We start from the raw sequence: 57671 nt of genomic DNA, 5'->3' as shown, positions 1-57671 counted from the left end.
CAGCTCCGCGCCGGTGCGGGCGACGGTGGCCGTCCAGGAGGCGGGCCACCCGGCCAGCCAGGCGAAGCACCGGGCGAGGGGCGCGGCGACGGGGGCGGTGGCAAGGGCGGCGAAACCCAGCACGGTGGCCGGGGCGACCGCGGGCTCGGCAAGCAGGTTGCAGGGGATGGCGACGAGGCTGACCCTGGCGGCCAGCACGACGATGACGGGCGCGCACACGGCCTGCGCGGCACCGGCCGCCGCGAGCGCCTCGGCGACTCTCGGCGCAAGGCCGCGCCGCCGCAACGCCTCGCTCCAGCGCGGGGCGAGCGTGAGGAGGGCCCCGGTGGCCAGGACGGAGAGCAGGAAGCCATAGCTGCGGGCCAGCCACGGGTCGTAGAGCACCAGCAGCAGGACGGCCGCCGCGAGCGCGGGCAGCAGGCTGCGGCGGCGCCCCGAGCCGATGGCCAGGAGGGTGACCAGGCCGCAGGCGGCGGCCCGCAGCACGCTCGGCTCCGGCCTGCAGACGACCACGAACGCGATGGCCAGTGCGCCGCCGAGCAGGGCCGTCAGCCGCAGCGGCACACCGAGCCGCCCGGCCAGCCCGCGGCGCTCGGCGCGCGCGGCGAGGTGGGGCGGGCCGATGAGGAGCACGAGCAGAACGGTCAGATTGCCGCCGGAGACGGCGAGGAGGTGGGTCAGGTCCGTGGCCCGGAAGGCTTCGTCGAGGTCGGGCGGCACCCGGGAGGTATCACCGGCGACCAGCCCCGGCAGCAGCGCGCGGGCGTCGGGGGCGAGCCCTTCCGAGGCGTCCCGCAGCCCCGCGCGCAGCCGGGCGGCGGCCCGCTGCACCGCGGAGGGCGGGGCGGTGATCCGTGGCGGCCCGTGGCCGTCGACGCGGAGGACGGCTGCGAAGCGGTCGCCGTCGCGGGAGGGCGGGGCGAGCCTTCCGCCGGCCCTGAGCCGGGTGGAGGGCAGCAGCTCCGACCAGGACGGAGGGGCGATCAGCAGGACGGGCGTACGGACCGCGGTCACGGCGTGCGGTGCCACGACTTCGACGGCTTCGGCTTCCACCACCACGGCCGGGCTGGTGCGGGCCGAGCCACGGACGTGGGGCCGGGCGGGCCGTGGGTCTGCGGTGACCGTCACTTCAAGGGTGGCCTGGCCGTATCTGCGGGCCAGCTCCGGCAGTGGCCCGCGCCGCGTGTCGGCCGCGGCGAAGGCGGCGGCCGCCGCCCCGGCGACGGCGCACAGCAGCACGGCCGCGACTGCCACGAGGGCACCTGCGCGGGCGGAGGCTCCGGCTGCCCCGGATGTCTCCGGCCGTCCGCGCCGGGCTCGCCGGGCGAGCACGATCAGCAGGCCGGCCGCGAGCAGGGCTGCGCCACAGGCGGCGGCCACCGTGCCGCCGTCCGCCGTCAGCGCGAGCGCCGCCGCACCCCATGCGCCGAGCGCCGGGAACACCAACCGCAGGTCGGATGCGCCCTCTTGAGACCGTCCCGGACCTGACGTGCCCTCTTGACGCTGCCGCGGACCTCGGGCGGCCGCGCCCTCGGCGGTCCGGGTCATGGCTGGACCAAGGGCTTGAGGTCGGTGAACCGGCGGGCGCCGATGCCGTTGACGTCGCGGAGTTCGGAGACGGAGCGGAAACCGCCGTGCTGGGTGCGGTAGTCAAGGATGTGCTGGGCGAGCACCGGGCCGACGCCGGGGAGGGAGTCCAGCTGGTCGAGCGTCGCGGAGTTGAGGCTGACCGGCCCGGCCGCCCCCGCCGCGCCGGGCCCGCCACCGGCGCCCGTACTCGCGGGGGCACCTACGACGCCCCCAGGCGCAGCGCCGACCAGGATCTGCTCCCCGTCCACGAGGACCCGTGCCCGGTTGAGCCCGGTCGTGTCCACCCCCGGCCGCGGCCCGCCCGCCGCCTCCAGCGCGTCGGCGACCCGCGAGCCTTGCGGCAGGCGCCGGACCCCCGGCTGCCGCACCTTGCCCGCCACGTCCACCACGACCACGGCGCCCGGCCCGCCCCGCGCCCCCGAGGGAATGACGCTCGGCGCCCCCGACCGCACCGGCGCCCGTGACACCGCGGCCACCGGTGTCTCGCGGCTCGGCGCCCGGACCGCCTGCGGCCTCCCGGCCCAGAAGTGGTACGCGGCCAGCACCCCGGCGGCGACCAGGACGACCGCCAGCGCGGCAAGCGTCCGCACCTCGATGCCGCACCGCAGCTGCACCCACATCGGCAGCCGCTCCCGCACCGCGGCGGCCCGCCGGCTCACCCGCCCGCGCGCCACGCCCACCGATCCACAAGCCGCCCCGCCCACCGACCCCTCGGGCACCCGGGCGCGCTCGCGCAGCAGAGTGTCGAAGTCCGCCGCAGCGGTGACCGTGCGCTCCCAACCCGTCACGTGAACCGTCATGGCACGAGACCGTAGAGGCGTTCGGCGCACCGCGCTGGGGCGGCTTGAATTCGGTGGATAACCCGGCAGTTGTGGATATCTTCGCCACCCGTGAGGGTGAGCGACCATGGCGGCGCAGGGACATGCGCTACCGGTGCGACACCACCACGCCCAGCAGCCCCGGCCCGGTGTGCGCCCCGATGACCGCGCCGACCTCGCTCACGTGGAGCTCCGCCAGCCCCGGCACCCTCTCCCGCAGCCGGTCGGCGAGCACCTCGGCCCGGTCGGGCGCGGCCAGGTGGTGGACGGCGATGTCGACGGGGGCGGCACCGGCCCGTTCGACCGCGATCTCCTCCAGGCGGGCGATCGCCTTCGAGGCCGTACGCACCTTCTCGCGCAGCTCGATGCGGCCGCCTTCCAGCTGTAGCAGCGGCTTGACGGCGAGTGCCGAGCCCAGCAGGGCCTGGGCGGCTCCGATGCGGCCGCCGCGGCGAAGATAGTCGAGGGTGTCGACGTAGAAGTAGGCGGCCGTGCCCTGCGCGCGCTTCTCGGCCGCGGACACCACCTCGTCCGGCGTGCCGCCGGCCTCGGCCGTCTCGGCGGCGGCCAGGGCGCAGAAGCCGAGGGCCATGGCCACCATGCCCGAATCCACGACCCGCACCGGCACTTCCGCCTCGCGGGCCGCGAGCACGGCCGCGTCGTACGTGCCGGAGAACTCCGCGGAGAGGTGGAGGGAGACGATCGCCTGCGCACCGGCCTCGGCGGCCGCGCGGTAGGCGGCGGCGAAGACCTCGGGGCCGGGCCGGGAGGTGGTCACCGGCCTGCGTTTGCGGAGGGCCTGGGCGACGGACCGGGCCGAGATCTCGGTGCCTTCCTCAAGCGCCTCGTCGCCCAGGACGACCGTCAGCGGGACGGCGGTGATGCTGTGCCGCTCCATCGCCTGCTGTGGCAGGTAGGCCGTGGAATCGGTGATGATCGCGACATGGCGGGACATGCCCCGGAGGTTACCCGCCGGGCCGGGTCGACGGCAGTGCGACCCTTGGCCGCATGATCGTCAGGAGGTGCTTTCCGGCCGCCGGGCCTTCTGCCATGCGTACCCGGCCTGCTGCCAGACATTCCGCCCGCTGATCGCGGGCCGCTCGGCCGCCTCCGGCTCGTCCCCGGCCGACGCGCGCGGAGCCTCCGCCGCACGAGCCCCACCGGAAGCACCCGACGAACCCGCACCAGCCGCACCAGCCGCACCAGCCCCACCGGAAGCACCCGACGAACCCGCACCAGCCGCACCAGCCCCCTCAGGCTCCTCCGTCGCCCAATGCCGCAGCGCGCCCGCCTCCATCTCGATCTGCTCGCTCAGCACCGCCAGATCGTCCTCGGCGAAGCGCCGCTGCCGGTCCTGGGCGGCCCAGCGCAGCGAGTCCGCGGAGTGCCGGACGCGCTCGGTGCGCTCCCTGAGCTCCGGCAGGCACGCGGCGACACGGCCCTTGTCGGGCTCGTCCTCCAGCTTCCTGAGGTCCTCGTCGAGCTCGCGCCCGTGCGCGCTGAGCCGCTCGAAGAGGGCCAGGGACTCCGACAGCGACGGGTCCTCCGGCAGACCGGCCCGCAGCGCCTCCTGCGTGGCCCGCATGGAGGTGCGCAGCGACAGGCGCAGCTGGGCGACCTCGCCGCCCGCACCCGGCTGGGTGTACTGCTTGGCCTTGAGCCGGGTGTCCTCGACCGTCCGGCGCGCCTGGGTGACCGTGCGGTCCACGCCGCGCTTGACGGCCCGCACCGCCCTGACCGTGGCGATCACCGCGAACGCGACGAGAATCGCGAAGATCACGGCAATGATCGCGGCCGCGGCTTCCATGGGCGCTCCTCACGGGTTTTCTGCATCGGGGCAGGACCCGGCCGCTCCGCCCGTCGGGAGGAGTACGGCCGCACCACTCCACCGTAAACGCCACGGGCAGGCCGGGGGTTCCGGAAGAACCCCCAACCTGCCCGTAGGGAGAAACCCTCAGTGAGGGCTTCCGGCCATTACGCCGGAACGATGTTGACCAGCTTCGGCGCCCGCACGATCACCTTGCGGATGCCCGCGCCGTCCAGGGCGGCGACGACCGCCGGGTCGGCCAGCGCGGTCCTCTCCAGCTCCTCCTCGGAGATCGAGGGGGGCACCTCCAGGCGCGCCTTGACCTTGCCCTTGATCTGGACGACGCAGGTCACGGACTCGTCGACCAGGTAGGCGGGGTCGGCGACGGGGAAGCCGGCGTGGACGACCGAGGTCTCGTGGCCCAGCTTGCGCCACAGCTCCTCGGCGATGTGCGGGGCCAGCGCGGCGATCAGCAGCACCATCCGCTCGGCGACGGAGCGCGGCACCTCGCTCAGCTTGGTCACGAAGTTGTTCAGCTCGGTGACCTTGGCGATGGCGGTGTTGAAGCGCAGGTTCGCCATGTCCTGGCCGACGCCGTCGATCGCCTTGTGCAGGGCACGCAGCGTGGCCTCGTCGGGCTCGGCGTCGACGACCGTGACCTCGCCGGTGTTCTCGTCCACCACGTTGCGCCACAGGCGCTGCAGCAGGCGGTACTGGCCGACGACGGCGCGGGTGTCCCAGGGGCGGGAGACGTCCAGGGGGCCCATCGCCATCTCGTACAGGCGCAGCGTGTCCGCGCCGTACTCAGAGCAGATCTCGTCGGGCGTGACGGCGTTCTTCAGGGACTTGCCCATCTTGCCGAGCAGCCGGCTGACCTTCTCGCCGTTGTAGTAGTAGGCGCCGTCGCGCTCCTCCACCTCGGCGGCGGGCACCGCGATGCCGCGCGCGTCGCGGTAGACGTACGCCTGGATCATGCCCTGGTTGTAGAGCTTGTGGAACGGCTCGGCCGAGGAGACGTGGCCCAGGTCGAAGAGGACCTTGGACCAGAAGCGGGCGTACAGCAGGTGCAGCACGGCGTGCTCGGCGCCGCCGACGTACAGGTCGACGCCGCCGTGCGGCATGCCCTCGCGCGGGCCCATCCAGTACTGCTCGGCTTCGGCGGAGACCAGGTGCTCGTCGTTGTGCGGGTCCAGGTAACGCAGCTCGTACCAGCAGGAACCGGCCCAGTTGGGCATGGTGTTGGTCTCGCGGCGGTAGCGCTTGACGCCGTCGCCGAGGTCCAGCTCGACGTTGACCCAGTCCTCGTTGCGCGAGAGCGGGGTCTCGGGGGAGGTGTCGGCGTCGTCCGGCTCGAAGGTGCGCGGCGAGTAGTCCTCGACCTCGGGCAGCTCCAGGGGGAGCATCGACTCGGGCAGCGCGTGGGCGACGCCGTCCTCGTCGTAGACGATCGGGAAGGGCTCGCCCCAGTAGCGCTGGCGGCTGAACAGCCAGTCGCGCAGGCGGAAGTTGACGGTGCCCTCGCCGATGCCGCGCTCGGTCAGGTGGGCGATGACGGTGCGCTTGGCCTCGTCGACCGGCATGCCGTTGAGGTCGATCTCGTCACCGGCGGAGTTGATCGCCGGGCCCTGGCCGGTGAAGGCCTCGCCCTCCCAGCCCTCCGGGGGCTGCACGGTGCGGACGATCGGCAGCTCGAAGGCGGAGGCGAACTCCCAGTCGCGCTCGTCCTGGCCGGGGACGGCCATGATCGCGCCGGTGCCGTAGCCCATCAGGACGTAGTCGCCGACGAAGACGGGGACGTCCTGGCCGGTCAGGGGGTTGCGGGCGTGGGCGCCGGTGAAGACGCCGGTCTTGTCCTTGCCCTCGGTCTGGCGCTCGACGTCGGTCTTGGACTGCGCCTGCTTGCGGTACGCGGCGACGGCCTCGGCCGGGGTCTTCGCACCGCCGGTCCAGACGTCCTTGGTGCCCTCGGGCCACGCGGCGGGCACGATGGAGTCGATCAGGTCGTGCTCGGGGGCCAGCACCATGTAGGTGGCGCCGAAGAGGGTGTCGGGGCGGGTGGTGAAGACGGTGATCTTCGCCTGGCTGCCGTCGGAGACCTCGAAGTCGACGCGGGCGCCCTCGCTGCGGCCGATCCAGTTGCGCTGCTGGAGCTTGATGGCCTCGGGCCAGTCCAGCGCGTCCAGGTCGTCGATCAGGCGGTCCGCGTAGGCGGTGATCCGCATGTTCCACTGGCGCAGCTTGGACTTGAAGACGGGGAAGTTGCCGCGCTCGGAGCGGCCGTCGGAGGTGACCTCCTCGTTGGCCAGGACGGTGCCCAGGCCGGGGCACCAGTTGACCGGCGCGTCGGAGGCGTAGGCCAGGCGGTGGCCGCTCAGGACGTCGGCGCGCTCGGCGGCGCTCAGCTCGCTCCACGCGCGGCCCCCGGGCACCTCGCGCTCGCCGCTCTCGAAGCGGGCCACGAGCTCACTGATCGGGCGGGCCTTCTTCGCCTCCTCGTCGTACCAGGAGTTGAAGATCTGCAGGAAGATCCACTGGGTCCACTTGTAGTACTCGGGCTCGATCGTGGCGAACGACCGGCGCTTGTCGTGGCCCAGGCCCAGCCGGCGCAGCTGGAGCTTCATGTTGTCGATGTTGGCCTCGGTGGACACCCGGGGGTGGGTGCCGGTCTGCACCGCGTACTGCTCGGCGGGCAGGCCGAAGGCGTCGAAGCCGAGGGTGTGCAGGACGTTGTGGCCCGTCATGCGGTGGTAGCGCGCGTAGACGTCGGTGGCGATGTAGCCGAGCGGGTGGCCGACGTGCAGGCCCGCACCCGAGGGGTACGGGAACATGTCCATGATGAACTTCTTGGGGCGGGCGACGATCTCGGGGTCGCCCGCGAGCTCCCCGGCGGGGTTGGGTGCCTCGTAGGTGCCGTTCGCGTCCCAGAAGTCCTGCCAGCGCGCCTCGATGTCGGCGGCCAGCGCGGCCGTGTACCGGTGCGGGGCGGCCACCTCGGCGGCGTTGGGGGTATCGCTCATCGTCCTCAAAGCTCCATCGATCGTCGTCTCTGCCTGCGGCTGCGAATTTTCGGACCGCGGTCCTGCCGGGAAATGAAAAAGCCCCTCGCACAGGAGGGGACGCCGCGCCGATGCCGACCGGAGGTCACCGGTCGGTGCTGATCAGCGCGGCTCGCTAAGCAGGAGGCGTACGGCACGCATGGGGTCAGGTTACCGCAGCGGCCGAAGGGCCCGCACTCGCGGTGCGGGCCCCGTTACGCCCTTACGCCTCGGTCCGTGCCCGGTGGGCACGCGTCAGCGGCGGTGACCCGGGATGTAGGAGGTCACGTAGTTGTCGGCCGGGGTGCCGACGCCGGTGACGTTGTCGTAGCCGACCGTCGCGGAGAGCGAGCTGTCGCCGCCCAGGCTGCGCAGCGAGGTGAGCAGGCCGCCCTTGGCGTCCGCGCTGTTGGCGTAGTCCACGCGGACGACGGCGATGCCCTGACCCTTGCCGAGCGGGTGGTCGGTGACGTCGTGGTAGGCGGCGGTGCCGTAGCGGTCGTAGATGCCGGGGTTGGCGAAGCCGATCGGCACGCCGTGGCGGGCCTGCTGGGCCAGGGCCTGGACGCCGGCGATCACGGGCGCGGCGAGCGAGGTGCCGCCGATGCGGTACTCGTCGTACTTGACGGTGCCGTCGGGGAAGGTCTGCGTCTGGCCGACCAGGAAGCCGGTGCTGGAGTCGGCGACGGCCGCGATGTCCGGTCCGACGCGCATCGGCTTGGCGGTGCCGTTCACCTTCGACAGCGCGTCCGGGACGACGCCGCGCTGGTAGAAGGGCTGCTCGTACATGGTGCTGGTGCCGCCGCCGGCGCCGCCGGTGAAGGTGCCGGGGAAGCCGTCCCAGCTCTGGCCGTCCTTGGACAGGGCCGCCTTGTGGGTGCCCCAGCCGGTCTCCCACAGGTACTTCTCGCCCTTGCCGACGGCGAGCGAGGTGCCGCCGACGGAGGTGACCCACGGGGAGTTGGCGGGGGTGTCGACCTGCTTCACACCGTGCTTGGAGACGTTGTCGCCGTCGTCGCCGGAGGAGAAGTAGAAGCCGATGCCCTCGACCGCACCCTGCTGGAAGAGCTGGTCGTAGGCGGCGGCCACGTCCGGGGTCTCGTTCTTCTCGACGTCGCCCCAGGAGTTGGAGACGATGTCGGCGAGCCGGCCGTCGACGATCTTGTGCAGGGAGTCGATCAGGTCGTCGTCCTGGCAGGAGCTGCCGCCGACGTAGACGATGTCGGACTCGGGGGCGACGGCGTGCACGGCCTCGATGTCGAGGGTCTCCTCGCCGTACCAGCCGGCCGCGTCACACTCCTTGGGGTCGGTGTGCGTCCAGGTGGAGGGCAGCACCTGGGAGAACTGGCCCTTGCGGTAGGCCTTGTCGCCGTTGCGCTTGGCGTACTCGGCGGCGTCCTTGGCGATGGTCGGCGAGGCGTACGCGTCGGTGATCGCGACGGTGACGCCCTTGCCGGTGAAGTTCTTCGCCCCGTAGACGGCGCGCAGCTGCTTGCCGGTGTAGCCCTTGATGGCGTACGGGGCGTGGCCGCCGTAGGCCGAGGGGAGGCTGGTGTTCACCTTCGAGCCGTAGTACGTGGAGAACGGCCCGGCGTTGCGGAAGCCGGTGCTGGGACCGGGCAGGGTGTCCTGGTGGCGGGTGAGCCGCGGGGCGTCGTTGAGGCCGACGACCGTCAGGACGGCGCCGTCGAGGTCGGCCGGGACGGAGGCCGTCTTCGCAGGCGCGTGGTAGGTCTTGCCGTCCTTGACGAAGTTGTGGAGCTCGGTGCCGAACGCCTTCTTCACCGCTGCCGCGTCACCGGCCACCGTCAGGTAGTGGTCGCTGGAGCCGGTCACCTTGAGGCCGGAGGACTTCAGCCAGGCGGTGACCTTGGCTATCTGGCCCTTGGTCGCGCCGAAGCGCTCCTTCGCCTGCTTGGCCGTCAAGTACTTGCCGTACGACTTCGACTTCGGGTCCGAGACGGCCCGCGCGTAGTCGGCCAGGCCCTTGGCGTCGCGGCCGGCGAGGTAGACCCGGGCGGTGACGTTGTTCGAGGCGGGCGTGGCGCCGCGGTCGGCATTGGCCGTCGCCCAGACGGGCTTGGTACCCACCAGGGACTGCCGGTCGTGCGGACCGGAGTCGGCGTGGGCTGCGGGCACGCCGAGCGCGAGCGCTCCGGCGACGAGGGGCAGTGCGGCTGCGAGCGACAGTCCGGCACGTGCTCTGGGACGGCTTGATCTCATGGAACCCCCTGTTGATGCGCGAGTGACGCGAAGGGCACGACTGGTCGACGTCACTCTCGCGGCGAACTGTTTATCCATGGGACATGCGTTCGCCAAGAAGAGATCAAGGAAGAGCCATGGGAGGGCAATCAAACCCATCTGGAGAGTGGTTTGTTGAAAATGAGTCGGCAAACAGGGCGCGTCGTCAGCCTCCACGGCCGACCGAACGACCGCCGAACGAACAGACGTTAGCAGCGCCAAGGCAACGCAACCCGGGCTTACCGGAAGCGGACCACAGACATCCGAACGCTGCCTAGCGTGCCGGGACATGGACCGCATGGACCTCCCCCGCTTCCTCGACCACACCGGTGGCGTGCTCGCCCTGGTCTCGCTCACCGCGGCCGTCGTCTGGGGGCTCATCGCCACCGACCGGCTGGTCCTCTCCCCGCGCGCACGGCTGCTCGCCCAGGGCGTGCACCGGGCGACGGCCGTCTGCGCGCTCGGCTTCCTCCTCGCCCACATCGGCGTCAAGGTCGCCGAGGCGCACACCACAACCACCGCCGCCCTGCTGCCCTTCGCCTCCGGCATCACCGGCCGGGACGGGCTCGTGGGGCTGGGCACCGTCGCGGCCTACCTGCTGGTGCTCGCCGCCGCCACCGGCGCCCTGCGCAGCGCCTTCGCCGCCCGCGGCCGCGCCCGCCGCTGGCGCTTCCTGCACGGCTGCGCCTACGCCGCCTGGTGCGCCGCCATCCTGCACGGCCTCAACGCGGGCCGCGCCCCGGCCGGTTGGGTGACCGCAAGCTATGCCCTGTGCCTGACCGCCGTCGCCGGCGCACTCGTCCTACGGGTCGCACGCGCCCGCCGCCGCCCACCGCACGGCCGCGCCCGCCCCCACGACGCCGCCCGGACCGGCCCCGCCCACGCGGCCCGCCGCGACGCCCCTGCCGCCCCGCCCCGGCCCGCCGCCCTCGACGGCCGCCTCTCCGCCCACGGCGCTCCGGACCGCACCCGATGAGCGGCCCCCTGCCCGAGCCGTACGCGGCCGCCACCCCACCGCTCGCAGCCGCGGGCCGCGAGCTGCCCGAACTGCCCGCCGTCCGCATCCTCGGACTGCCCCGCCTCACCGCAGGCTTCGATGAGGCCGAACGGCTGGACCGCAGGACGCACCTGGCCGTGCACGGCTCGCCGCCCGCACTCACCGAGGCGCAGCTGACGGAACTGGCCGAAGCGGTCGCCCTGCGCGGCCGCGGCGGCGCGGGCTTCCCCTTCGCACGGAAGCTGCAGGCGGTGGGAAGCGCGGCCCGGCGGCAGGGAGCGACTCCCGCCGTGGTGGTCAACGGGTGCGAGGGCGAACCGGCCTGCCGCAAGGACGCGATTCTGCTCGGCCGCGCCCCGCACCTCGTCCTGGACGGCGCACTGCTGGCCGCCTCGGCGCTCGGCGCCCGCACACTGGTGATCGGCGTGACCCGGGCCGCGGCCGAGACCTCCGTACGCGAGGCGCTGGCCGAGCGCGGGCTCGCCGACCGGCGCGGGCGGCCACTGCGCGCCCGGGTCGTGCGCCTGCCCGAGCGCATGGTCTCCGGCGAGGCCTCCGCCCTGCTGCGCGCCGCGGACGGCGGGCCCGCGCTGCCCCCGGGCCGCCGTGCGCGCGCCTCCGAAGCGGGCCTGGGCGGCGCCCCGACACTGCTGTCCAACGCCGAGACCTACGCCCAACTCGCCCTCGCCGCACGCCTGGGCGCCCCCCGCTACGCCACCACCGGCACCCCGGCCGAGCCCGGCACCCTGCTGCTGACCGTCTCCGGCGCGGTGCCCCAGCCGTGCGTGGTGGAGACGCCGAGCGGTGTGGCGCTGCCCTATGTGCTCGGGGTGTGCGGAGCGCGCCCCGCGCTGCAGGGGGTGCTGGTCGGCGGCTACCACGGCGGCTGGCTGGACGGGGCGACGGCGTCGGGGGCGGCGCTCTCCCGCGAGGCGCTCGCGGCCTGCGGCGCGGACCTGGGCGCGGGCGCCGTGCTGCCGCTGCCGGCGGACACCTGCCCGCTGGGCGAGACCGTGCGGGTGGCGCACTGGCTGGCCGCCGAGTCGGCCGGGCAGTGCGGCCCGTGCAGGCTCGGCCTGCCCGCGCTGGCGGGGGCACTGGCCGATGCGGCCGCGGGCGGCGGGCAGGGCGCCCTGGAGGCCGTACGGGCGGCCGCGGGGGCCGTACGGGGCCGAGGGGCGTGCGGACATCCGGACGGGGCGGCACGCTTCGTACTGAGCGCCCTGACGGCCTTCACGGACGATCTGGCCGCCCACGTGCTGGGCGGCGGCTGCGGGCGTGGGACGGCCGGGGTGCTGCCGCTGCCCTCGCCGCCCGGAGCGGCGTCGCGCGGTGCAGGCCCGGAGCGGCTGGCGGTGGACTGGACGCTGTGCGAGGGGCACGGGCTCTGCGCGGGGCTGCTGCCGGAGCTCGTACGGCTCGGCCCGGACGGCTATCCGTCGCTCGCGGACGCGGGCGTGCCCCCGCACTTGCGCGGGCGTGCACAACGGGCCGTGCGCCGATGCCCGGCGCTGGCGCTGCGCCTCGACCGGTCCGGCCGCAAGGGCTAGCCGGAAAACAACGAGCGGGCCGTCCATTCGGACGGCCCGCTCGTTTCACTGTGGAGCTAAGGAGAATTGAACTCCTGACCTCCTGCATGCCATGCAGGCGCTCTACCAACTGAGCTATAGCCCCTTGTTCTGTTTTCCGCCCGGTTTTCCTTGCGGTCTCCCTGGCGACACGGATTACATTACACGGACCTCCCCCCCATCTGCCAAATCAGCCACCCACCCAAGAACTATGTCCGATTTGGGAGGATTTGAGGGGTGGGGCTCGGACTGAGGCTCAGGCCGTGACGAAGGAGTAGAACCGCTTCAAGGCGCAGTGCTCGTCGAGCAGACGGCCGTAGATCGGCTCACCCTCCAGCTCGCGGTAGGTCTCGATGGGGTCGCCTTTTATGATCAGCGCCCGCGCGCACTCCACACACCAGTACTGGTAGGCGGAGTTGAGCGGTTCCATGTCGCGGACGATCGGCGTCCCGCTGCCGCACCAGTCGCACTTCCGGCTGTGAGCACCCATGGGTCAGCTCGTTCCCTCCCCTTCGGTCCTGTCCGGCCCCGGACGTCCGATTCTGCCACGGGACCCCACGGGAACAGCAACGATCCCGCCCCCCTGTACCAGGGAGACGGGATCGTCCGTGCTGTGGAGCTAAGGAGAATTGAACTCCTGACCTCCTGCATGCCATGCAGGCGCTCTACCAACTGAGCTATAGCCCCGCTGTTCTCGGATCTTCCGGAGGTTTTCCCCCGCGTTCCCCGCGAACAAGAAGAACTTTAGCCTGTGACCTGCCCGGATGTGAAATCGGGCCGCCGGGCCACCCGGCACCGCCTCAGTCGTCGTCGCCGAGGACCGGCTCGGGGAGCGTCCCCGCGTTGTGCTCCAGCAGCCGCCAGCCGCGCGCGCCCTCGCCCAGCACGGACCAGCAGCAGTTGGTGAGGCCGCCCAGCGCCTCCCAGGAATGCGGCTCCAGGTCCAGCAGCCGGCCGATGGTGGTGCGGATGGTGCCACCGTGGCTGACCACCACCAGGGTGCCGCCGTCCGGCAGCTTCTCGGCGTTGGCCAGGACCACCGGAGCCGCCCGGTCGGCGACCTCGGTCTCCAGCTCGCCGCCGCCGCGCCGCACGGGCTCGCCGCGCTTCCACGCCGCGTACTGGTCGCCGAAGCGCTCGGCGATCTCGTCGTGGGTCAGGCCCTGCCACTGGCCCGCGTACGTCTCGCGCAGCTCGGGGTGGCTGGTGACGGGCAGGCCGGTCACCGAGGCCAGCTCGGCAGCCGTGGCCCGGGCCCGCTGCAGGTCGGAGGAGACGATCACGTGCGGCCGCAGCGCAGCCAGCAGCCGTGCGGACCGGCGCGCCTGGGCGACGCCGGTGCCGGTCAGCTCGATGTCCGTGGTGCCCTGGAAGCGGCGCTCCACGTTCCAGGAGGTCTGGCCGTGCCGCCACAGGACGATCCGGCGGCCCCGCCCGCCGGTGCGGCCGTTCAGCTCAGCTCTCCGTCCAGATCACCGTCCGCGGCCTGGGCCCGGGCGTGCTCCTCGGACTTGCCGCGGGTGGCGACGGCGTCCTCGGGCAGGGCGATCTCCGGGCAGTCCTTCCACAGCCGCTCCAGGGCGTAGAAGACGCGCTCCTCGCTGTGCTGCACGTGCACGACGATGTCGACGTAGTCCAGCAGCACCCAGCGGGCGTCGCGGTCGCCCTCGCGGCGCACGGGCTTGGCGCCGAGCTCCTTGAGCAGCCGCTCCTCGATCTCGTCGACGATCGACTTGACCTGGCGGTCGTTGGGGGCCGACGCCAGCAGGAAGGCGTCGGTGATGGAGAGCACGTCACTGACGTCGTAGGCGATGACATCGTGCGCGAGCTTGTCGGCGGCTGCCTGGGCGGCGGCCTGGATGAGCTCGATGGAGCGGTCCGTGGCGGTCACAAGCCATGCTTTCGGTAAAGAGGGTCAGTACGCCTCAAGGGTCTCACGACCCGCCGCCGTCCCTCCTGGTGTTTACCGCCCGCCCGGAACGCCCCGCGCCGACGCCCCGCCCGTCAGCCCTTGTAGTCCTTGCCCAGGACCACGGAGATGTCCCCGGTGCCCGCGCTCGCGGCCTTCTTCACCGCACCCACGGGCAGCCCCAGCGTCCGGGCCACCTCCTGGGCCTGTGCCGCCCGGCTGTCGTCCGCGTACGTCACCGACGACGTCGCCTCCGCCGCGGTGGCGGTGCCGCCGTCGACGTAGGTGTAGCCGCCGTTGACCACCGCGACCTGCGCCGCTCCGGCCGCGCTCTTGCCGCCTGTGGCGTTCTTCACGCTCACCCGGGGCGGGGCGTTCTTGTCGGTGTTCTTCACCGTGCCGCCCAGGACGTCCTTGACCACTCCGGCGGTCGCCTTGTCGCCGAGCGTCCCGTCCGGCTGCACCGGCAGGACGTCCGTCTCGTACGAGCCGTCCTTGGCCCGCGCGGCGAGCTGGGACAGGGAGGCGCCGAGCTCCTTGACGGAGAGCGAGGGGTCGGGGATCTGGGCGAGCGACTCCACCGTGGTGGCGGCGGAGGCCGGGTCGGTGGAGATCTTCTTCAGCACCGCCTGCATGACCTGGCCGAACCGGGCCAGCTGCTTGTTCTGGTCCTCGCCCGTCGCCCGGTACGTGGCGTAGGCGACGGCCGCCTGTCCGGACAGGGTCTGCCCCTGGCCCTGGGTCACCCGCGGCCGGTCGCCGGACTGCGCGCCGGGGACGGTGGCGTCGGTGTCGACGACGATGCCGCCCACCAGCTCCACCAGGTTCTCCAGGTAGGGGGTGTCCAGCCGCCAGCTGCCCTTGATGTCGGCGCCCAGCAGGGTGTTCAGCGAGTCGCGGGTGGCGCTGGTGCCCGCGTCCTGCACCGACTTGCCGAGCGTGGTGGCGCCGCCGCCCTCCTTGGAGACCGCCAGCGAGTTCGGCAGCAGGACGGTGGTGCCCTTCTTTGTCGTCTCGTTGTCGACCAGCAGGGCCGTGGAGCTGCCGCCGCCCTGGGTCTCGCGCAGGTGCACGACGATGACGTCCCGCTTCTGCGCGCCCCCGGCCGCCGCCGCGCTCTTCTTCCCCCCGTCGCCCGAGAGCAGGAACCAGCCGATGCCGCCGCCGACCGCCAGGACCAGCACCACGGCGAGGGCCACGACGCGGTTGCGGCCCTTGCGCTTGCGTTCGTCGCGGCGCTCGGTGCGGCTCTCGCTGAACTTCAGCCAGTCGATGACGTCCTCGGAGTCCTCGTCCGGCTCTTCGATGAAGGAGAACTGCTCGGTGCGGTACTCGGGCGCACCCGCGGACGGAGCGCCGTCCGGGGCGGTCCGCGGTTCGGGGATCAGTTCCTGCGGGGCGGCCTGCGGGGCGCCCTGAGGAGCGGCCTCCGGGGACGCCTGAGCGGGGATCCACTCCTGCTGCTGCACCGGCTGCTGCTGAGGCTGTGCCTGGTGGGCGTGGCCCTGATCGTGGCCCTGGCCGTGGCCGTGCCCGTAGTCGTACGGGTCGTAGCCGTAGCCCTGCTGCTGCGGCTGCCCGGCGTCCGGCTGCGCAAGAGGACGGCCGTACTCGTCGTACGCCCGCTCCGGCGCATCCGGCCGGTACACCGGCTGCCCGTAGGCGTCGTAGCCGTACACCTGCGGTTGGCGCGCGTAAGGGTCGTACGCGTACGGGTCCTGTCGGTCGTTCACCAGTGCCCCTCAAGCCGTGCCCATCGAGCCGGATCAGCCGTCGTGACGGTACAGCTTGCGCTTGTCGATGTAGCGCACCACACCGTCGGGCACCAGGTACCAGACGGGCTCCCCCTGGGCGACGCGCGTGCGGCAGTCGGAGGAGGAGATCGCCAGGGCCGGGACCTCGACGAAGGAGACCCGGTCCTCCGGCAGCCCCGGGTTGGCCAGTATGTGGCCGGGCCGGGTCACGCCGATGAAGTGGGCGAGCGAGAAGAGCTCCTCGGTGTCCCGCCAGGTGAGGATCTGAGCCAGCGCGTCGGCGCCGGTGATGAAGAACAGGTCCGCGTCACCGTTGAGCGAGCGCAGGTCACGCAGCGTGTCGGTGGTGTACGTGGGCCCGCCGCGGTCGATGTCGATCCGGCTGACCGAGAACTGCGGGTTGGAGGCGGTGGCGATCACCGTCATCAGATAGCGGTCCTCGGCCGGGGACACCTGCTTGTGGCTCTTCTGCCACGGCTGCCCGGTCGGCACGAACACCACCTCGTCGAGGTGGAACTGCGAGGCCACCTCGCTCGCGGCGACCAAGTGGCCGTGGTGGATCGGGTCGAAGGTCCCGCCCATCACACCGAGCCGCCGCTTCACGGGCCCTGTCTGCTCTCCCATGCGTGCAGACCCTACTGGGCGCGGCCGCGGGCCGGCCCCCCAGGGATGCCGCGGGCTCAGCGGTCGCGGTTGAAGCGGGTGGTGACCCAGAGCAGGAGCAGCAGGATGACGAGGGCCGCGCCACCGGTCATGAAGGGGCTGATGCTCTTGTGGGCGTCCACGTGCTCGCCCTCGGAGGCGAGGGAGACCAGGGCGCTGTGGGCAGAGGCGAGAATCACGTCGGCAGGACCTATCCGGGAGGGATCGGGTATCGGTTGGAGACTTCTGCCACATCGTATGCGGGGCCCGGCGAGCCGCTCACCCCGACTCCGCGGGTCAGTCCTTGTTGCGGTACCCGCGCAGCAGGAACCAGGCCATGAAGGCGACGCCCACGATGCCGACGAGCAGCACCGTGCGCAGCACCGGGCCGGGCCCCGTGTCCTCCTTGGAGACGGCGAGCACGTGGGTGACGGCGGGGTGTGCGGCGAGGCCGCTGACGGCGGTGAAACCATTGATGTCGGGCATGTCTCCACGGTAGCCATGTCCGTGGCACGCCCTAGGCTGGGGTGCGTCAAAGCCGGGGGACGGGCCGTATTCCAGCCCTGAGGGGGTCTCGATGAGTGATACCGACACCGACGGTCACGAGCACGTGCCGAGCCGGGAGCGCAGGCGCTTCCCGGGCGTCTCCTCCCGTGCGTACGAGCATCCGGCGGACCGCTCGGCCCTGGTGGCGCTGCGCAAGCTGAGCGGGTTCGACACGGTCTTCAAGGCGCTGAGCGGCCTGCTGCCCGAGCGCAGCCTGCGGCTGCTGTTCCTCTCGGATTCGGTGCGGGTGAGCGAGCAGCAGTTCCCGCACCTGCACACGATGCTGCTGGACGCCTGCTCCGTGCTGGACCTGCCGAAGGTCCCGCAGATGTTCGTCAAGCAGGATCCGCAGCCCAACGCCATGTGCATCGGCCTGGACGAGCCGATCATCGTGCTGTCCACCGGGCTGGTGGAGCTGCTGGACGAGGAGGAGATGCGTGCGGTCGTGGGCCACGAGGTGGGCCACGCGCTGTCCGGGCACGCCGTCTACCGGACGATATTGCTCTTCCTGACCAACGTGGCGCTCAAGGTGGCCTGGATTCCGCTGGGCAGCATTGCGGTGGGGGCCCTCGTGACGGCGCTGCGCGAGTGGTTCCGCAAGTCGGAGCTGTCGGCCGACCGGGCCGGGCTGCTGGCGGGCCAGGACCTGCAGGCGTCCCTGCGGGGCCTGATGAAGCTGGCGGGCGGCAATCACCTGCACGAGATGAACGTGGACGCCTTCCTCGCCCAGGCCGAGGAGTACGAGAAGGCCGGCGATCTGCGCGACTCGGTGCTGAAGATCATGAACATGCTGCCGCGCAGCCACCCGTTCGCCGCGGTGCGGGCGGCGGAGCTCAAGAAGTGGTCGGAGAGCCGGGACTACCAGCGGCTCATGGACGGGCACTACCCCAGGCGCACGGAGGACAAGGACGCGTCGGTCTCGGACTCCTTCCGCGAGTCGGCGAACCACTACGCGGAGTCGGTGCGCTCCAGCAAGGACCCGCTGATGGGCCTGGTGCGGGACATCGCGGGCGGCGCGAACGACCTGGGCGGGCGGCTGCGGGACACCTTCACCGGGCGCGGGGGCGCGCCGAAGGAGGGTCCGAAGGAGGGCCCGCAGGACGGCTCTCCGAAGCCTTAGGAGGCCGTCATCGGTGCGGCGGGCTCGGCTCGGCGCCGGGGGCCAGGGTGCCGCACAGGGCTGCCGTGGGGGCGGCCGTGGCGTACGGGTCGGTGCCGGCCGGGCCGCTGCCGGAGGCCGTCTGGCCGGCCAGCAGGGGCCTGAGGTAGCCGGAGGCGTCCGCGGAGCAGGACTCGGGACCGGCCTGCAGGGAGCTCTGCAGCACCTGTACGTGGTGTTCCTGCAGGTCGTCCCGGTCGAAGCGGAAGCGCATCGTGCGCCGGACGGTGAACAGAGAAGACTGGTCGGACTGGGCCGTCCGGGTGTCGCCCGCCTTCACCGGGTGCAGGGCGTAGACGAAGATGTGGTCGGAGAGGACCTCGAGCGCGGCCGGGGACACCTCGGAGACCGAGAAGGTGCCCTGGGTGCGGATGGGGGCGCCCTCGGTCAGGGCCGCCTGGGCGGCGTCGAAGCGGATCAGCCAGCCGGTGGCGGCGTGCCGCCCGTCGCCGGCGGGGTGGTCGAAGCTGCTGTCGAACTGGCCGAGTTGGGCGGGGGCGAGCAGCAGGCGCACGCCGCGCGGGCTGCCGCCGGCCAGTGCGGCCGGGTCGAGCGCCGACTTGACCGTGTACTCCTTGGCGGTGGCCAGGGCGGCCATGACCAGGCTCTCGGAGAAGTTCTGGGTGCGCCGGGCGGCGGGCAGGTTGACGCCCTCGGCGCCGTCGCGGAACTGGGCCGCCGGGCTGTGGCCGAAGAGATCCTGGGGGGTGCCGCCGGGCACGGGGTCGCGGGGGGCGAGCGGGACCAGCGCGATGCGCAGGGCCTCGGCCGTGGGGGGCCTCGGGTCCTTGTAGGGGTGCCGCAGGCCCATGTAGACGGCGGTGCCGAAGGCCAGGGCGATCAGGATCACCAGCAGCAGGACCTGGCGGGAGGCGCTGACCCGGGCCCAGGCGTGCCGGGTGCGGACGGCGGGGGCGTGGTCGTCCATCCGCTCGCGGGCGGAGAACTCCTGGAGGCGGGCAGCGCGGACGAACGATTCGTCGAACACGACGGACCGGTATTCCTCGTCGCCGCCTCCCTGGCCGCCCTCGGGCGTGCCCTCGGGTGGGTCTCCAGACCCGTTCATATATCAAGAGTAGGTCGACCGGGGCTTCGGTAAACGCCGTGGTACGCGACAACTTCCGGCAAGTCAGCGGGCCGGCGGCGCGGCGGAGGCCACGGGAGGCTCGGAGTCGGCGGAGACCGAGGGCAGCGGGGCCTGCCGGCCGTCCACGCCGGTGGTGGCGGGCGGCGGGGCGGGGCTCTGGACCTTGCCGGAGGAGGCGCCTCGGTAGACGGCGGCGAAGGCGAGGGCGACCACCCCGAGGCCCATGACGACGGCGAGGATCCAGGCGACCGGGCGGTGCCAGCGGGCGTGACCCCGGTAGGGGCCGCGGGTGGAGCCGTAGCGCCCGTACGGGCCATAGGCGTCGTCCGGGTCGAGGTCGCGGGCGAGGGCGCGCAGCTCGTCCAGCGGGCCCGGGCGGGCGCCGGCCAGGCCGCCGGCGCCCCACGCGTCGTCGAACAGGTCGTCGTCGGCGGGGGCGCCCACGGGGCGGGCGCGCGCGGCATCGGCCTCGGCGCGCGCCCGGTCGGCGGCGAGCATCCGCTCGGCCGCGGAGGGTTCGTGGAAGGCGGCCGCCCGCACGAACTCCTCGTCGAAGACCACGGCGGCGAAGGGCCCCTCCCCGGCTGGGCCCGTCCCGTCCCCGTAGTGGCTGCTGCTGGGCTCCTCGCCGTCCGGGAACGGCTTGCCCCCCACGTCGTCCGGCACCCGTCCAGCGTAGACCCGAACCGGTCAATCCGCGCGGCCGGTACGGGAATTAGGGCTACCGCCCGCGCACGTGACCGTCGCCGGTGACGATGTATTTGGTCGAGGTCAGCTCGGGCAGACCCATCGGGCCCCGCGCGTGGAGCTTCTGCGTGGAGATGCCGATCTCGGCGCCGAAGCCGAACTGGCTGCCGTCGGTGAAGCGGGTGGAGGCGTTGACCGCGACTGTCGTGGAATCCACCAACTGGGTGAAGCGGCGGGCGGCGGCCTGCGAGGTGGTGACGATCGCCTCGGTGTGCCCGGAGGTCCACAGCCGGATGTGGCGCACGGCCGCGTCCAAGTCGTCGACGACGGCGGCGGCGATGTCGTACGAGAGGTACTCGGTCTCCCAGTCCTCGGCCGTCGCGGGCACGACCGTGGCCGGGGAGCCCTCGGCCAGCTCCAGCACCCGCTCGTCGCCGTGCACGGTCACGCCCGCCTCGGCCAGGGCGGCCAGGGCGCGCGGCAGGAAGCGCTCGGCGATGTCCTGGTGGACCAGGAGGGTCTCGGCGGCGTTGCAGACGCTGGGGCGGCTGGCCTTGGAGTTCACGAGGATGTCGACGGCCATGTCCAGGTCGGCCTCGGCGTCGACGTAGACGTGGCAGTTTCCGGTGCCCGTCTCGATGACCGGGACGGTGGACTCCTGGACGACCGTGCGGATCAGCGAGGCGCCGCCGCGCGGGATCAGCACGTCGACCATGCCGCGGGCGCGCATCAGCTCGCGCACGGACTCCCGGCTCTCGCCCGGGACCAGCTGCACGGCGTCCGCGGGCAGCCCCGCGCCGCCCACCGCGTCGCGCACGACCCGGACGAGCGCGGTGTTGGAGGCGTAGGCGGAGGAGGAGCCGCGCAGCAGGACGGCGTTGCCCGACTTCAGGCAGAGGGCCGCGGCGTCCACGGTGACGTTGGGCCGGGCCTCGTAGATGATGCCGACCACGCCCAGCGGCACCCGCACCTGGCGCAGGTCGATGCCGTTGGGGAGGGTGGAGCCGCGTACGACCTCGCCGACCGGGTCGGGCAGGGCGGCGACGTCGCGGACGTCCTTGGCGATGGCTCGGACCCGCTCGGGGGTGAGGGTCAGCCGGTCGACGACGCTCTCGCTGGTGCCCGCCTCCCGGGCCTTGGCGACGTCCTGGGCGTTGGCCTCGACGATCTCGCGGCTGCGGACCTCCAGGGCGTCGGCGATGGCCAGCAGCGCCTCGTCCTTCACCGAGCGCGGCAGTGGGGCGAGCTCGGCGGCCGCGGCGCGGGCGCGGTAGGCGGCACGCAGCACGGGGGACTGCGGCATGGGGTCGGCGAGGGGGGAGGGGAAGACGCTGCTCATGGCCGCAGCCTAACCCTCGCGCCGGGGGCGGTCAGCGGGGTTTCCACAGTGCGGGACGCCTGCCTGGGCGTTTCGTGTCCGGCTGCGGGCCGGCTGTGGTTGCTCGCGCCCACGCGGCGGAGCCGCATGATGTAACGTCCCCGCGCCCCGTACGGGGCGCGGTACCGCGTCGGCGCATCAGAACGGGTGGACCCCGACCGGTGTCGCCGGCAAGGGGCCGTGGCCCTCCGCGATGCGCTGGTGGTAGGTCTCGCGGTCGATGACCTCCAGGCCGACGATCTCCCACGGGGGCAGCCGGGCTGTGGAGCGGTGCTCGCCCCACAGCCGCAGGGCGACGGCCGCGGCATCGTGCAGGTCGCGGGCCTCCTCCCAGTAGCGGATCTCGGCGTGGTCGGTGGCGTAGCGGCTGGTCAGCAGGAAGGGGTGGTCGTGGGCGAGCTGCTCCAGCGCCCGCCGGACCTCCGTCGGCGGGGCCTCGGTGCCCGAGACGCTCAAGGTGATGTGCCACAGCCGCGAGAGCTCGCCCTCGCGTGCCCCGGCGCCGCGTCCCCCGCCGTCCTGCGCCGTCTCGTCCGCCCCCGCTTCCGGTGCCCGCTCCCCCGCGTCGCCCGCTGTGACGCTGGTCAGCGCGCGCTCCTCCCCCGCAGCCCTTCGGGGGGTGCCCCCGCCGCGGGGCAGTGCCCCTGGGCGCCCTCGTCTCACCGGCGGCCTCCTGTTGATCCCTGCCCCGCTCGCGTGCGGCGGGGCCGCGTGGTGCTGATACCGCGGTGGAGCCGCCCGCCTGCGACGGCCCCGTCCCTTCAAAGTTGACCAGCCTGCGGGCGGCCGCGTGACGGTTTTACGGAAAGGCCTCATGGAAAGGCTGGACTTACCGCGATATCCCGCCCGAGGGTCTCGCTCCTGGCTAACGCTCGTCAGGAATGCGGTACGGCTTTGGCGTGCCCTGAGGCAGGCACCCGAGGCAGCGACCGGCGGCGACGGCCGTCAGGGGTGCAGCACGACCAGATCGTCGCGGTGCACGACCTCGCGCTCGTAGCCCGGCCCCAGCTCGCGGGCCAGGTCGCGGGTGGAGCGGCCCAGCAGCTGCGGGATCTCCGCGGCGTCGTAGGTGACCAGCCCGCGCGCCACGGCCCGCCCTGCGGGGTCCCGCAGCTCCACGGGGTCGCCCGCGCTGAATTCCCCCTCGACCCCGGCGATGCCCGCCGGGAGCAGCGAGCCGGTGCCCTCGACGACGGCCCGTACGGCGCCGTCGTCCAGCGTCAGGGCGCCGCGCGGGGTGGAGGCGTGGGCGAGCCAGAGCAGCCGGTCGGCCGAGCGGCGGCCGGTGCGGTGGAAGAAGGTGCCGGTGCGGCGCCCGCGCAGGGCCGCGTCGGCCTGGCTGGCGGAGGTGAGGACGACGGGGATGCCCGCCGCGGCCGCGATCCGGGCAGCCTCGACCTTGGTGACCATGCCCCCGGTGCCCACCCCGGCCTTGCCGGCGCTGCCGATGGAGATCCCGTCCAGGTCCTCGGGCCCGGTGATCTCGGAGATCCGCGAGGTGCCCGGGGTGCTGGGGTCGCCGTCGTAGAGGCCGTCGACGTCGGAGAGCAGGACCAGCAGGTCGGCCCGGACCAGGTGGGCCACGAGCGCGGCCAGCCGGTCGTTGTCGCCGAAGCGGATCTCGTCCGTGGCGACGGTGTCGTTCTCGTTGACGACCGGCACGGCGCCCATGGCCAGCAGCTGGTCCAGGGTCCGGCGGGCGTTGCGGTAGTGCGCGCGGCGGCTGGTGTCGTCGGTGGTCAGCAGCACCTGGCCGACCCGGCGGCCGTAGCGGGCGAAGGAGGCGGTGTAGCGGGCGACGAGCAGCCCCTGGCCGACGCTGGCCGCAGCCTGCTGGCGGGCCAGGTCCTTCGGCCGCCCCTCCAGGCCGAGCGGCGCGAGGCCGGCCGCGATGGCGCCGGAGGAGACCAGCACGATCTCCCGCTCGCCGTCGGCCCTGGCCAGCGTGTCGACGAGCGCGTCGACACGGTCGGCGTCCAGCCCCCCTACCGCCGTGGTGAGTGACGAGGATCCCACCTTGACCACGATCCGGCGGGCGGCCGTGACCTCCCGCCGGACCTGCTGCGCGTCCCCTGCCCCTGTCAACGTACGTACACCCCTGTGATCGCGATGCCCTCGGTGGCCGTGCCTGGAGGCCGTGCCCGGTCAGGCCCGCAAATCTACCGCCTGACGATTGTGGTCGTTCGACCCTATTTTGTGGCGATTGCCGTGAGGGAAGATTGCTCCCGGACCAGCGACCGTCATACGGTCGGTGGTCGACCGTTGCCCACCCCAGGCCCCGGTCCCCTACCCCCTAGCCCTCCTGCCAGGAGCCCGCCCAGTGCCTTCTGCCGGAACAGCCTCCCGCCGAGCCGTACAGCTCGCGGCGCTGCTCGCGATGCTGGTGTTCTTCACCACACAGTTCGTCGGTGCGCTGCTGCCCAACGTGCCGCTCTTGATCACCGCCTCGGCGGCGGGCCTCGCGCTCGACCTCTACCTGCAGCATCGGGACCCCGGTCTCGTCGCCGTACTCGGCAAGATCCGCTTCGACGTCATGGTCCGCCAGCTGCTGCGCGACATGCTCGTCCTCATCGGACTGCTGCGCCTGCACAGCGACGGCTCGCTGCGCGGCTACACCCCGGTGGTCGTCGGGCTGGTGCTCTTCTACGCCACCCACCTGGCCTGCCAGGCCACGGCCATCCTCGTCCGCCGCACCCGTACGCTGCCGTTCCTCACCCGGAACGTCGACACCACCGGCCTGCGGCTGTCCGCCGCCCCGCCGCGCCTGCTGGCCCGCCAGCACGGCCGACGGCTGCTGCGCTTCGCCCTCCCGGCCACCGCGGGCCTGCTGGTCACCGCCGGCACCCACAAGACGCTGTGGGCCGAGATCGGCGTCGGCGCCGCGCTGGCCCTGGCCCTGGGCGGCACGGTGTACCTGGCCGGCTGGCTGCGGCCCAAGAAGCGCATCACGAACGAGCAGCAGGCCCTGGCCTGGCTGGACAAGTGGCTGGCCGACTACCGGCCGACCGTCGGCATGTACTTCTCCGGCGGCACCACCTCGGCCTACCAGGCCAACATGTGGCTCTCCACGCTGGCAGAGCTGGACGGCAACCCCGTCATCGTGCTGCGCGAGCGCTTCATGATGCAGAAGATCGAGGCCACGGACGTGCCCGTCATCTGCATCCCCAAGGTCGTCCACCTGATGGCCCTGGAGAAGTCCTCGCTCAAGATGATGCTGCACCCGTCGAACTCCGGTAAGACCTCGCAGGTGCTGCGCATGCCGTCGATCAAGCACGCCTTCACCAACCACGGCGAGAGCGACAAGCTCTCCAGCTGCAACCCCTACTCCAAGGCCTACGACGAGATCTGGGTCGCCGGCCTCGCCGCCCGCGAGCGCTACCAGCTCGCCGACATCGGCGTCGACGACAAGGACGTCGTCGAGGTCGGCCGCCCGCAGCTGGCCCCCATCCAGCCGTACAAGGGCGCGCCCACCGGCGAGTACACCACCGTCCTGTACGCCCCCACCTGGGAGGGCTGGGACGGCAACCCCGGCAACACCTCGGTGATGCTGGCCGGCGAGAACATCGTGCGGGCCCTGCTCGCCGACCCCAAGGTCCGGCTGCTGTACAAGCCGCACCCGATGACGGGCTCCGTCGACCCGCGGGCCGGGCGCGCCAACGAGCGCATCCAGGCCATGATCCGCGAGGCCAACACGGGCCGCACCGGCACCCGCCCCGGCCCGGAGGCCGCCGCCGAGCTGGCGCGCCGCACCACCGAGCTGGACCGGCTCACCACCTCCACCTTCCGGGCCAGCGCCGACGAGGTCGAGCGGATGCTGCTGCAGACCACCCCGGAGAAGGGCCGCGCGGCGACCGTCGAGGCCGCCACGGCCGCCTGGGAGGCCGCCTACTGGGCCTCGCTGCCGGAGTGGGAGCACCAGATCATCACCGACGCCCGGCCCGCCCTGTTCAGCTGCTTCAACGAGGCGGACCTGCTGATCAGCGACGTCTCCAGCGTGGTCTCCGACTACCTGATCAGCGAGAAGCCGTACGCCGTCGCCAACACCAGCGGGATGGGCGAGGAGGAGTTCCGCGCGAACTTCCCGACCGTCAGCGCCGCCACGATCCTCGCGCCCGAGGCGCAGGAGGTGCCCGCGCTGCTCGCGGCCGTCCGCGACCCGTCGCTGGACCGGCTGGCCACGGCCCGCGCGGAGCTCAAGGTCCACCTCCTGGGCCCCTCGGACCCGCCTTCGCTGGTCCGCTTCAACCAGGCGGCGCTGGCGCTGGCCGCGAAGGCCGACGAGCGCCGGGTGCGGATGGAGGCCCGCTCCTCGGAGATCCCCGCCCCGCGCCCCGCGGCCGGCACGGAAACGGCCGCCCAGGGCGGCTGAGCGCCCCCGGCAGGCAAACGGCGAAGGCCCCGGAAGTCCTGGACTTCCGGGGCCTTCGCCGTGGTCGGGGGCGCCGCGCGGCGCCCCCGGCCGGGATCACCCGAACGGGTTGAACCCCTCGTACTCCTCCTGCGCGTCATCGCGCTCCGCCTCGCGGTCACGGCGGCGCTGCGCCGCCGGACGGGGCTCCTCGAAGCGGTGGTCCTCGCCACGGCGGCCGAGCATCTCCGCACCGGCGGCCATCGTGGGCTCCCAGTCGAAGACGACCGCGTCCTCCTCGGAGCCGATGGCCACGCCGTCGCCCGCCCGGGCACCGGCCTTCATCAACGCGTCCTCGACACCGAGGCGGTTGAGGCGGTCGGCGAGGTAGCCGACGGCCTCGTCGTTGTTGAAGTCGGTCTGGCGCACCCAGCGCTCCGGCTTCTCGCCGCGCACGCGGTAGAGGCCGTCCTCCTCCAGCGTGACCGTGAAGCCCGCGTCGTCCACGGCCTTGGGCCGGATGACGATGCGCGTCGCCTCCTGCTTCGGCTTGGCGGCACGCGCCTCGGCGACGATGCCGGCCAGCGCGTAGGAGAGCTCCTTGAGGCCCTGCCGGGAGACGGCGGACACCTCGAAGACGCGGTAGCCGCGGGCCTCCAGGTCGGGGCGGATCATGTCGGCGAGGTCCTGGCCGTCGGGGATGTCGACCTTGTTGAGGACGACGATGCGCGGCCGGTTCTCCAGGCCGCCGTACTCCGCCAGCTCGGCCTCGATGACGTCGAGGTCGGTCACCGGGTCGCGCTCGGACTCCAGCGTCGCCGTGTCGAGGACGTGCACCAGCACCTCGCAGCGCTCGACGTGCCGCAGGAACTCCAGGCCCAGGCCCTTGCCCTGGCTGGCGCCCGGGATCAGACCGGGGACGTCGGCGATGGTGTAGACGGTCGCACCGGCCGTGACGACGCCGAGGTTCGGCACCAGCGTGGTGAACGGGTAGTCGGCGATCTTCGGCTTGGCGGCCGACAGCACCGAGATCAGCGAGGACTTGCCCGCGCTCGGGTAGCCGACCAGCGCCACGTCGGCGACGGTCTTGAGCTCCAGGACGATGTCCTGGGAGTGGCCCGGCTCGCCCAGCAGCGCAAAGCCCGGCGCCTTGCGGCGGGCCGAGGCCAGCGCGGCGTTGCCGAGGCCGCCGCGACCGCCCTGGGCGGCGATGAAGGTGGTGCCCTCGCCGACCAGGTCGGCCAGGACGTTGCCGCGCCGGTCGAGGATGACCGTGCCGTCCGGGACCGGCAGCACCAGGTCCGTACCGTCCTTGCCGGAGCGGTTGCCGCCCTCGCCGGGCTTGCCGTTGGTGGCCTTGCGGTGCGGGCTGTGGTGGTACTCGAGCAGCGTGGTGACGGACTGGTCGACGACCAGGATCACGTCGCCGCCCCGGCCGCCGTTGCCCCCGTCGGGGCCGCCGAGCGGCTTGAACTTCTCACGGTGGACGGAGGCGCAGCCGTGGCCTCCGTTACCCGCGGCGACGTGCAGCTCGACGCGGTCCACGAAGGTGGTCATAGCGGTGTGCCTCCAGATACAGACGGGATTGTCTCAGTTGTAACGCAGCGAGGGCGGACCCGCTTCCCCGCAGGGGAAGGGAGGTCCGCCCTCGCTATCGCTCTACGGAAGCCTGGATTCAGGCAGCCGGAACGATGTTGACGACCTTGCGGCCACGGTGGGTGCCGAACTGCACCGCACCGGCCTGCAGCGCGAACAGGGTGTCGTCGCCGCCGCGGCCGACACCGGCGCCCGGGTGGAAGTGGGTGCCGCGCTGGCGGACGAGGATCTCACCGGCGTTGACGAGCTGACCGCCGAAGCGCTTCACGCCGAGCCGCTGAGCATTGGAGTCGCGACCGTTCCGGGTGGACGATGCGCCCTTCTTGTGTGCCATGTGTTCTCAGTCCCTTACTTACTTCGCGGCCGTCGGGATGCCGGTGATCTTCAGCGCGGTGTACTGCTGGCGGTGACCAATGCGCTTGCGGTAACCGGTCTTGTTCTTGTACTTCAGGATGTCGATCTTGGCACCCTTGTGGTGGTCCACGATCTCGGCCTGGACCTTGATGCCCGCCAGGACCCACGGGTCGCTGGTGACGGACTCGCCGTCGACGACGAGCAGCGTCGAGAGCTCGACCGCGTCGCCCACCTTGCCGTCGGAAATCTTGTCAACCTCGACGATGTCGCCGACAGCAACCTTGTGCTGGCGACCACCGCTACGCACGACTGCGTACACGCGGATCTCACTCTCTCGCTAGTAAACGGGACCTCTGATGCCAGCCGCTCGCACGGGCGAAGCCCATGACGATCCGAGTGGACGAGCGGCCTCTCCCGGCGGACCGGGAGGTGTTTGCTCAGTGGTGTGGCGTCAAACAGACGCCGACGGTCAAGATTACGGGGCCTTGACCGGGGGGTCAAACCGGGCCCGGGGCGGGTCGGGGGCGGCTGTCCCCGACCCGCTCCGGCCGGCCATCAGGCCTCCGAGGAGGACTCTGCGGCCGCAGCCTTCTTTGCCGTCTTCTTGGCGGGTGCCTTCTTGGCGGCCGTCTTCGTGGCCGTCTTGGTGGCGGCCTTCTTCGCCGTGGCCTTCTTGGCGGTGGTGGTCTTCTTCGCCGCCGCCTTCTTGGCCGTCGCCGCCTTCTTCGCCGGGGCCTTCTTGGCGGCCGTCTTGCGCACCGTCTTCTTGGCCGGAGCGGCCTCCTCGACGAGCTCGACGTCCACCTCGGCCATGACCGAGGGCTCCTCGGCCGGCGCCTCGGGCTCCGGCTGCGCGGCGGGGGCGCTGACGACCACCACGGCCGCCTCCTCCGCCGCCGTGGGCGAACCGGCGGGCGCGGACGCCCGGCGCACCGCCCGGCGACGCGGCCGGGCCGGGGCCGCGGCCTCCGGCGCCTCGGCGGCGACCGGAGCGGGCTCCGGCTCGGCCACCGGCGCAGCCACCTCGGCGGGCTCCGGCTCGGGCGCCGAAACCACCACGACCTCGGGCTCCGCCGCCTTCGGCGCACCCGCCGGGGCGGACGCCTTGCGCGTCGCCCGGCGCCGCGAACGGCCACGGGTCGCGGCCGCCGCCTCGGCCTCGGCCGGGCTGCCGAACCACTCCTCGTCCGCCTCGACCGACGGCTCCAGCTCCGCCTCGGTCACCGTGACGGGCTCCAGCTCGGGCATCTCCGGCATGGCCTCGGCCTCGGGTGCCTCGACGGCGGCCTTGCCCTTCTTCTTGCCGCGCTTGCCACCGCCACCGCCGCCACCGCCGACGGTCGTCGGCTGTTCCATGTGGACGATCACGCCGCGGCCGTTGCAGTGCACGCACGCCTCGGAGAAGGACTCCAGCAGGCCCTGGCCCACCCGCTTGCGGGTCATCTGGACCAGACCCAGCGAAGTCACCTCGGCGACCTGGTGCTTGGTGCGGTCCCGGCCCAGGCACTCCAGCAGACGGCGCAGCACCAGGTCCCGGTTGGACTCCAGCACCATGTCGATGAAGTCGATCACGATGATGCCGCCGAGGTCGCGCAGCCGCAGCTGGCGCACGATCTCCTCGGCCGCCTCCAGGTTGTTCCTGGTGACCGTCTCCTCCAGGTTGCCGCCCTGGCCGGTGAACTTGCCGGTGTTGACGTCGACGACGATCATCGCCTCGGTCCGGTCGATGACGAGCGAACCGCCACTGGGCAGCCAGACCTTGCGGTCCAGCGCCTTCGACAGCTGCTCGTCGATCCGGTACGTGGCGAAGACGTCGACCTCGGACGTCCACTTCTGCAGCCGGTCGGCCAGATCGGGCGCCACGTGCGAGACGTAGCCGTGGATGGTCTCCCAGGCGTCGTCACCGCTCACGATGACCTTGGAGAAGTCCTCGTTGAAGATGTCGCGGACGACCCGGACGGTCATGTCCGGCTCGCCGTAGAGCAGGCTCGGCGCGCTCGTCGAGATCTGCTTCGACTTCTTCTTGATGTCCTCCCACTGCGCCTGCAGCCGCTCGACGTCACGGCGCAGCTCGTCCTCGCTCGCACCCTCGGCGGCGGTGCGCACGATCACGCCCGCGTCCTCGGGGACGATCTTCTTGAGGATCTGCTTGAGCCGCGCGCGCTCGGTGTCGGGCAGCTTGCGGCTGATGCCGGTCATCGAGCCCTCGGGCACGTAGACCAGGTAGCGGCCGGGCAGCGAGACCTGGCTGGTCAGGCGGGCGCCCTTGTGGCCGATCGGGTCCTTGGTGACCTGGACGAGCACGGACTGGCCGGACTTGAGGGCGGTCTCGATGCGGCGCGGGCCGTTGCCCATGCCGAGCGCCTCGAAGTTGACCTCACCGGCGTACAGGACGGCGTTGCGGCCCTTGCCGATGTCGACGAACGCGGCCTCCATCGACGGCAGCACGTTCTGGACCTTGCCCAGGTAGACGTTGCCGACGTAGCTGGTGGCCTGCTCCTTGTTGACGAAGTGCTCGACGAGGACGTTGTCCTCCAGCACGCCGATCTGGGTGCGGTCGCCGTTCTGGCGGACGACCATCACGCGCTCGACGGCCTCACGGCGGGCCAGGAACTCGGCCTCGGTGATGATCGGCACGCGGCGACGGCCCTGCTCGCGGCCCTCGCGGCGGCGCTGCTTCTTCGCCTCCATGCGGGTCGAGCCCTTGATGGACTGCACCTCGTCGAAGCCGGTGCCCGGCTCGCGCTCCTCGCGCTTGCGCGGCTCGCGGACCTTGACGACCGTGCGCTCCGGCTCGTCCTCGGACGGCTCGGCCTCGATGGCCTCGCCGCTGCGGCGACGGCGGCGACGACGGCGACGGCTGCCCGCGGAAGCGGACGCGCCGGCCTCCTCGGCCTCCTCCTCCGCCTCTTCCTCGGCGGCCTCCTCGGCCTCCGCGGCCTGCTCGGCGCGCTCTTCCTCCTCGAAGCCCTCGCCCTCGGCCTCGGCGGCCTCGCCACGACGGCGGCGACGGCCACCACGGCGACGACGGCGCGAGGGACGCTCGCCCTGCTCCTCGTCCTCCGCGACGGCTTCCGCCTCCTCGGCGGCGGCCTCCGGCTCTTCCTCCTCCACCGTCACGACGGCGGGCTCGGCGACCTCGGCGGGCTCACCACGACGGCGACGGCGGCGACGGCCACCGGCAGCGGGCTGCGCAGCCTCGGCGGCCGGCTCCTCCTCGCGCTGCTCCTCCACGGCGGCGGCAGCGGCGGCCACGGCAGCGGCCGCGGTCTCCGGCGTCTGGAACATGGGCTCGGTGAACACCGGTGCCTGGAACACGGCAACCGCCGGCCGCACGGCCCGGCGACGGCCACGAGCGGGCGCCGCGGCCGGGGTCTCCTCGGCAGCGGGCTCCTCGGCGGCGACGGCACGGCGACGGCCACGAGCGGGCTGCTCGGCCGGCGCGGCCTCTTCGACGGCTTCCGCGGCGGTGGTCTTGCGGGTCGCACGACGACGTGCACGAGCCGGCTTGGCGGCGGGCTCCTCGGCGGCCGGCTCGGGCGCGATCGCCTCTTCGACGGCCTCGTCGGCCTCGTCGGCCTCGGCGATGGCCTCTGCGGCACGCGGCGCACCGGCCGGAGCCGTGGCCTTGCGCGTGGCACGACGGCGCGTACGGGCCGGGGCCTCCTCGACAGCGGGCTCCGGGGCGGGCGCCTCGACGGCGGCCTCGGCGACCGGCTCGGCGGCCTGCGGGGCACCGGCGGGGGCCGTGGCCTTACGGGTGGCACGGCGACGCGTACGAGCGGGGGCGGGGGCCGGGGCCTCCTCGGCAACCGGCTCCGGGGCGGCGACGGGCTCGGACGGCGCGGCGGCCGGCTCGGACACCTCGGCGGCCTGCGGGGCGCCCGCGGGGGCGGTCGCCTTGCGGGTGGCGCGACGGCGCGTACGAGCAGGGGCGGCGGCCGGGGCCTCCTCGACGACCGGCTCCTCGGCCTCCTCGGCCTCCTCGATCTCCGGCTGCGGCGCGGCGACCGGCTCGGCGGCCTGCGGGGCACCGGCGGGAGCCGTGGCCTTACGGGTGGCACGACGACGCGTACGAGCGGGGGCGGGGGCCTCGGCAGGCTCCTCGGCGGCGGTCTCCACGATCTCTGCGGCGGCCTCGGCCACCTCTTCCGCGGCCTGCGGGGCACCGGCGGGAGCCGTGGCCTTACGGGTGGCACGACGACGCGTACGAGCGGGAGCGGCGGCCGGGGTCTCCTCGGCGGCGGGCTCCTCGACGGGCGCCTCGGCGGCCTCCTCGGCCGGGCGGGCGGCAGCGGCGGGCGCCGCCGTCTTGCGCGTGGTGCGGCGGCGCGGGCGGGCCGGGGTCTTGGGGGCCTCGGCCTCCCCCGCGGGGTCGGCCGGGTCCGCGGCGGCGGGGTCCGCGGCCTCCGCCGCGGTCATCCCGGCCGGCGGTCCGGCCGGGCGGGACGCCGCCCGGCGACGGCGCCGCGGCGGCAGCGTGTCACTCGGGCTGGTGTCTGCGTTGTTGTTCCCGGCAGCGCTCTGCGCTGCGCCGGGCTCGGTGGGCTCAATGGATTCGAGCATGCGGGCGGTTCTCCCGTCACGCTCCCGGGCGCCGCGCCGTATTCCGGCCCGCCGGTCCGCGTGATGAGCGCGGTACCGCCGTCCGGGGCGCGGTCGCCGCACGGGAGCTGTCGTCTCGCTCGCCGGGTCCGAATGTCACGGCACCGGCGAAAGTCTCCTGGTCAGTGCGCCTGCCGGACCGGGTGGCTCCCTGGTAGACCGGCGGCGCATTCGACGGCCGTCCTTACGCGGGACCTTCCGGCACCTGCTGCGCGGCGCTCGGCCCGGCGGCCGTGGTTGAAGCGGCCGGGGCGGCGTCGCGGTCGGGCGCGAGCGGATCGGTCACCGTGCCGGACTCCTCATCGAGCAGCCCCTGCGCCAGCCTGGTCACCGCAGCGGGGACCGGCGGCGCCAGGTCGGCCGTAGCGCGGAGACCGGACAGGACGTCGTCGGGTCGAACGGCAGGTGTCAAATGCCGAACAACCAGCCGCAGTATCGCACAGGCAGCGTCGCCCGGCCTATCGGCCGGGGCTTCGAGCGCCTCGAGTCGGCACACCGCTCCACGTGCGTCGAAGCTGCGCAACCCGTTTTTCGTCCGGCGCTGCACTTCGACGGTCTCCGCGGCCATGAAGGCCGCGACGGCCTTCTCGGCCTCCTCCACCCCGACGCCGTCGAGCCGCAGCTCCCACACGGAAGCCTGCAGCCGGTCGGCGAACGAGGGCGTGTGCACCTCCACCGCGTCGACGATGTCGAGCCCGTCGGGCAGCGACTCGTCGAGCAGCTCGCGCAGCCGCGCGGGGTCGCGCGCCTCGGCGAGCTGGATCTCCAGGTATTCGGCCTCGCTGCCCGTGCCGGTGGGTGCGGCATTGGCGTACGACACCTTGGGGTGCGGGGTGAAGCCCGCCGAGTACGCCATGGGCACCTCGGCCCGGCGCAGCGCCCGCTCGAAGGCGCGCTGGAAGTCGCGGTGGCTGGTGAACCGGAGGCGGCCGCGCTTGGTGTAACGCAGACGAATGCGCTGCACCGCAGGTGCGGGCGGCGGGCCTTCGGGCTGTCGCTTGCCCAGTGTTCTTCAGTCCTTCGTGAGTGCGGTCGTACTGCTACCTAGAGTACGTGCAACAGGGGCCCCGCCAACCCGGCAGGACCCCTGTTCGAACGCCGGCGCTATTTGATGACGCTCAGCGGCAGCAGCTTCTTGCCCGTCGGGCCGATCTGGATACTGGTGTCCATTTGCGGACATACGCCACAGTCGAAGCACGGCGTCCAGCGGCAGTCGTCGACCTCGGTCTCGTCGAGGGCGTCCTGCCAGTCCTCCCAGAGCCAGTCCTTGTCCAGACCGGAGTCCAGGTGGTCCCAGGGCAGGACCTCCTCGTACGTGCGCTCGCGCGTGGTGTACCAGTCGACGTCCACGCCCTGCTCGGGCAGGGTCTGCTCGGCGCACTTCATCCAGCGGTCGTAGGAGAAGTGCTCGCGCCAGCCGTCGAAGCGGCCGCCGTCCTCGTACACGGCGCGGATGACCGCGCCCACGCGGCGGTCGCCGCGCGAGAGCAGACCCTCGACGATGCCGGGCTTGCCGTCGTGGTAGCGGAAGCCGATGGAGCGGCCGTACTTCTTGTCGCCGCGGATCTTGTCGCGCAGCTTCGCCAGGCGGGCGTCGGTCTCCTCGGCGGAGAGCTGCGGCGCCCACTGGAAGGGGGTGTGGGGCTTGGGCACGAAGCCGCCGATGGAGACGGTGCAGCGGATGTCGTTCTGGCCGGAGACCTTGCGGCCCTCGGCGATGACGTTGACCGCCATGTCGCCGATCTGCAGCACGTCCTCGTCGGTCTCGGTCGGCAGGCCGCACATGAAGTACAGCTTCACCTGGCGCCAGCCGTTGCCGTAGGCCGTGGAGACCGTGCGGATCAGGTCCTCTTCCGAGACCATCTTGTTGATGACCTTGCGCATGCGCTCGGAGCCGCCCTCGGGGGCGAACGTCAGACCGGAACGGCGGCCGTTGCGGGTCAGCTCGTTCGCGAGGTCGACGTTGAAGGCATCCACCCGGGTCGACGGCAGCGAGAGGCCGATCTTGTCCTCTTCGTAGCGGTCGGCCAGGCCCTTGGCGATGTCACCGATCTCGGTGTGGTCGGCGGAGGACAGCGACAGCAGGCCGACCTCCTCGAAGCCGGTCGCCTTGAGGCCCTTCTCCACCATCTCGCCGATGCCGGTGATGCTTCGCTCCCGCACGGGGCGCGTGATCATGCCGGCCTGGCAGAAACGGCAGCCGCGGGTGCAGCCGCGGAAGATCTCGACGGACATGCGCTCGTGCACGGTCTCGGCGAGCGGGACGAGCGGCTGCTTGGGGTAGGGCCACTCGTCCAGGTCCATGACGGTGTGCTTGGACACCCGCCACGGCACGCCGGAGCGGTTGGGCACGACACGGGCGATGCGGCCGTCCGGCAGGTACTCCACGTCGTAGAAGCGCGGGACGTAGACGCCGCCGGTCCGGGCCAGGCGCAGCAGCACCTCGTCGCGGCCGCCGGGGCGGCCCTCCGCCTTCCAGGCCCGGATGATCTCGGTGATCTCCAGGACGGCCTGCTCGCCGTCGCCGATGACGGCGCAGTCGACGAAGTCCGCGATCGGCTCGGGGTTGAACGCCGCGTGGCCGCCCGCGAGGACGATCGGGTCGTCGATCGTGCGGTCCTTGGCCTCCAGCGGAATGCCGGCGAGGTCGAGGGCGGCGAACATGTTGGTGTAGCCCAGCTCGGTGGAGAAGCTCAGCCCGAAGACGTCGAAGGCCTTGACAGGGCGGTGCGAGTCCACTGTGAACTGCGGCACGTCGTGCTCGCGCATCAGCGCCTCGAGGTCCGGCCACACGCTGTAGGTGCGCTCGGCGAGGACGCCCTCGCGCTCGTTGAGGACCTCGTAGAGGATCATGACGCCCTGATTGGGCAGCCCGACCTCGTAGGCGTCGGGGTACATGAGCGCCCAGCGCACGTCGCACTCGTCCCACGGCTTGACGGTGGAGTTCAGCTCTCCACCGACGTACTGGATGGGCTTCTGGACGTGCGGGAGGAGGGCTTCGAGACGCGGGAAAACCGACTCGACCGACTCGACAGGCATAAAAATGTCTCTCGTGAGCGGGCAGGGGTGACCCTCAAGAGTAACGTGCCCGCGGCAGAGCCCGGTGCCGTCACGGTTCCAGCCCCTGCCGCCACCGCTTGTCGGAGGCCTTCTCCCAGACTCCGGGCAGTTCGCGCTCGGTGCGGTCCGCGCACTGTTCCTCGCGGCCGTAGAGCAGGCCGTAGGTGAACGTCGGCTCGCCCGCGTCGTCGGCCGCGGCGGCCATCTCGCGCAGGGTCGTGCGGGCCATCACGCTGTCCTGGTGGTCGCCGAGCAGGGTCTGGACCGCCTTCATCTGTCCGGCGAATCGTTTTGCCTCTTTGCCCAGCGCCGGGGTCGCCGCCTCTGCCGCGTAGCGGACCCGCTTGGCGGCCTTGCGGGCGTCGTGCAGCGCGGCGTCGCGGCGGGTGCCGGGGTCGGCGGCCAGGGCGTGTTCGACGCGGGTGACCAGGCGGTCGTACTCGCGCAGCACGGCCTTGGCCAGCACCGCGTCCGGCTGCCGGGCGGCGGCGGGGCGCAGCGGCGGTTCGGCGAGGAGGGTGTCGAGGGCGTCGAGCAGGGCGAGGTGGCGCTTGCTGTCGAGGACGGCGGTGATGTGTTTGCGGGTGCCGTTGTTCCGCCCGGCCGACCAGCGGCGCAGCCGGGCGCGGACGGGACCGCGGACGAGGGAGCGCGGCACTTCGCCGAGCCGGGTGCACAGGCGTTCGGCGAGGACTTCGCGGTCCCGGGCGACGCCGAGTTCGGTGGCGAGCCACTGCAGCTCGTCGGTGACGGGGGCGGTGGCGCGGCGGTCGAGGACCTTGCCGTAGGTGCGCAGGGCGGCCCGTATCCGGCGGGTGGCGACGCGCATCTGGTGGACGGCGTCGTCCTGGCCGAGGCGGGCGCCGGGGTCGAGGGTTGCGAGGGCTTCGGCCTGTTCGCGCAGGTAGGCGAGGACGTGGTCGCCGGCGGTGTCCGGCTCGGCATCGGGCGGCGTGGGTGCGGTGAGTTCTTCGATACCGGTCGCGCGCAGGGCGCGTGCGAGTTTCGAGGGCGCTTCGGAGGGGCGCAGCCCTGCCTCGCGCAGGTGGGGTTCCAGTGCGTCGAGGAGGCCGGGGTCGGTTCCGGGCGCCAGCTCGACCTCGACTTCGGTCCACTCGGCGGGGGCGCCGTGGCCCCGCATCGGTGTGGCCGTGACGGCGTCCGTGCTGGCTTCGGCGAGCAGGGTGCCGTCTTCGTCGAGGAGGTGGCATACGTCCCGGCGGGAGCGGATGCGGACGAGGGGCGTCAGCGGTGCTCCGCGGGTGCGGGCGCGGACGAGTGCGGTGAGCGTGCCCGGTACGCGGGTGGACAGCGGGGTGCGGATCTCGTCGCGCACCCCGGGGGCGACGGGGAGTTTGAGGTGCCACCCGGCGTCGCTGCCGCCGGTGCGGCGGCGCAGGGTGATGCCCGCTGCGTGGAGGCGGCGGTCGGTGGTGTCGTAGTAGACGGCGTCCAGCTCCACCGTTCCCCGGTCGACGGCGGTCGCGACGGGCGCGGCCCCGCTGAGGTCGGGGAGCCGGACCTGGCCCGTACCGTCTCCGCCTTCGTATTTCCGCTCGATTTCCCGCACGGTGTCCGCCATGTCGCCGAATCTAGTGCGCGAGCGGCCCGGAGGGCAGACCCCGGCCGGCCCCGTGCAGGCGCCGCTAGGCGGACATCGGCCGTTGCACCTTGATCGACTGGAGCAGGCCGACGGCGATCCAGGCGGCGAACATGGAGGAGCCGCCGTAGGAGACAAAGGGCAGGGGCAGTCCCGTCACGGGCATGATGCCCAGGGTCATGCCGATGTTCTCGAAGGACTGGAAGGCGAACCAGGCGATTATCCCGGCGGCCACGATCGTGCCGTAGAGCTCGGTGGACTCGCGGGCGATGCGGCAGGCGCGCCAGAGGATCACGCCGAGCAGGAAGATGATCGCCCCGGCGCCGATGAAGCCGAGCTCCTCGCCCGCGACGGTGAAGATGAAGTCGGTCTGCTGCTCGGGCACGAACTGGCCGGTGGTCTGGGAGCCGTGGAAGAGCCCGGAGCCGCTCAGGCCGCCGGAGCCGATGGCGATGCGGGCCTGTTTGGTGTTGTAGCCGACGCCCGCCGGGTCGAAGGCGGGGTTGGCGAAGGCGGCGAAGCGGTTGATCTGGTACTCGTCGAGCACGCCGAGCTGCCAGATGAGGACGCAGCCGATGACGCCGGCGCCGACCAGGCCCGCGATCCAGCGGTTGGAGGCGCCGGAGGCCAGCAGCACGGCGAGGACGATGACGACGAGCACCATCACCGAGCCGAGGTCCGGCATCAGCAGGATGATCAGCACCGGCAGCGCGGCCAGGCCCAGGGCCTCCATGACCGTGCGGTGGTCGGGGTGCAGCCGGTCCCCCGCGTCGACCTTGCCCGCCAGCAGTATCGCCATGATCAGCGTGATGGTGATCTTGGTGAATTCGGAGGGCTGGATGGAGAAGCCGCCGCCGAGCTGGATCCAGGAGCGGGCGCCGTTGATGGTGGCGCCGAGCGGGGTGAGCACCGCGAGGGTGAAGAGCACCGAGAGGCCGTAGAGGATGGGCACGGCCCCGCGCAGCGACCGGTGGCCGACCCAGAGCACGCCGATGGCCATGCCGAGCCCGATGCCGGTGTTGAGCATGTTGCGCAGCAGGAAGTAGTACGGGTCGCCGTGGTTGAGCTCGGTGCGGCCGCGGGTGGCGGAGTAGACGAGCAGGGTGCTGATGCCGGACAGCGCGAGGGCGGCGAACAGCATCACCCAGTCGAGGCGGCGTACGACGGAGTCGCGGGCGGTCAGCCGGGACCAGGCGCCGCGCTGGGGGGTGAAGCGGCGGATGGTGTAGCCGTCGGCGGCGCTCACTGGTCCTCTTCCTTGCGGGACGGGGAGGCGGAGGGCGAGGGCGGCGGGTCGATGTGCTGGGCCTCGATGGTGCCGTCCTTCTCGATCCTGGGGAGCTTCTCCTCGGGGTGCGGCAGCAGCGCCTTCTTCTCGTCGATCTTGCCCTGGTCGTCGACGCCGTAGAGGGCGTTGTAGATCTTGCGGACGGCGGGGCCGGAGGCGCCGGAGCCGGTGCCGCCCTGAGCGATCGTCATGATGACGGTGTAGTCGGAGGTGTAGGTGGCGAACCACGAGGTGGTCTGCTTGCCGTAGACCTCGGCGGTGCCCGTCTTGGCGTGCATGGGGATCTGCTTGGGCCAGCCCTCGAACCGCCAGGCCGCGGTGCCCTCGGAGGCGACTCCGGCGAGGGCCGCGTCGAGCTGGTCGCGGGTGTTGCCGGAGAAGGGCAGCTTGCCGTGGGCGGTGGGCGGGATGTCCCGGACCTGCTTGCCGTCGGGGCTGACGACGGCCTTGCCGATGGTGGGGTTGTAGAGGGTGCCGCCGTTGCTGATGGCCGAGTAGATGGTGGCCATCTGGATGGGCGTGACGAGGGTGTCGCCCTGGCCGATGGAGTAGTTGACGGAGTCACCGGCGCGCATCCGCATGCCGGACTCGCAGTTCTCCTTGGCGATCAGCCCGGCGTAGCTGGTGTCCTCCTTGCCCTGCTTGCACCAGGTGTCCTTGTTGGCATCCCAGTACTTCTTCTTCCACTCGCGGTCGGGGACGCGGCCGCGGACCTCGTTGGGGAGGTCGATGCCGGTCTCCTTGCCGAGGCCGAACTGGTGGGCGGTCTTGTAGAACCAGTCGGCCGGGTGCTTGGGGTTGTTGCCGCCGTCCTTCTGCCACTGGCGGTAGGCCAGGTCGTAGAAGACAGTGTCGCAGGAGACCTCCAGCGCGCGGCCCAGGTTGATGGGGCCGTATCCCTTGGACTCGAAGTTCTTGAAGACCTGGTTGCCGATGTTGTACGAGCTGGAGCAGTTGTAGTTGTCGTTGAAGCCGTAGCCGGCGTTGACGGCCGCGGTGGCGGAGATGACCTTGAAGATGGAGCCGGGGGCGGCCTGGCCCTGGATGGCGCGGTTGAGCAGCGGGTAGTCGGAGTCCTTGCCGGTGAGCGCCTTGTAGTCCTTGGCGGAGATGCCGCCGACCCAGGCGTTGGGGTCGTAGGTGGGGTTGGAGGCCATGGCCACCACGCGGCCTGTCTTGGACTCCATCACCACGACCGCACCGGCGTCCGCCTTGTAGTTGGTGCCGGTGTTCCTGTCCATCTCCTTGCGGGCGTCCTTCATCGCCTGGTCCAGTTCCCGTTCCGCTATGGCCTGCACGCGGGCGTCGATGCTGGTGACGATGTTGGCGCCGGGGACGGCCTTGTCGCTCTTGGCCTTGCCGATGACGCGGCCGAGGTTGTCGACCTCGTAGCGGGTGACGCCGGCCTTGCCACGCAGCTCGCTGTCGTACTGCCGCTCCAGCCCGGAGCGGCCCACCTGGTCGGAGCGCATCAGCGGGGTGCGGGAGGTCTTGGCCTTGGTGATCTCGTCGTCGGTGACGGGCGAGAGGTAGCCGAGGACCTGGGCGGTGTTGGAGCCGCCGGGGCCCGCGTAGCGGCGGACGGCGGTGGGCTCGGCTGTGATGCCGGGGAAGTCCTCGGCGCGCTCGCGGATCTGCAGGGCCTGCTGGGTGGTGGCCTCGTCGGTGATGGGGATGGGCTGGTAGGGCGATCCGGCCCAGCAGGGCTTGGGCGTCTTGGCGTCGCACAGCCGCACCTTGGCGGTCACGTCCTCGGTCCTGAGGCCCAGCACCCCGGCGAGCCGGGCGAGGACGGACCGGCCGCGGTCCTTCATCTTCATCAGGTCGGTGCGGTTGGCCGAGACGACCAGGCGGGTCTCGTTGTCGGCGAGCGGCACGCCGCGGGCGTCGAGGATGGAGCCGCGGGTGGCCGGGGCGACGACCTGCTGGATGTGGTTGTCGGCGGCTTCGGCAGTGTACGTGTCGCCCTGGCGGATCTGCAGGTACCACAGCCGGCCGCCGAGGGTGAGCAGCAGCGAGACGACCAGGATCTGAATGACGATCAGCCGGATGGCCACGCGCGAGGTGCGGCCGGTCTGGGGGGCGCCCCCGGAGGAGTGCGGGCTCACAGGCGCTTGACCCCCTTGATGCGCGGCCTCCGGGCGGGGCGCGTGAGCAGGCTGTTGCGCCGGCCGAGGCGTCCGGTGCGGCCGAGGCGGCTGGTACGGCTCATCCGGCCGATCCGGAAGCTGGCGCTCGCCGTGCGGCCGTAGCCACCGTCGCCGCTCGCAGCGACGGCCGTGCCGTCCCCGGTGAGCGGGTCGCCGACGGTGCGCCGGGCGATGGCCATGATCAGCGGCACGGTGAAGGGTGCGAGCAGCAGGTCGTAGGCGGCCGCCGAGAGCAGCAGCCCGGTCATGCCGACATGCCGGGCGGCGGTGTCGCCGGCGAGGGCGCCGACGCCCGCGTAGAGCAACGTGGAGACGATGGCGGCGCCGACGACGACCAGCATGGGGACGGTGGCCGAGCGCAGCTGCCCGTTGTCGGGCTTGGCCAGGCCCACCAGATAGCCGACGACGCACAGCACGAGGGCGTAGCGCCCGGTGGCGTGGTCGGCGGGCGGGGCGAGGTCGGCGAGCAGGCCGGCGCCGAAGCCGACCAGGGCGCCGGCGGTGTGTCCGTAGACCAGGCCGAGGCCGACGACGACCAGCAGTAGCAGGTCCGGGACGGCACCCGGCAGATGGAGCCGGGCGAAGATGCTCACCTGGACGACGAGTGCCACGACCACGAGCGCGGTCGAGAGCAGAATCCGGTTGAGGCGCATCGGTTCAGTCCTGGGGTTGGGCGCTCGCGGAAGGGGAGGGGGTGGCCGTGACAGTCACCGTGGGGGCGGGCTTGGGAGCCTCGGGTTTGGCCGGCAGGACGGTGTCGCGGGGGTCCTGGCGGGGCAGCTGGACGACGACGCCGACGAGGTCGAGCTTGCTGAATCCGACGAACGGGCGGACCTGGAGGGTGCGGGTGAGACCGCCGCCGGCGGGGTCCACGCGGACGACCTCGCCGACGGGCACGCCGGGCACGAACGGCTTGTCCTTGCTGGAGCCGAAGGTCACCAGGCGGTCGCCGGGGTGCACGGTGGCCTTGCCGTTGAGGAGTTCCACGCGCAGGGAGTTGTCGCCCTGGCCGCCCGCGAAGCCGATCTCGCCCGACTTCTCCATGCGGGTGCCGACGGTGAACTTGGGGTCGCTGGCGAGCAGCACGGTGGCGGTGGTGGGGGCGACGGTGGTGACCCGGCCGACGAGGCCGTCGCCGTTGAGGACGGTCATGTCGCGCCGGACGCCGTCGTTGCTGCCGATGTCGATGGTGACCGTCCACGAGAAGCCCTGGGCTGCTCCTATGGCGATGACCTGGGCGCCCTTGATGCCGTACTGGCCGGCTCCCGCCGTCTTGAGCATGGCGTCGAGATCGCGGACGCGGCCGCGGTTGCGGTCGTCGCTGCCGAGCCGCTGCTTGAGGGCCATGTTCTCGCGCTCGAGGTCGGTGATGCGGCGGCTGCGGTCGCCGGAGTCCCGGACGGCCGCGACCGCGTCACCGAAGGGGTCGACGGCGGCCGCAACGCCCTTCTCCACGGGCCCGAAAGCGGAGGCGGCGGCGTGCCGGGCGCCGTCGAGCGGGGACCGCTCGCCGCCACGGATGTCCACCGTGATCAGCGCAAAGGCGACGGCGACCAGCAGCACCAGCAGCAGCCGGCTCTCTCGTGTGTCCCTCACGTGCGGCGGCGTGCCCTTCTCGTCGGACCGGCCGGCCGCTCGTCCCGCCGGTCATCGGAAGCGTTCTGCCTGTATATCAGGTTGTTTCGCGGTGGCCCGGACACCGGGCGGCGGTGCCTTGCGGCCGCTACCGGCGGGGCTGGGCGTCCAGCACCTGCTGGAGCGCCTCGAACTCCTCGACGCACTTGCCGGAGCCCAGCGCGACGGAGTCCAGCGGGTCCTCGGCGATGTGGATGGGCATGCCCGTCTCGCGGCGCAGCCGCTCGTCGAGGCCGCGCAGCAGCGCGCCGCCGCCCGTGAGAACGATGCCGCGGTCCATGACGTCACCCGACAGCTCGGGCGGGCACTTGTCGAGGGTGGTCTTGACCGCGTCGACGATGGAGTTGACGGGCTCCTCGATGGCTTTGCGGACCTCGGCGGCCGAGATGACCACGGTCTTGGGCAGCCCGCTGACCAGGTCGCGGCCGCGGATCTCGGTGTGCTCGTCCTGTTCCAGGTCGTAGGCCGAGCCGATGGTGATCTTGATTTGTTCGGCGGTGCGCTCGCCCAGCAGGAGGCTGTACTCCTTCTTGATGTGCTGGATGATCGCATTGTCCAGCTCGTCGCCCGCGACGCGGATGGACTGGGCGGTGACGATGCCGCCGAGGGAGATCACGGCGACCTCGGTGGTGCCGCCGCCGATGTCCACGACCATGTTGCCGGTGGCCTCGTGGACGGGCAGGCCGGAGCCGATCGCGGCGGCCATCGGCTCCTCGATGATGTGCACCTGCCGCGCACCGGCCTGGGTGGAGGCCTCGATGACGGCGCGGCGCTCGACGCCGGTGATGCCGGAGGGCACGCAGACGACGACCCGGGGGCGGGCCATCCAGCGCCGCTTGTGGATTTTGAGGATGAAGTAGCGGAGCATCCGCTCGGTGATCTCGAAGTCCGCGATCACACCGTCCTTCAGCGGACGCACGGCGACAATGTTGCCCGGCGTCCGGCCGATCATCTTCTTCGCCTCTGCACCCACCGCGAGGATGCCGCCGGTGTTGGTATTGATCGCGACGACTGACGGCTCGTTGAGGACGATCCCGCGGCCTCTGACGTACACCAGCGTGTTGGCGGTCCCGAGGTCGACAGCCATGTCACGGCCGATGAACGACATGTTGTTCCCCATGAGGATACGTCTGGCCTTCCCAGCTGGAGCGATTGCTTACTTGAGGTCGGCAGGTGGTGCGCTGCGGGCGCGGAGGCTTCATCGTAGTATCGACCGCTCGAACGCGGCGCGAGGGTTCCTCCGCCATTGTCGGCGGAACGCAAGCCCGCCCCAGTAATGGTGACGTCGTGTCGGAGTGAGAGGTTCCCTCGTTCGGCACGCATATGCCTGGGGGCGGCCGAAAGGAAATCGGCCGCCCCTGATCAGAATAGATGTGCGACTGATCCGGTATCAGGCAAGGCCCGGAAAGAAAATCTTGATTTCTCGCAATGCGGACTCCTCGGAGTCCGATGCGTGGATGAGGTTCTCGCGCGTGATGGTGCCGAAGTCACCCCTGATGGAACCGGGAGCGGCCGAGATCGGGTCGGTCGGACCCGCGAGCGCCCGGACGCCCTCGATCACGCGCTCGCCCTCGACGACCATCGCCACGACCGGGCCGGAGGCCATGAAGCCCATCAGCGGCTCGTAGAACTCGCGGCCGACGTGCTCGGCGTAGTGCTGTTCGAGGGTGGCCCGGTCCAGGGTGCGCAGCTCCAGCGCGCTGATCGTCCAGCCTGCCTTGCGCTCGATCCGGCGGATGATCTCGCCGACCAGCCCTCGGCGGACACAGTCCGGCTTGAGGAGGACGAGGGTGCGCTGGCTCATACTGCGGCTCCTTGCGGCAATCGGGTGTGGTGGGCCAGAGGGTACAGGTGCCGGGCTACGCGGCGTCAGCCGAGGCCGCCGCCTGGGCGGCGAAGCGGGCCTTCGCCTCGTCGACCTTGCGGCCGAAGTGGACCGACGCCCACCACAGGCCCGCGAAGACGATCCCGAGGATGAACATCATCGGGACGACGAAACCGCTCGCGATCAGGCCGATCTGCAGCGCCCAGCCCAGCTGGACGCCGCCGGGGCGGGTGAGCATGCCGCACAGCAGCACGCTCAGGGCCATCGCGGTCCCGCTGACCGCCCAGACCGTGCCGGTGGACAGATCGGAGGTCTGCATGGCCACCAGGCCGGCGAATCCGATGACGAAGAATTCACCGATCAGAGTGCTTGCGCACAGCGTCCGCACGTCATCCCCTTCCCAGCAGGAGCCGGGCCTCGCCGACCGTGATCACCGATCCGGTCACCAGCACCCCGGCGCCCGAGTACTCGCCCTCTTCCTCGGCGAGGGTGATCGCCGCCTCCAGGGCGTCGTCCAGGCGCGGTTCGACCTGCACCCGCTCGGCGCCGAAGACCTCGACCGCCAGGCCCGCCAGCTCGTCGACGTCCATGGCGCGGGGGGTGGAGTTCCGGGTGACGACGATCTCCGCGAAGATCGGCTCGAAGGCCTCCAGCAGGCCCCGTACGTCCTTGTCGGCGCTGGTGCCGACGACGCCGACGAGGCGGCTGAACCCGAACGCCTCGGTGACGCCCTCGGCGGCGGCCCGTGCGCCCGCCGGGTTGTGCGCGGCGTCCAGCACCACGGTGGGGCTGCTGCGCACGACCTCCAGCCGGCCCGGCGAGCTGACCGAGGCGAAGGCGCGGCGGACGGTGTCGATGTCGAGCGTGCGGGCGTGCTGCGAGCCGATGCCGAAGAAGGCCTCGACGGCGGCCAGCGCGACCGCGGCGTTGTGCGCCTGGTGGGCGCCGTAGAGCGGGAGGAAGACCTCGGGGTACTCGCCGCCCAGGCCGCGCAGGGTGAGCAGCTGGCCGCCGACGGCGACCTCGCGGCCGGTGACGCCGTACTCCATGCCCTCGCGGGCGACCGTGGCGTCCACCTCGACCGAGTGCTTGAGCACCACCTGGGCGGCGTCCACCGGCTGCTGGGCGAGCACGACCGTGGCGTCGGGCTTGATGATCCCGGACTTCTCGGTCGCGATGTCGCCGGGCGTCTCGCCGAGCCGGTCGGTGTGGTCGAGCGCAATCGGCGTGATAACGGCGACCGTGCCGTCGACCACGTTGGTCGCGTCCCAGGTGCCGCCCATGCCCACCTCGACGACGGCGACGTCGACCGGGGCGTCGGCGAAGGCCGCGAAGGCCATGCCGGTGAGCACCTCGAAGAAGGAGAGCCGGTAGTCCTCGCGCTCGTCGACCATCCGGACGTACGGCTCGATGTCGCGGTACGTCTCGATGAAGCGCTCGGCGGAGATGGGAGCGCCGTCCAGGCTGATCCGCTCGGTGACCGACTGTACGTGCGGGCTGGTGTAGCGGCCGGTGCGCAGGTCGAAGGCGGCCAGCAGGGCCTCGATCATGCGGGCGGTGCTGGTCTTGCCGTTGGTGCCGGTGATGTGGATCGAGGGGTAGGAGCGCTGGGGCTGGCCCAGGATGTCCATCAGCGCTTCCATGCGCACCAGCGACGGGTCCAGCTTGGTCTCGCCCCAGCGGCCGGCCAGCTCGGCCTCCACCTCGCGCAGCGCCCGGTCCACCTCGGGGTCCTCGGGGCGGGTGGGCACGTCGCCCTGCGGGGGCCCGCCTTGGGTGCGCAGGGTGCGACTGCCGGCCTCGATCACGGCCAGGTCGGGGTCGCGGGTGGTTTCGGCTTCGACCATCTCGGCGAACTGGTCGGTTTCGCCGGGTTCGCCGGGTTCGGTATCGCCGTTGCCGTCGTTGTTGTCGTCGTTCAGGGGGCGCTCGCTCACGCCGCCCAGTCTACGGACCGGGGCCGCCGGAAAGGCGGGGGCATCTCCGAAATGCGCAGGAGCGCACTCCTCCGCTTTGGCTTACGGTGTGTGGCATGGGGTCCGAGGACCGGGACCGGCTGCAAGCGGTCCTGGAGGCGCTGCCCGCCGGGGTGCTGCTGCAGAGCCCGGCGGACGAGGTGCTGGCGGTCAACCGCAAATTCGTCGAGATGTTCGAACTGGAGGGCCGGGCCGATCTCTCCCCCGGCGCCTCCCTCCAGCCGCTCGTCCCGCTCGTACGGGCCTTCTTCGCCGAGGGCGGCAGCGGGCAGCGCTCCCCCGGCGAGATCCTGGCCGGCCGCCATGTGCACCGGGTGGCGGAGATCCCGCTCGCCGACGGGCGCCTGATCCGCCGCGAAGTCGAGCCGCTGCGGCATGGGAAGACGTATCTGGGCGCCCTCTGGGTCTTCGCCGACATCACCGACGCCAAGCGGCGCGAGCACGATCTGGAGCGCGACAACCTCGCGCTGGCCGAACTGGCCCACCAGCGCAATGCCTTCACCGCCGCCGCCTCCCACGAGCTGCGCACCCCGCTCACCTCCATCGTCAGCTTCGGCGAGCTCCTCGCCGACCCCGCCTTCGGCGGCCTGACGGCCGAGCAGACCTCCTTCATCGACGCCATCCGGCGCAACGGCGAGCGCATGCAGCGGGTCATCTCCGACCTGCTGCTCACCACCCGGATGCGGGCCACCGGACCCGAGCTGGAGTTCGCGCCCGTCGACGTGCCCGGCATGCTCGAAGACGCCTTCCTGGACCACATGCGCCCCCTTGAGCAGGCGGGCCTGTTCACCGTGCTCGACTGCACGCCCGGCCCCGCCCTGTGCGGCGACCGGCACCGGCTCCAGCAGGTGCTGGGCAATCTGCTGGAGAACGCCGTCAAGTTCACCCCGCCCGGCGGCCGCGTCACCATCACCGCCGCGACCCGCGGCGACCACTGGGTCATCGAGATCGCCGACACCGGCATCGGCATCCCCGAGGCGTACCGCGAGGAGGTCTTCGCCGGATTCGTCCGGGCGCCCAACGCGCGCAAGGGCGGCTACCCCGGCACCGGCCTCGGGCTCGCCATCAGCCGCACCGTCGTCGAACTCCACGACGGCACCCTGACCGCCGAGGCCGCCCCGGAAGGCGGCGCCGCCTTCCGCATCCGGCTGCCCGTCGCGGGACCGGCCACCGCGCGCCTCACCGAGGGGCAGACCCCGGCCGCCCGCGCCCACAGGGGCCCGCGGCCATGACGCGCATCCTCGTCGTGGAGGACGACCCCGACCTCGGCCTCGCCCTGCGCGTGCTGCTCACCCGTGCCAGCTACACCGCCGTCCACGCCGCCGACGGCCGCGACGCCCTGCGGCTGCTCTTCGCCGAGCGGCCCGCGCTGATGATCCTCGACATCGGCCTGCCCGAGCTCGACGGCTGGGAGGTCCTCGAACGCACCCGGGACATGAGCGACCTGCCCGTGCTCCTGCTCACCGCTCGCGGCGCCGAGACCGACCGGGTGCGCGGCCTGCGCGCGGGGGCCGACGACTACCTGCCCAAGCCGTTCGGCAACGAAGAGCTGCTCGCCCGCGTCGAAGCGCTGCTGCGCCGCAGCGGGCCCGCGCGCTGGGCGGGCGGCGGCTACGGCGACGACGGGCTGCGGCTGGTCCCCGAGCGACGCTCGGCCCTCTGGCAGGGCCAGGAGGCCCGGCTCAGCGACATCGAGTACCGGCTGCTCCAGGTGCTCGTCCGCAACCGAGGCCGGGTGATCACCACCGACCAGCTGCTCGACCGGGTCTGGGACGACCAGGAAGGCACCGGCCGGGAGCGGGTGAAGTTCGCGGTGCTGCGGCTGCGGCGCAAGCTGCGCCAGGCCGCGGGCGACGAGGCCGCCGACCCGCTGGAGGCCGTGCGCGGCCTGGGCTACCGCTACCGCCCGGAGGAGAGGGCGAACGGCGACGGCGGACCGGAGGACGGGCCGCAGGACGCCCGGGGGCGGGCCGAAGGTCCCTGACCGCCCGGGGACCAAGGTCACCCATCATCCGGCCGCAACCGTCCGGCAACCGAACACCCCCAGGAGGCGCAACCGACGCACCACAGGCTCAGGAGCCGTCATCCCCCGTCGGCCCCAGGAGTCACTTCCGTGCAGTCTCTGCCCTCGCGTAGCGTCGCCATCGTCCTCGGCACACGCCCCGAGCTGGTCAAGCTCACCGACCTCGTGCGCCTCCTGGGCCCTGCGGCTCACCTGGTGCACACGGGACAGCACTACGACGAGGAGCTGTCCGGCCGCTTCCTGAGCGAGCTGGGCCTGCCCGAGCCGACCTTCCTCACCGGCGTCGGCGGCCGGCCCCGCGCCGTGCAGATCTCCGCCGCGCTCGGCCAGCTCGACGAGCTGTTCACCGCCGAGCCCCCGCTGGCCGTCGTCGTCCAGGGCGACACCAACGCCGCCCTCGCCGGGGCGCTCGCGGCCAACGCCCGCCGGATCCCGCTGCTGCACGTCGAGGCCGGGCTGCGCAGCCACGACCGCAACATGCCCGAGGAGCACAACCGCGTCCTCATCGACCACATCGCCGACGTGCTGTGCGCCGCCACCCCGGAGAACCGGGCCAACCTGCTGGCCGAGGGCGTCGACGTCGCCCGGATCGCGGTCACCGGCAACACCGTCGTGGAAGCCGTGCACGGCCAGCTGCCCGGCGCCCGGGAGCGCGCGGCGCTGCTGGCCCGGCACGGGCTGGCCGACGGCGGCTATGTGCTGGCCACGGTGCACCGGCCCGAGAACACGGACTCGGCCGAGGCCCTGCGGGCCGTCCTCACCGAGCTGGCCGCCCTGGCCGCGGATCTCCCGGTCGTCCTGCCGCTCCACCCGCGCACCCGGGCCCGTATCGAGGCCGCCGGCCTCGACGACCTGCTCGCCCCGCTCACGGTGAGCGCCCCCGTCGGCTACGGCGAGTTCCTCGCCCTGGCCCGGCACGCGGCGCTGCTCGTCTCCGACTCGGGCGGCATCCAGGAGGAGTGCACGGTGCTGGGCCGCCCCCTGATCGTCGTGCGCCGCTCCACGGAACGGCCGGAGGCGATGGGCGACTTCGCGGAACTGGTCGAGCCGGGCCCGGAGATCGGGCAGGCCGCCCGGCGCCGGCTGGCAGAGGGGCCCGAGGGCCTGGCCCGGCTGGCCACGCTGCCGAGCCCCTTCGGGGACGGGCGCGCGTCGGAGCGGATCGTCACGCTGCTGACCGCGGCCGTCGCACCGCAGCTGCTGGCCGCCGCCGCGTAGCCCCGGGCTCCGCCCCCAGACCTCTTCGACCTCGACCGCCGGACGGCTGCACCCGCATGTTCTCCAACCCCTTCCTTCTCGCCTTCCCCTTCTTCCTCCTGCTCTGCTTCCTGCTCTACTGGGCCGGTGCACGCCACGCGTACCTGCGCCGCCCCGCCGTCCAGGACGGTGACCCGGGCGCCTTCGCATGGCACTTCTTCGTGCCCTGCCGGGATGAGGAAGCCGTCGTCGGGACCACCGTCGGGCAGTTGCGCGCCGACCATCCCCGTGCGCACGTGTGGGTCATCGACGACGACAGCGACGACCGCACCGGCGCCATCGTGGCCGCCCTCGCCGACGAGGACCGCCGCATCCACCTCGTGCGCCGCCACCGGCCCCACGCCCGCCAGGGCAAGGGCGCGGCGCTCAACGCCGCCTACGACGAGCTGAACCAGTTCCTGTCCAAGGACACCGACCGCGAGCGCGTCGTGGTCTGCGTCGTCGACGCCGACGGCCGGCTGGACCCCCGCGCCCTGGCCCGCGTCAGCGGCCCCCAGGGCTTCGGCGACCCCGAGACCGGCGGTGTGCAGGTCAGCGTCCGCATGCGGAACATCGACGACCCGCGGCCGCTGGACGGCCGGGGCCGGCTCCGCAACGCCTTCGCCCGGCTGCTGGTGCGCATGCAGGACATGGAGTTCTCTGTCTCCAACGCGGGGATGCAGCTGCTGCGCGGCCGCACCGGCTCCGTCGGCCTCGGCGGCAACGGCCAGTTCACCCGCCTCGCCTCACTCGACCGCATCGCGGCCGCCGAGCGCCGCCCCTGGCAGCGCGGCGCGCTGCTGGAGGACTACGAGCTGGGCCTGCACATGATCCTCAGCGGTGACCGGATATCCCACATAGCCGACACCTGGGTCTCCCAGGAGGGCCTGCCGCACGGCCGCCGCTTCCTCACCCAGCGCACCCGCTGGGCCCAGGGCAACCTGCAGTGCGTGCGCTACGCGCCGCGCATCGTCTCTTCGCGCCACTACGGCGGCAAGGGCGTCCTGGAGACGCTCTACACCTTCCTGCAGCCGGTCGCCCACCTGGTCACGCTCGCGCTGTGCGCCGTGATGTTCGTCTTCCTCGGCCTGACGGCCGCTCGGGACGGCTTCGGCGCGGCCTTCGGCGGCATGCTCGCCCTGTGGCCGCTCGTGCTCGCCCTGGCCGTCGTCTCCGTGCTGCCCTTCGTGCTGTGGGGCCCGGTCTACCGCCGCGACCGCGCGCCGGACCGCTCGCTGCTGACCGCGCTGCTGTGGGGGCTCGGCCTGTGGCTGTACGCCTACCATCTCTTCCCGGCATCCGCGCGCGGCTTCGTACGGATGCTGCGCGGCCGCAACGGCTGGGCCAAGACGCGGCGCAACGCCGAGCGGGTGGACTCCGGTCCGGTGGCCATCGAGGCCTGACGCCTCGCATGTCCGTGCAACAAACCACTCCTGTTGATGATTTGCCTCACAGAAGTGGGCCGCAGGGCAACCTTCACTCCCGCTCCGCCATCTGACCGCCGGTGATATTCATGCCCGGAAACACGACCGTCTCCGGGTGAAGGCGGAACGGGAGCGTTGTGCGGATACCGGAACTCAGCACGCGGATGCACTTGCTGCTGCTCACCGCATGGGCCGTGCTCTGGTTCGTCGTGGTCGAGCCCAGCGGCGGCTTCTCCTGGCACTACCTGCGCACCGGCGGCGAGCTGATCTACGAGGGCGGCACCTCGGGCGACGGCGGGCTCAACCTCTACGCCCGCCACCCCGAGCTGCAGATGGGCCCCATCAGCTTCCTGACGGCGGGGCTGTTCAACCCCTTCCCGGCCGAGGTCGGCCAGGTGCTGGCCGAGGCACTGATGTCCGTCCTGGGCCTGGTGATCGTGGTCCTGGCCGGGCGCAGCGCCGCCCGGCACTTCCTTGGCACGGGCACCAACCACCAGCGACTGCGGCAGCGCGTCCTCATCGCGGGCCTGGCCTTCATCCCGATGTGGATCGAGGTCTCGGTCCGCTTCGCGCACCTGGACGACGTCCTCGCGCTGTTCTTCACGGCCCTGGCCGTGCGGTACCTGACGCGCTGCGACGCGGCGGCCACCGGCATCTGCATGGCGATGGCCCTGAACTCCAAGCCGACCGCGCTGGCCTTCCTGCCGCTGCTGCTCGCCCTGCCCAAGGAGCGGTGGCTGCGGGCAGGGGTGTGGTGCGTGGGGCTGGTGGCCGTCGCGTGGCTGCCGTTCTTCCTGGTGGACCCGCACTCCTTTGCAGCGGCGAAGTTCACCATCCCCAACAACCCGGCGTCCGCGCTGCGCTGGCTGGGCGGCAACACCCCCCAGACGCCCGACTGGGCGCGGCCCGCCCAGGCCGCGCTGGGCCTCGCGCTCGGCGCGATCGCCGTGTGGCGGGGCCGGTGGGCGGCGGTCGTGCTGCTGGGTGCGAACGCCCGGATCGTCCTCGACCCCAGCGTCTACACCTACTACACGGCCTCCGTGCTGCTCGGCACGCTGCTGTGGGACGTGTGCGGGCAGCGGCGGCTGGTGCCGTGGTGGAGCTGGATCGCGCTGATCGTCCTCTACGGCAGCGTCTTCCTGGTGCCCGACGAGTCGGCCAAGGGCCTGATCCGGCTCGGCTTCGTGGCGGTCTCGACGGCGTACGTGCTGTTCGCGCCCGTACGCGACCGCCGGGACCGGAACCAGCACAGGCCCCTCGACCGGGTGGAGGAGGAGCCTGTGGAGGGGCCGTGGGGTCCCATGTGGGACCCGGGACGTTCTAGGCCGTGGTCCCGTTACCGCCAGGCAGGGCCGCCAGCTGAGCGGTGATCCGCTCGATGTCGGCCTCGGCCGTCTCCAGCCGCTTGCGGATCTTCTCCACGGCGGCCTCGGCGGCCTTCGCCAGGAACGCCTCGTTGCCCAGCTTGGCCGTGGACTGCGCCTTGTCCTTCTCGGCCGCGGCCAGCGCCTTGGCCAGGCGCTTGCGCTCGGCCTCCACGTCGATCGTGCCGGACAGGTCGAGGGCGACGGTGGCGCCGGCGACGGGGAGCGAGGCGGTGGCGGAGAAGCCCTCGCCGGCCGGCTGCAGGCGCAGCAGCGACCGCATCGCGTCCTCGTGGGCCGCGAGCGCCGTGCCGGTCAGGTCCAGCCGGGCCGGGACCTTCTGGCCCGGCTGCAGGCCCTGGTCGGAGCGGAAGCGGCGGACCTCGGTGACGACCTGCTGGACGGTGGCGATCTCCTGCTCGGCCGCCGCGTCGCGGAAGCCGCCCGGGGCGTCAGCCCCAGGAACGAGCACAGTGGCCGGCCAGTCGGCGATGACCACGGACTCGCGCCCGGTGAGGGTGGTCCACAGCGTCTCGGTGACGAACGGGACGACCGGGTGCAGCAGGCGCAGCGTGACGTCGAGGACCTCGCCGAGGACGCGGCGCGAGACCTCGGCCTCGGGGCCGCCCTTGGCGAAGGTGGCCTTGGACAGCTCGACGTACCAGTCGAAGACCTCGTCCCACGCGAAGTGGAACAGGGTGTCGGAGAGCTTGGCGAACTGGTAGTCGTCGTAGTACGCGTCCACCTCGGCGACGACCGAGTTGAGGCGGGAGAGGATCCAGCGGTCGGTGGCCGACAGCCGGTCCGCGGCCGGCAGCTCGCCCTCGACGGTGGCGCCGTTCATCATGGCGAAGCGCGTGGCGTTCCAGAGCTTGTTCGCGAAGTTCCGCGAGCCCTGGACCCAGTCCTCGCCGATCGGCACGTCCACGCCGGGGTTGGCGCCGCGGGCGAGGGTGAAGCGGACGGCGTCGGAGCCGTACTTGTCCATCCAGTCCAGCGGGTTGACCGCGTTGCCGAAGGACTTCGACATCTTCTTGCCGAACTGGTCGCGGACCATGCCGTGCAGGGCGATGGTGTGGAACGGCGGGGTGCCGTCCATCGCGTAGAGGCCGAACATCATCATCCGGACGACCCAGAAGAAGAGGATGTCGTAGCCGGTGACGAGCACGGAGTTCGGGTAGAACTTCGCGACGCTCTCGGTCTTCTCGGGCCAGCCGAGCGTGGAGAAGGGCCACAGGCCGGAGGAGAACCAGGTGTCCAGGACGTCGGTCTCCTGGTGCCAGCCCTCGCCGGTGGGCGCCTCGTCGTCCGGTCCGACGCAGACCATCTCGCCGTTGGGGCCGTACCAGACGGGGATGCGGTGGCCCCACCACAGCTGGCGCGAGATGCACCAGTCGTGGAGGTTGTCGACCCAGCCGAAGTAGCGGGACTCCATCTCCTTGGGGTGGATGGCGACGTCGCCCTCGCGCACGGCCTTGCTGGCGGCCTCGGCCAGCGGGCCGACCTTGACCCACCACTGCATGGACTGACGCGGCTCCAGCGTCGTCTTGCAGCGCGAGCAGTGGCCGACGGAGTGGGTGTACGGGCGCTTCTCGGCGACGATCCGGCCCTCGGCGCGCAGGGCGCCGACGATCGTGGAACGGGCCTCGAAGCGGTCCAGGCCGAGGAAGGGGCCGTGGACGGTGATGACACCGTGCTCGTCGAGAACGGTGAGCGACGGCAGGTCGTGCCGTCGGCCGATCTCGAAGTCGTTCGGGTCGTGGGCCGGGGTGACCTTGACGGCGCCCGTGCCGAACTCGGGGTCGACGTGCTCGTCGGCGACGACCGGGATGCGGCGGCCGGTGAGCGGCAGCTCGATCTCGGTGCCGACGAGGTGCTTGTAGCGCTCGTCCTCGGGGTGGACGGCCACGGCGGTGTCGCCGAGCATCGTCTCGGCGCGGGTCGTGGCGACGACGATGGAGGCGTCACCCTCGCCGTAGCGGATGGAGACGAGCTCGCCGTCGTCGTCCTGGTACTCCACCTCGATGTCGGAGATGGCGGTCAGGCAGCGCGGGCACCAGTTGATGATGCGCTCGGCGCGGTAGATCAGCTCGTCGTCGTAGAGCTTCTTGAAGATCGTCTGGACGGCCTTGGAGAGGCCCTCGTCCATGGTGAAGCGCTCGCGGCTCCAGGCCACGCCGTCACCCAGACGGCGCATCTGGCCGGAGATCTGGCCGCCGGACTCGGCCTTCCACTGCCACACGCGCTCGACGAACGCCTCGCGGCCGAGGTCGTGGCGGGACTTGCCCTCCTTGGCGAGCTCGCGCTCGACCACGTTCTGCGTGGCGATGCCGGCGTGGTCCATGCCGGGCTGCCACAGGACCTCGAAGCCCTGCATCCGCTTGCGCCGGGTCAGGGCGTCGATCAGCGTGTGCTCGAAGGCGTGGCCCAGGTGGAGGGAGCCCGTGACGTTCGGCGGGGGGATGACGATGGTGTACGGCTCTTTGTCGCTCTTCGCGTCCGCCTCGAAGTAACCGCGCTCTACCCAGCGCTCGTACAGCGGCCCCTCTACCTCGGCCGGCGCGTACTGGGTCGGCAGTTCGGGGGCGCTGTCCATCGGCCCGCGGTCGGGGCTCTGCTGAGTGTTCTCGGTCACGGGGGAATTCTACGGGGAGGGGGTGACAGCTCACGAACCGATTCGGGGCCGGGGCGCCGCCCCGCCGCACGGAGCCGACGGATGATCGGCAAGGATGTCGGGGACCTGTCATCACTGCCGCGGCGCTCGTTCCGCGGCGCGGAGAACGCCGGGACACGATGAGCCACCACCAGCCGGGCCCGTACGGGCAGCAGCCAGGCCCCTACGGGCCGCCGCCCCAGCAGCCCAACCCCTATGCCCAGCCGGTCCAGGGCCAGGGCCAGGGATACGGCTACGGGCCCGGGCCCGGGCAGCCCGGCATGCCTGGAATACCCCCTCTGTATCCGCCGCCGGTCCCTCCGCAGGGCGGCGGCAAGGGCAAGGCGATAGCCATCGCGGCCGGGGCACTCGTCCTGGTCGGCGCGATCGTGGCGGGCGGCATGCTGCTCTTCAAGGGCGGCAGCCACCACGCCAGTGCGAGCAACAAGCCCGTCGGCGGCACCACGCCGGCGCCCTCCACCAGCGCGCCGGCCACGCCCGCCGCGAAGCGCTACAAGCTCACCGCTCCCGACACGGTCGCCGGGGAGTACAAGAAGGACGCCACCGACCCCGGGGGCGGCTTCGACTCCAAGGACCTGGCCGCCCTCCGCAACCGCGGGGTCACCAACCCGCAGACCCTCACGGCCGCATACAAGACCGAGGGGGACAAGACCTCCCAGAAGATGCTCAGGTTCACCGGCGCCTGGGGTGACGAGGTGAAGGACCCGGAGGCCGTGGTGGACGGCATGTTCCGGGACGTGGCAACCGGGGCCGCACACGACACCGACCCCAGCATGAAGACCGAACTCGAGGGCAGCCCGCAGCGCATGACGCCGGACGGCATCGGGGACGCCGTGATGAAGTGCCAGATCACCAAGTGGACCGACCAGAACACCGGCGACCACCCGATCAGGATGCCGCTGTGCATCTGGGGCGACCACAGCACCGTCGGAGCCGTCTTCGCCCTGGACGCCAGTCTGCTCGTCCAGGGGCAGGACCTCAGCGTCGAAGAGGCCGCAAACCGGACGGCAAAGCTCCGAGCGGACGTACGCGTCGAAGTCGGCTGACCCCAACCCCGCACTGTTCCCGAACCGTTGCCTCCCCGCGGTAAAGCCGGGATAAGCCATCAGGAAGGATGGCCGGATACCAACGCGCGAGAGACCCGCTCCGAAGAGGACACGATGAGCTACAACCAGCCGGGCCCGTACGGCCAGCCGCCCCAGCCTCCCCAGGGCCCCAACCCGTACGGCCAGGGCGGCGCCCCCGGCCAGCCCGGCTACGGCTACCCCCAGCAGCCCCCGGCCTACGGCCAGCAGCCCCCGCCGTACGGCGCGCCCCAGCAGCCGGGCCCGTACGGCGCACCGCAGCAGCAGCCGTACGGCCAGCCGGGCATGCCGGGCGGGTACCCACCGCCGCCCCCGCCGCAGGGCGGCGGCAAGGGCAAGGCCATCGGGATCGCCGTCGGTGCGCTCGTCGTGGTCGGCGCCATCGTCGGCGGCGTCCTGTTCTTCAAGGGCGGCAGCCACGGCGGGGGCGGCGGCAGCAGCTCCGTCGGCAACGGCGGAGGTGACAGTGGCAACGGCGGCAAGGTGAAGCCGTACACAATGGTCCTGCCGGCCACGCTCCTCGACGGCCAGTACACCAAGGACGCGGTCACCGGCGGCAAGGAGACCGAGGACCTCACCAACGACGCCAAGGCCAAGCAGATCGGCATCGCCAACGGCACGGGCGTCAAGGGGGTGTACGCCAACACCAATAAGCAGAAGCTGAGGGTGACCGGCGTCTACGGCGAGGTCGCCGACCCGGCGAAGGCCGTGGACGCGATGCTCGCGGTGATGGACGAGAACCAGAAGAAGATCCAGCAGACGGTGAAGGCCACGATCGAGACCACCTCGCCGACCGCCGTCTACCACCCGAGCGGCTTCGACGGCGCCGTGATGAAGTGCCTGACGCAGAAGAGCACTTCGACCATGGGCGCCATGAGTGCTGTCAGCGAGGTCAGCACCTGCGTTTGGGGCGACACCAGCGCCATCGGCGTCGTCGAGCACCAGGTGACGAAGGTGTCGGGCGGCATCGACTCGTCCGCCTCCGCGACCGGCGACGTGATGTCCGCCAAGGACCTCTCGGAGACCGCGGCCAAGGTCCGCACTGAGGTGCGCAAGGAGAAGTGAGCCCGGCCGGGCAGCGGGTCCCGGCGCTCGTGACAGGATTCCCCGGTCGAAGTCACCGCCGATCAGAGCGTATTTCACGAGGGAACCCAGATGAGCTACACCCAGCCGGGCCCGTACGGCGGACCGCCGCAGCCGCCTCAGCAGCCGTACCCCTACGGCCAGGGCGGCGGCCCCGCACAGCCCGGCCCCTATGGGTATCCGCAGCAGCCGGGCCCGTACGGCGCGTTCCCGCAACAGCCCTACGGACAGCCCGGAATGCCCCCTCCCTATCCGCCGCCGGCCCCGCCGCAAGGCGGCGGCAAGGGCAAGGCGATAGCCATCGCGGCCGGGGCACTCGTCCTGGTCGGCGCGATCGTGGCGGGCGGCATGCTGCTCTTCAAGGGCGGCAGCCACCACGACTCCGCCAAGAAGGACAACGGCCGGCACCAGGGCGGAACAGGCGGCAGCACGCCCGCCCCGGCCGGCAAGCGCTACAAGCTCACCGTGCCCGACTCCATACCGGCCGACTACCACAAGAGCACCACCAAGCAGGGCGGCGGCTTCGACTCCGGTGACATGGCGCAGATCAAGGCGCTCGGCGTGGCCAACGCGCAGACCGTCGGGGCCGATTACGAGACCGGCCAGGGCGCGAACATGAAATTCCTGCAGTTCAAGGGCGCTTGGGGCGAGGTGAAGGACCCCGAGGTGGTGGTGAACGGCTTCTTCGAGGCCAACAAGGCCAAGCAGACCACCGATGACGGCGGCAAAGTGGAGTTCATGGGCAGCCCGCAGAAGGTCACCCCCGCCGGTATGGACTCCGACACCGTGATGAAGTGCCAGAACGCCACCTACTCCGGCACCAAGGCCTCAAGGGACGTCGTGATGCCGCTCTGCTTCTGGGCGGACCACTCCACGGTGGGCCTCACCATCCTCACGGACGCGTCAGCGGTCATCTCAGGCGAGTCCACGTCCATCGAGGACGCCGCGGCGCTCACGGCCAAGGTCCGTACGGCGGCCCGGGTGGAGATCCCGTAAAGCCCGTGACACGACAAGGGGGCGCCCGGCCGTCACGGCCGGGCGCCCCCTTTGCTTCGTACCTTCGTACGGCGGGCGCGCTACGCGCTCTTCTCGTGCCGCTCCCCCGGCTCGTTGCCGCGGGTGCGCGG

Annotated in this window: 47 protein-coding genes and 2 tRNA genes (2 of these 49 running past the window's edge); 12 read left to right on the top strand and 37 right to left on the bottom strand. The window is 72.2% G+C overall.

Going from position 1 to position 57671, the window contains the following annotated elements; translation table 11 throughout:
* The 6 genes from FHS39_RS07520 to FHS39_RS07495 form a co-directional block, all read right to left on the bottom strand.
* Nucleotides 1–1548, bottom strand: the 5' portion of a protein-coding gene (locus FHS39_RS07520) for a ComEC/Rec2 family competence protein (protein ID WP_425507748.1). It extends 1320 nt beyond the left edge of the window; 1548 of the gene's 2868 nt are visible here — the first part of the coding sequence; its start codon is at nt 1546–1548; its stop codon lies beyond the left edge, outside the window.
* Nucleotides 1545–2210, bottom strand: a complete 666-nt coding sequence (locus FHS39_RS07515; RefSeq protein ID WP_184348749.1) for a ComEA family DNA-binding protein — start codon at nt 2208–2210, stop codon at nt 1545–1547. The genes FHS39_RS07520 and FHS39_RS07515 overlap by 4 nt, the downstream gene beginning before the upstream one ends.
* 307 nt (nt 2211–2517) lie before the next feature.
* Nucleotides 2518–3363 (bottom strand): DegV family protein, encoded by an 846-nt coding sequence (locus FHS39_RS07510; RefSeq protein WP_184347551.1) that lies wholly within the window; start codon nt 3361–3363, stop codon nt 2518–2520.
* 60 nt (nt 3364–3423) lie between these two features.
* Nucleotides 3424–4215: a hypothetical protein gene (locus tag FHS39_RS07505; RefSeq protein WP_184347549.1), complete on the bottom strand. Its 792-nt coding sequence runs from the start codon at nt 4213–4215 to the stop codon at nt 3424–3426.
* 167 nt (nt 4216–4382) lie between these two features.
* Nucleotides 4383–7232 carry a leucine--tRNA ligase gene (gene leuS / locus FHS39_RS07500; RefSeq protein ID WP_184347547.1) on the bottom strand — a complete coding sequence of 950 codons (2850 nt, stop codon included), beginning with the start codon at nt 7230–7232 and terminating at the stop codon, nt 4383–4385.
* Between the two features lie 273 nt (nt 7233–7505).
* Nucleotides 7506–9473, bottom strand: a complete 1968-nt coding sequence (locus FHS39_RS07495) for a S53 family peptidase (protein ID WP_184347544.1) — start codon at nt 9471–9473, stop codon at nt 7506–7508.
* A gap of 307 nt (nt 9474–9780) precedes the next feature.
* Here FHS39_RS07495 and FHS39_RS07490 point away from each other — a divergent pair, with 307 nt between their 5' ends.
* Nucleotides 9781–10467, top strand: a complete 687-nt coding sequence (locus FHS39_RS07490) for a hypothetical protein (RefSeq protein WP_184347543.1) — start codon at nt 9781–9783, stop codon at nt 10465–10467.
* The gene (locus FHS39_RS07485) at nt 10464–12038 is read left to right on the top strand and encodes an NADH-ubiquinone oxidoreductase-F iron-sulfur binding region domain-containing protein (RefSeq protein ID WP_184347541.1); all 1575 of its coding nucleotides are present in this window, start codon (nt 10464–10466) and stop codon (nt 12036–12038) included. The genes FHS39_RS07490 and FHS39_RS07485 overlap by 4 nt, the downstream gene beginning before the upstream one ends.
* 51 nt (nt 12039–12089) lie before the next feature.
* On the opposite strand, the gene FHS39_RS07480 is transcribed toward FHS39_RS07485, so the two are convergent.
* From FHS39_RS07480 to FHS39_RS07440, 9 genes are all read right to left on the bottom strand, one after another.
* Nucleotides 12090–12162, bottom strand: a tRNA-Ala gene (locus tag FHS39_RS07480).
* 150 nt (nt 12163–12312) lie between these two features.
* Nucleotides 12313–12546: a hypothetical protein gene (locus FHS39_RS07475; protein WP_126914103.1), complete on the bottom strand. Its 234-nt coding sequence runs from the start codon at nt 12544–12546 to the stop codon at nt 12313–12315.
* Between the two features lie 124 nt (nt 12547–12670).
* Nucleotides 12671–12743, bottom strand: a tRNA-Ala gene (locus tag FHS39_RS07470).
* A gap of 113 nt (nt 12744–12856) precedes the next feature.
* A complete protein-coding gene (locus tag FHS39_RS07465) occupies nt 12857–13510 on the bottom strand; it encodes a histidine phosphatase family protein (RefSeq protein ID WP_184348747.1) in 654 nt (217 codons plus the stop codon).
* Entirely contained in the window at nt 13507–13947 is a 441-nt protein-coding gene (rsfS, locus tag FHS39_RS07460) for a ribosome silencing factor (RefSeq protein WP_184347539.1), read from the bottom strand. The genes FHS39_RS07465 and rsfS overlap by 4 nt, the downstream gene beginning before the upstream one ends.
* Nucleotides 13948–14060: 113 nt before the next feature.
* Nucleotides 14061–15698, bottom strand: coding sequence for a LytR C-terminal domain-containing protein (locus FHS39_RS07455; protein WP_184347530.1), 1638 nt, complete (start codon nt 15696–15698; stop codon nt 14061–14063).
* A 33-nt stretch (nt 15699–15731) separates the two neighbouring features.
* Nucleotides 15732–16343 (bottom strand): nicotinate-nucleotide adenylyltransferase, encoded by a 612-nt coding sequence (nadD, locus tag FHS39_RS07450; RefSeq protein WP_184347528.1) that lies wholly within the window; start codon nt 16341–16343, stop codon nt 15732–15734.
* Between the two features lie 56 nt (nt 16344–16399).
* Complete coding sequence (locus FHS39_RS07445) at nt 16400–16561, bottom strand: hypothetical protein (protein ID WP_184347526.1); 162 nt, start codon at nt 16559–16561, stop codon at nt 16400–16402.
* A 97-nt stretch (nt 16562–16658) separates the two neighbouring features.
* Nucleotides 16659–16847, bottom strand: a complete 189-nt coding sequence (locus FHS39_RS07440; protein WP_184347524.1) for a hypothetical protein — start codon at nt 16845–16847, stop codon at nt 16659–16661.
* Between the two features lie 91 nt (nt 16848–16938).
* Here FHS39_RS07440 and FHS39_RS07435 point away from each other — a divergent pair, with 91 nt between their 5' ends.
* Complete coding sequence (locus tag FHS39_RS07435; protein ID WP_184347522.1) at nt 16939–18027, top strand: M48 family metallopeptidase; 1089 nt, start codon at nt 16939–16941, stop codon at nt 18025–18027.
* Between the two features lie 7 nt (nt 18028–18034).
* Here FHS39_RS07435 and FHS39_RS07430 read toward each other — a convergent pair whose 3' ends face one another.
* The 5 genes from FHS39_RS07430 to proB form a co-directional block, all read right to left on the bottom strand.
* Nucleotides 18035–19132 (bottom strand): SCO2583 family membrane protein, encoded by a 1098-nt coding sequence (locus FHS39_RS07430; RefSeq protein WP_184347519.1) that lies wholly within the window; start codon nt 19130–19132, stop codon nt 18035–18037.
* A gap of 63 nt (nt 19133–19195) precedes the next feature.
* The gene (locus tag FHS39_RS07425; protein WP_184347516.1) at nt 19196–19819 is read right to left on the bottom strand and encodes an SCO2584 family spore wall biosynthesis protein; all 624 of its coding nucleotides are present in this window, start codon (nt 19817–19819) and stop codon (nt 19196–19198) included.
* A gap of 55 nt (nt 19820–19874) precedes the next feature.
* Nucleotides 19875–21179 (bottom strand): glutamate-5-semialdehyde dehydrogenase, encoded by a 1305-nt coding sequence (locus tag FHS39_RS07420; protein ID WP_184347514.1) that lies wholly within the window; start codon nt 21177–21179, stop codon nt 19875–19877.
* A 177-nt stretch (nt 21180–21356) separates the two neighbouring features.
* On the bottom strand, nt 21357–21881 hold the full coding sequence (locus tag FHS39_RS07415; protein WP_184347512.1) for a hypothetical protein: 525 nt from the start codon (nt 21879–21881) through the stop codon (nt 21357–21359).
* 282 nt (nt 21882–22163) lie between these two features.
* Nucleotides 22164–23303, bottom strand: coding sequence for a glutamate 5-kinase (gene proB, locus FHS39_RS07410; RefSeq protein WP_184347509.1), 1140 nt, complete (start codon nt 23301–23303; stop codon nt 22164–22166).
* Between the two features lie 235 nt (nt 23304–23538).
* On the opposite strand from proB, the gene FHS39_RS07405 reads away from it, so the two are divergent.
* Nucleotides 23539–25587, top strand: a complete 2049-nt coding sequence (locus FHS39_RS07405; RefSeq protein WP_184347507.1) for a hypothetical protein — start codon at nt 23539–23541, stop codon at nt 25585–25587.
* 96 nt (nt 25588–25683) lie between these two features.
* Here FHS39_RS07405 and obgE read toward each other — a convergent pair whose 3' ends face one another.
* The 15 genes from obgE to folC form a co-directional block, all read right to left on the bottom strand.
* Nucleotides 25684–27123: a GTPase ObgE gene (gene obgE, locus FHS39_RS07400; RefSeq protein WP_184347505.1), complete on the bottom strand. Its 1440-nt coding sequence runs from the start codon at nt 27121–27123 to the stop codon at nt 25684–25686.
* 118 nt (nt 27124–27241) lie between these two features.
* On the bottom strand, nt 27242–27496 hold the full coding sequence (rpmA, locus tag FHS39_RS07395) for a 50S ribosomal protein L27 (RefSeq protein WP_030201505.1): 255 nt from the start codon (nt 27494–27496) through the stop codon (nt 27242–27244).
* A gap of 18 nt (nt 27497–27514) precedes the next feature.
* On the bottom strand, nt 27515–27835 hold the full coding sequence (gene rplU, locus FHS39_RS07390; RefSeq protein ID WP_184347503.1) for a 50S ribosomal protein L21: 321 nt from the start codon (nt 27833–27835) through the stop codon (nt 27515–27517).
* Between the two features lie 236 nt (nt 27836–28071).
* Nucleotides 28072–32082: an Rne/Rng family ribonuclease gene (locus FHS39_RS07385; protein ID WP_184347501.1), complete on the bottom strand. Its 4011-nt coding sequence runs from the start codon at nt 32080–32082 to the stop codon at nt 28072–28074.
* A 223-nt stretch (nt 32083–32305) separates the two neighbouring features.
* The gene (locus FHS39_RS07380; protein WP_184347499.1) at nt 32306–33085 is read right to left on the bottom strand and encodes a TIGR03936 family radical SAM-associated protein; all 780 of its coding nucleotides are present in this window, start codon (nt 33083–33085) and stop codon (nt 32306–32308) included.
* 140 nt (nt 33086–33225) lie between these two features.
* Complete coding sequence (locus FHS39_RS07375) at nt 33226–35160, bottom strand: TIGR03960 family B12-binding radical SAM protein (RefSeq protein WP_184347497.1); 1935 nt, start codon at nt 35158–35160, stop codon at nt 33226–33228.
* 70 nt (nt 35161–35230) lie between these two features.
* Nucleotides 35231–36763: a CYTH and CHAD domain-containing protein gene (locus FHS39_RS07370; RefSeq protein ID WP_184347495.1), complete on the bottom strand. Its 1533-nt coding sequence runs from the start codon at nt 36761–36763 to the stop codon at nt 35231–35233.
* A 64-nt stretch (nt 36764–36827) separates the two neighbouring features.
* On the bottom strand, nt 36828–38027 hold the full coding sequence (rodA, locus tag FHS39_RS07365; RefSeq protein ID WP_184347493.1) for a rod shape-determining protein RodA: 1200 nt from the start codon (nt 38025–38027) through the stop codon (nt 36828–36830).
* The gene (mrdA, locus tag FHS39_RS07360) at nt 38024–40177 is read right to left on the bottom strand and encodes a penicillin-binding protein 2 (RefSeq protein ID WP_184347490.1); all 2154 of its coding nucleotides are present in this window, start codon (nt 40175–40177) and stop codon (nt 38024–38026) included. Before mrdA ends, rodA begins: the two co-directional genes overlap by 4 nt.
* Nucleotides 40174–40872, bottom strand: a complete 699-nt coding sequence (gene mreD / locus FHS39_RS07355) for a rod shape-determining protein MreD (protein WP_184347488.1) — start codon at nt 40870–40872, stop codon at nt 40174–40176. Before mreD ends, mrdA begins: the two co-directional genes overlap by 4 nt.
* Before the next feature lie 4 nt (nt 40873–40876).
* Complete coding sequence (gene mreC, locus FHS39_RS07350) at nt 40877–41815, bottom strand: rod shape-determining protein MreC (protein WP_184347486.1); 939 nt, start codon at nt 41813–41815, stop codon at nt 40877–40879.
* A 127-nt stretch (nt 41816–41942) separates the two neighbouring features.
* Nucleotides 41943–42962, bottom strand: coding sequence for a rod shape-determining protein (locus FHS39_RS07345; protein ID WP_004950903.1), 1020 nt, complete (start codon nt 42960–42962; stop codon nt 41943–41945).
* Nucleotides 42963–43244: 282 nt separating this feature from the next.
* Nucleotides 43245–43658, bottom strand: a complete 414-nt coding sequence (ndk, locus tag FHS39_RS07340; protein ID WP_184347484.1) for a nucleoside-diphosphate kinase — start codon at nt 43656–43658, stop codon at nt 43245–43247.
* Nucleotides 43659–43713: 55 nt separating this feature from the next.
* Nucleotides 43714–44067, bottom strand: a complete 354-nt coding sequence (locus FHS39_RS07335) for a DUF4233 domain-containing protein (RefSeq protein WP_184347481.1) — start codon at nt 44065–44067, stop codon at nt 43714–43716.
* 1 nt (nt 44068) lies between these two features.
* Nucleotides 44069–45616: a bifunctional tetrahydrofolate synthase/dihydrofolate synthase gene (gene folC / locus FHS39_RS07330; protein WP_425507747.1), complete on the bottom strand. Its 1548-nt coding sequence runs from the start codon at nt 45614–45616 to the stop codon at nt 44069–44071.
* A 95-nt stretch (nt 45617–45711) separates the two neighbouring features.
* On the opposite strand from folC, the gene FHS39_RS07325 reads away from it, so the two are divergent.
* The 5 genes from FHS39_RS07325 to FHS39_RS07305 all read left to right on the top strand — a co-directional run bounded on the left by FHS39_RS07325 (nt 45712) and on the right by FHS39_RS07305 (nt 51708).
* Nucleotides 45712–46887, top strand: coding sequence for a PAS domain-containing sensor histidine kinase (locus tag FHS39_RS07325; protein ID WP_184347480.1), 1176 nt, complete (start codon nt 45712–45714; stop codon nt 46885–46887).
* The gene (locus tag FHS39_RS07320; RefSeq protein ID WP_184347478.1) at nt 46884–47639 is read left to right on the top strand and encodes a response regulator transcription factor; all 756 of its coding nucleotides are present in this window, start codon (nt 46884–46886) and stop codon (nt 47637–47639) included. The genes FHS39_RS07325 and FHS39_RS07320 overlap by 4 nt, the downstream gene beginning before the upstream one ends.
* Before the next feature lie 129 nt (nt 47640–47768).
* Nucleotides 47769–48896, top strand: a complete 1128-nt coding sequence (wecB, locus tag FHS39_RS07315) for a non-hydrolyzing UDP-N-acetylglucosamine 2-epimerase (RefSeq protein WP_184347476.1) — start codon at nt 47769–47771, stop codon at nt 48894–48896.
* 56 nt (nt 48897–48952) lie between these two features.
* Complete coding sequence (locus FHS39_RS07310) at nt 48953–50317, top strand: XrtP-associated glycosyltransferase (protein WP_184347474.1); 1365 nt, start codon at nt 48953–48955, stop codon at nt 50315–50317.
* Between the two features lie 185 nt (nt 50318–50502).
* A complete protein-coding gene (locus tag FHS39_RS07305) occupies nt 50503–51708 on the top strand; it encodes a hypothetical protein (RefSeq protein WP_184348743.1) in 1206 nt (401 codons plus the stop codon).
* Here FHS39_RS07305 and FHS39_RS07300 read toward each other — a convergent pair.
* On the bottom strand, nt 51659–54337 hold the full coding sequence (locus FHS39_RS07300; protein ID WP_184347472.1) for a valine--tRNA ligase: 2679 nt from the start codon (nt 54335–54337) through the stop codon (nt 51659–51661). The genes FHS39_RS07305 and FHS39_RS07300 overlap by 50 nt on opposite strands.
* 158 nt (nt 54338–54495) lie before the next feature.
* Between FHS39_RS07300 and FHS39_RS07295 the strand changes: the two genes are divergently transcribed.
* The 3 genes from FHS39_RS07295 to FHS39_RS07285 all read left to right on the top strand — a co-directional run bounded on the left by FHS39_RS07295 (nt 54496) and on the right by FHS39_RS07285 (nt 57540).
* The gene (locus tag FHS39_RS07295; RefSeq protein WP_184347464.1) at nt 54496–55422 is read left to right on the top strand and encodes a hypothetical protein; all 927 of its coding nucleotides are present in this window, start codon (nt 54496–54498) and stop codon (nt 55420–55422) included.
* Between the two features lie 114 nt (nt 55423–55536).
* Entirely contained in the window at nt 55537–56526 is a 990-nt protein-coding gene (locus tag FHS39_RS07290; protein WP_184347462.1) for a hypothetical protein, read from the top strand.
* A 90-nt stretch (nt 56527–56616) separates the two neighbouring features.
* Complete coding sequence (locus FHS39_RS07285; RefSeq protein WP_184347460.1) at nt 56617–57540, top strand: hypothetical protein; 924 nt, start codon at nt 56617–56619, stop codon at nt 57538–57540.
* A gap of 80 nt (nt 57541–57620) precedes the next feature.
* On the opposite strand, the gene clpX is transcribed toward FHS39_RS07285, so the two are convergent.
* Nucleotides 57621–57671: the 3' end of an ATP-dependent Clp protease ATP-binding subunit ClpX gene (clpX, locus tag FHS39_RS07280; RefSeq protein ID WP_086566545.1), read on the bottom strand. 1236 nt of this gene lie beyond the right edge of the window; 51 of the gene's 1287 nt are visible here — the last part of the coding sequence; its start codon lies beyond the right edge, outside the window — the gene reads right to left on this strand; its stop codon occupies nt 57621–57623.

The sequence above is a fragment of the Streptomyces olivoverticillatus genome (assembly GCF_014203555.1).
Lineage (GTDB): Bacteria > Actinomycetota > Actinomycetes > Streptomycetales > Streptomycetaceae > Streptomyces > Streptomyces olivoverticillatus.
This window is presented reverse-complemented; position numbering and strand designations above follow the sequence as displayed.

Bases quoted from the DNA above. Each gene is read 5' to 3' on its own strand.
- FHS39_RS07515 (WP_184348749.1), bottom strand. From the start codon at position 2,210: ATGTGGGTGCAGCTGCGGTGCGGCATCGAGGTGCGGACGCTTGCCGCG.
- FHS39_RS07510 (WP_184347551.1), bottom strand. From the start codon at position 3,363: ATGTCCCGCCATGTCGCGATCATCACCGATTCCACGGCCTACCTGCCA.
- FHS39_RS07505 (WP_184347549.1), bottom strand. From the start codon at position 4,215: ATGGAAGCCGCGGCCGCGATCATTGCCGTGATCTTCGCGATTCTCGTC.
- leuS (WP_184347547.1), bottom strand. From the start codon at position 7,232: ATGAGCGATACCCCCAACGCCGCCGAGGTGGCCGCCCCGCACCGGTAC.
- FHS39_RS07495 (WP_184347544.1), bottom strand. From the start codon at position 9,473: ATGAGATCAAGCCGTCCCAGAGCACGTGCCGGACTGTCGCTCGCAGCC.
- FHS39_RS07490 (WP_184347543.1), top strand. From the start codon at position 9,781: ATGGACCGCATGGACCTCCCCCGCTTCCTCGACCACACCGGTGGCGTG.
- FHS39_RS07485 (WP_184347541.1), top strand. From the start codon at position 10,464: ATGAGCGGCCCCCTGCCCGAGCCGTACGCGGCCGCCACCCCACCGCTC.
- FHS39_RS07475 (WP_126914103.1), bottom strand. From the start codon at position 12,546: ATGGGTGCTCACAGCCGGAAGTGCGACTGGTGCGGCAGCGGGACGCCG.
- nadD (WP_184347528.1), bottom strand. From the start codon at position 16,343: ATGGGAGAGCAGACAGGGCCCGTGAAGCGGCGGCTCGGTGTGATGGGC.
- FHS39_RS07440 (WP_184347524.1), bottom strand. From the start codon at position 16,847: ATGCCCGACATCAATGGTTTCACCGCCGTCAGCGGCCTCGCCGCACAC.
- FHS39_RS07435 (WP_184347522.1), top strand. From the start codon at position 16,939: ATGAGTGATACCGACACCGACGGTCACGAGCACGTGCCGAGCCGGGAG.
- FHS39_RS07430 (WP_184347519.1), bottom strand. From the start codon at position 19,132: ATGAACGGGTCTGGAGACCCACCCGAGGGCACGCCCGAGGGCGGCCAG.
- FHS39_RS07420 (WP_184347514.1), bottom strand. From the start codon at position 21,179: ATGAGCAGCGTCTTCCCCTCCCCCCTCGCCGACCCCATGCCGCAGTCC.
- obgE (WP_184347505.1), bottom strand. From the start codon at position 27,123: ATGACCACCTTCGTGGACCGCGTCGAGCTGCACGTCGCCGCGGGTAAC.
- rpmA (WP_030201505.1), bottom strand. From the start codon at position 27,496: ATGGCACACAAGAAGGGCGCATCGTCCACCCGGAACGGTCGCGACTCC.
- FHS39_RS07385 (WP_184347501.1), bottom strand. From the start codon at position 32,082: ATGCTCGAATCCATTGAGCCCACCGAGCCCGGCGCAGCGCAGAGCGCT.
- FHS39_RS07375 (WP_184347497.1), bottom strand. From the start codon at position 35,160: ATGCCTGTCGAGTCGGTCGAGTCGGTTTTCCCGCGTCTCGAAGCCCTC.
- FHS39_RS07370 (WP_184347495.1), bottom strand. From the start codon at position 36,763: ATGGCGGACACCGTGCGGGAAATCGAGCGGAAATACGAAGGCGGAGAC.
- mreD (WP_184347488.1), bottom strand. From the start codon at position 40,872: ATGCGCCTCAACCGGATTCTGCTCTCGACCGCGCTCGTGGTCGTGGCA.
- FHS39_RS07345 (WP_004950903.1), bottom strand. From the start codon at position 42,962: ATGTCGTTCATCGGCCGTGACATGGCTGTCGACCTCGGGACCGCCAAC.
- ndk (WP_184347484.1), bottom strand. From the start codon at position 43,658: ATGAGCCAGCGCACCCTCGTCCTCCTCAAGCCGGACTGTGTCCGCCGA.
- FHS39_RS07325 (WP_184347480.1), top strand. From the start codon at position 45,712: ATGGGGTCCGAGGACCGGGACCGGCTGCAAGCGGTCCTGGAGGCGCTG.
- FHS39_RS07320 (WP_184347478.1), top strand. From the start codon at position 46,884: ATGACGCGCATCCTCGTCGTGGAGGACGACCCCGACCTCGGCCTCGCC.
- FHS39_RS07310 (WP_184347474.1), top strand. From the start codon at position 48,953: ATGTTCTCCAACCCCTTCCTTCTCGCCTTCCCCTTCTTCCTCCTGCTC.
- FHS39_RS07305 (WP_184348743.1), top strand. From the start codon at position 50,503: ATGCACTTGCTGCTGCTCACCGCATGGGCCGTGCTCTGGTTCGTCGTG.
- FHS39_RS07295 (WP_184347464.1), top strand. From the start codon at position 54,496: ATGAGCCACCACCAGCCGGGCCCGTACGGGCAGCAGCCAGGCCCCTAC.
- FHS39_RS07290 (WP_184347462.1), top strand. From the start codon at position 55,537: ATGAGCTACAACCAGCCGGGCCCGTACGGCCAGCCGCCCCAGCCTCCC.
- FHS39_RS07285 (WP_184347460.1), top strand. From the start codon at position 56,617: ATGAGCTACACCCAGCCGGGCCCGTACGGCGGACCGCCGCAGCCGCCT.